Genomic DNA, 55,079 nt, shown 5'->3' with positions numbered 1-55,079 from the left:
ACGCCTTCGCTCGGGAACACGAATTCGACCGGCGCGCCCTTGGCCTTCTCGCGGATCGGCAGGTAGTCGACGACCATACCGTAGGCCTTTTCGCCCGAGGCGACGGACTTCAGCACGGCGCCGTTGCCGCCGGCCGCGATCGCACCGTTTTCGGCAAGCGACTTGTAGAAGTCCCAACCGAGGCCGGGAACGGCGGCAAGCGTCTGAGCGTGGATCAGGGCCGCACCCGAGGCAAGCGGGCTCGGCATGGTGACGAGGCCCTTGGCTTCCGGCTTCGTCAGGTCCTTCCAGCTCGCAGGCTTCATCGCGGCCGAGGTGTTATACATGATGCCGGTGGTGATCAGCTTGGTCGAGTAGTAATAGCCGTCGGTGTCATAAAGGGCGGCGTCGTATTGGGCAGCTTCTGGCGACTTGTAGGCCAGGAGCTTGCCGTCTTCCTTCAGGCGCTCCAGCGTCACCACGTCGGCGATGAGGAGGACGTCGGCCACCGGGTTGCCGGCCTGGATCTCGGCCTGGAGCTTCGCCATGATCTTCGGCGTGCCGTCGCGCACCCAGTCGACCTTGATATCGGGATTGGCGGCCATGAAGCCGTCGACCGTCGCCTGCGCGTCCTCGTTCGGCTGGCTAGTATAGAGAACGAGGTTTGCGGCCGAAGCCGGAATGGCAAAGAGGCTCGCAGCGACAAGTGCTGCGGCGGAAACGATCGTTTTCATGGGAAGGATCCTCGATTTCGATACCCCTCCCTTATTAGGGGTCGTTGACAGAGATGTGACAGCGCGCCGCAGCCCACCGGGCCCCGGTTTCACAACCCTCGTTGATGTCCACCGGCTGTGCCCGCAATCGGGGCGATCGCCTTTCCCGCAATCTCGCCGGCGTTGTCTTCAACCCTGTGAAAGAGGCGATCATCTGGTATCCTCGCGCGCAAGCGATCTCACACAGGCGTGAACACCCGGCGATTTGCCATTGCCGGGCTTTGCGCTACGTCACTCACGTTTCGATGAAGGAGGAATTTCAATGGAATATCGTCTACTCGGCCGTTCCGGCCTGAAGATTTCGACTTTGACCATGGGCACGATGACCTTCGGAGGCGTCGGCTGGGCGAAGACCGTCGGCGACCTCGGCGTCTCCGAGGCCCGCAAGATGATCGATATATGCATCGATGCCGGCATCAACCTCATCGACACCGCCAATGCCTATTCAGCGGGTGAATGCGAAAACATCATCGGCGATGTGCTCTCCGGCAAGCGGCCGCAGGGCGTGCTGCTCGCCACCAAAGCCCGCTTCGGCATGGGCGACGGCCCGAACGACCAGGGCCTGTCGCGCTACCACCTGATCCGCGAATGCGAGGCGAGCCTCAAGCGTCTGAAGACCGATGTCATCGACCTTTACCAGGTGCATGAATGGGACGGCCAGACGCCGCTGGAAGAGACGATGGAAGCGCTCGACACCCTGATCAGGCAGGGCAAGGTGCGTTACGTCGGCTGCTCAAATTATTCCGGCTGGCACATCATGAAAGCGCTCGGCATCGCCAAAGATCACAGGTACCAACGCTTCGTCAGCCAGCAGATCCATTATACGCTGGAAGCGCGCGACGCCGAATACGAGCTGTTGCCGATCTCGATCGACCAGGGCCTCGGCGTACTGGTCTGGAGCCCGCTCGCCGGCGGTCTGCTGTCCGGCAAGCATCGCCGCAACCAGGCAGCGCCAGAAGGCACGCGCCAGTTCGCCGGTTGGACCGAACCGCCGATCCGTGATGAGAACCGCCTCTGGAACATCGTCGAGACACTGGTCGCGATCGGCGAAGAGCGCGGTGTCTCGGCCGCACAGGTGGCGCTCGCCTGGCTGATCGGCCGCAAGGCGGTCACCTCGGTCATCATCGGCGGCCGCACGGAAGCCCAGTTCCGTGACAACATCGCCGCCGCCGAGCTGAAACTCACGGACGAGGAGCGCAAGCGCCTCGACGCGGTCAGCCTGCCGCCAGTGATCTATCCCTATTGGCACCAGCTGAACACGGTTAGCGACCGGCTTGGTGAAGCCGATCTCGAGCTTTTCGGTCCGCATCTCCAGCAATAGCCGATCATGGATCAAGCATTGCACGGCGAAAGACAGACGTCACAAAGGATGCACTTTCGCCGTGTTATCGTAAAACCCCGCCACCCGCTGCGAGGTTCTCCATGCTGAAGAATTACAAGGTCCTGAAGGGTACGGCGAGCGCCCTTGCCCTCGACGACGACAACGATCCCCATATCGAAATCCGCATTGAGGCGAACGGCATCAGCTACCGTATCGCGCTCAACGTCCGCTCCAAGGAATCGCCGCACGACCTGCTCTACGCCAATATCGTCGACTTCAAGCATTCGTCGCTGACGGAGGCACTCGAGGCGCTGCCGATGGGCCTGACCGACATCCGCAACGACCGTCCGGAGCTTGCCATCGATTATGTCCGCGGCGGGTTGATCGAGCGCGAGGACATGAATGTCGCGCCCTTCCAGCTCTCCGGGCCGAAGAACGACCTGCGTGACTTCATCGAGCCGATCGTCCAGGAAGGCATTGCCGATTCCGACGTGCATTTCTACGCCTTCGGCGAAGCCTGGGGTCCTGAGAACAACAAGCCGGACCAATATTTCCGTTTCGAGCCGGGCAACGGCATCCACGACATTCACATGAACCAGGGCGACGGCGGCAGCTTCAAGGCCACCAACGGGCCGAACCAGGACGGCGCCCTGCTCGTCCATTTCAACGATACCGACGAATGGGCGGCGATCTTCCTCTGCTTCCAGTCGCAGAACTGGAACACCGATGCGGCGACCGGCCATCCGGTTTCCGACAGTCGCGGCGGCCAGGGCCGCGGCGAAGGCACACGCCGGCCGCAGCCGATCGTAGCCTCGTCGTTGCGCATCGTCGCCGCGCTGATCAACCCGGTGAACGGTGAAGGCGGCACCGAGGCCGAAACAGTGACGATCATCAACCGCTCCGACATGCAGGCGTCGCTCGACGGCTGGAAGCTGGAGGACGAAAACGGCAGGACCCAGACGCTATCGGGGTCGTTGAGCGCGGGCGAGCTGCGCACCATAGCGCTCGATGCCGCAGCCGGCGGCCCGCAGCTTGCCAACAGGGGCGGCGACATCATCTTGCGCAATGCCGACGGCGCCGTAGCGGACCGGGTCGGCTACGGCAAGAGCGAGACGGCGAACGAAGGCTGGACGACGATCTTCTGATCGGCGCCCGCCCCTTGACAGCCTGGATCAGCCGCCGATTTCGGCTGAGATCAGCGCGCCCAAGCGGCCGATGCCGTCCTCGATCATCTGCTCGTTGGCGCAGGAGAAGCTGACGCGGAAGGTGTTGGCGCCGGAACCATCGGCGAAGAAAGCCTTGCCGGGCACGAAGGCGACCTTGGCGGTTTCGAGTGATTTCGCCAGCAGCTTGGCGCCGTCCATGCCCTCCGGCAGCGTAATCCAGATGAACATGCCGCCTTCCGGCTTCGTCCAACTGATGCCTTCAGGCATGTATTTTTCGAGTGCGGCCAGCATGCAGTCGCGGCGTTGGCTGTAGGCGGTTTTGATCTTGGCGACCTGCGCATCGAAGCCGCGCTCGGCGACATCTGATATCGCCATCTGGTTGATCGTCGAAGAATGCAGGTCGGCCGCCTGCTTCATCAGCACCAGCTTGCGGATGACGGGCGCATTGGCGACGATGAAGCCGACGCGAAGGCCGGGCGCCAGCGTCTTCGAGAAGCTGCCGCAATAGATCGTGCGCGTATCGTTGATATGGCCCTTCTCGGCGATTTCGAGCGCCAGGATCGGCGGGATCGGATCGCCGTCGTAACGCAGCGACTGATAGGCCGCATCCTCGATGACGGCGATGTCGAGATCTTCCGCCAGCGCCAGGACCTTCTTGCGGCCATCAAGATCGACGGTTTCGCCGGTCGGATTGGAGAAGTCGGCGGAGAGATAGGCGAACTTCACTTTGCCGCCGGCAGCGGAAGCGGCCGCGCGGTAGGACTCGGGCGTCCGGTTGCCGTTCGGCGTCAGTTGGTCGTAGGCCGGTTCATAGGCGTTAAAGGCCTGCAGCGCGCCGAGATAGGTCGGCCATGTCACGAGCGCGGTGTCGTTTGGTGACAGGAAGAGCTTGCCGAGATAATCCAGGCCCTGCTGCGAACCGGAGACGATGAAGACATTGTCGAGTTCGCAAGGAATGCCGAGAGCAGCCATCTGCCCGACCAGCCATTCGCGCAGCGGCTTGTAGCCTTCGCTGACCGAATATTGCAGCGCCGAATTGACGGCGGCGCCGTCGAAGATATCGGCATAGGCCTGCTTGAACTCCCGATCCGGAAAGAGCGCCGGATCCGGAATGCCGCCGGCAAAGGAGATGATGTCGGGCCGGTCGAGAAGCTTCAGGAGTTCACGGATTTCGGATGCGCGCATGCGCGACGAGCGCGACGCAAACATGGTGTCCCAGTTCAGCATGGGGTTTCCTCGTATTTTCTATACCGTCGACAAACCATGCGGTGGAAATTATGTCAATAATGCTGACCTATTTTCTTGTTATGGTGACAAGTTGGAAATCTTATATTCCAAAGCTTTGGTGCGAGATTGGCGAACGTCTTTGCGACGGCGCTCGATCCCGAATTTGCTGCTCGACGTCAGCCGCATCAAGTGATTATTCCTCTGATCAAAGCCGAAACCGGCTGATTCAGACCTTTCCAAGACCAGCTCGGCGGCAGTAGTGTCGCCGCCACTATTCAATTTACTATCAAGGTGCCAGCAATGACCGTGACGTCGGCCTCTCCTGAAATCAAAATCGAACTCCACAAGTCTCCCGTCTCGGAAGCCGATCGCATCCAGGCAATGGAGACGCCCGGCTTCGGCAAGGTCTTCACGGATCATATGGTCCTGGCACGATGGACTGCCGACAAGGGCTGGCACGATGCTAAGGTTACGCCCAGGCGGCCCCTGGAGCTCGATCCTGCGAGCGCCGTGCTGCACTACGCTCAGGAAATCTTCGAGGGCATGAAAGCTTACAAGTCAGACGATGGCCGGATCCTGCTCTTTCGGCCTGAAGAGAACGCACGCCGCTTCGCGCAGTCGGCGACCCGCATGGCGATGCCTCCTGTGCCCGAAGAACTCTTCCTGAAAGCGGTCGAAGAACTGGTCCGCGTTGACAAGGCCTGGATTCCGTCCGGCGACGCCAGCCTGTACCTTCGCCCCTTCATGTTCGCCAATGAGGCGTTTCTCGGCGTTCGTCCGGCTCTGGAATATGTCTTCTGCATCATCGCCTCTCCGGTCGGCGCCTACTTCAAGGGTGGCGCGAAGGCCGTCTCCCTTTGGGTCGAGACCGAATACACCCGTGCAGCCAGCGGCGGCACTGGCGCTGCAAAATGCGGCGGAAACTACGCAGCCAGCCTCGTGGCGCAAGCCGAGGCGTCGAAGAAGGGTTGCGATCAGGTCGTCTTCCTGGACGCCGCAGAGCATCGCTGGGTCGAAGAACTCGGCGGCATGAATGTCTTCTTCGTGATGAACGATGGATCAGTGGTGACCCCGCCCCTTGGCGGCACGATCCTGCCGGGCATCACCCGGGCCTCCGTGATCGTGCTCGCCGAAGAAAGGGGCTTGCGCGTCGAGCAGCGCCCCTACTCGTTCGCGGAATGGCAAGAAGACGCTGCCAGTGGCAGGCTCGTCGAAGCCTTCGCTTGCGGCACTGCCGCAGTCCTGGCGGGCATCGGCCTGGTTCGACATGCCGGCGGCGAGTTTCTGGTCGGAGACGGACAGACCGGCAAGTTGACCAGCGAACTGCGCCAGCAGCTCGTCAGTCTGCAGAAGGGCGTAACGAACGATGAGCACGGCTGGACCCGCCTCATCCCGACCTGAACTCCAGACGTTCCACGCGAACGGCGGCGTCAACACCCACATGGTGGGCGCCGCTCTCCGCCTCGCCCGCAAAGTCGTCGGGCTGGCGATATATTCCGCGCGAGCTTTCCAAATGGCTGGCACGCGAAAAGGACGAAGAAGCCGTCGACAGCTTCATCGCCTATACCGCGACATGCATGGTTGTTTCGCTCGACACGACACTTGCCCGCCGCGCTGCCGAAATATCGGCAACTCATAAATTCGCCACTGTCGATGCGATCATTTATGCGACCGCGGAACGCCATGATGCCGATATCCTGACGTGCGACGCCCATTTCAAGGATCTCGAACGCGCCATCCCTATCGATAAAAAGACTTATCCTCATGTGACCCAAGCCCTCGACGGCGCAGCACAACGCTTCTATCACAAAATGGAAAATGGTAATCTGGCATCTGAAATGGCTGAAAACCGGCATGTGCGGGCGGCACGAATCCAATGGCGAAAATGACGATCTCGCTTCCGGATCATCTGGCGGAATACGTCGAAAATCGTGTCGCAAGCGGCAGATACAGCAGTGCCGGCGCATTCCTGGCGGAGCTCATTCTGAAGGATCAGCTCCATCACAAACTAGACGACGAAGAACTGCGCAACATCCTGAGGCAGGCTGAGGAAAGCGGCCCGAGCGATCGACGCATTCCCGACATCCTGTCGGAAACGAAGGCCAAGCTGCGTGACAACAACCTATAGGCTGACCCGAACCGCGGACGCCGTGCTATCAGGCATCGACGAATATGCTTGCCTCAACTTCGGCGAGGCGCAGGCAGACGCCTATCTTCTCGACTGGGACAGGATTTTCGTGCTTCTTTCCCACGCTCCCTCCATGGGAGAAGAGTGCGACGAACTCGGCGCTGGCCTTCGCCGGCTCCTCCACATGCGCCACGTCGCCTTCTACCGGGTGGCATCGGAAGGGATTGTCGTCATTGACATCATCGACGCGGACCGGCTTCCCGAAAAACATCTTCAATCCAACCGACGCCCGCGATCGGCCGAACAGCATGCCTCCTGACTGCACCTCCGCCTTCTACGAGGAAAATGCCGAGACGTATGTCAACCGGGCGCGCAGCCTGCCAAAGCAGCGGCTCGATGCCTTCCTCGCTGGCCTTGCACCCGGTGCGGCAATCCTCGAACTCGGCTGCGGCGGCGGGCAGGACAGCGCCTACATGCTGTCGCAGGGTTTCGACGTTATGCCGACGGATGGCTCGGCCAAGCTTGCAAGACAAGCGGAAGTTCTGATCGGCAGACCGGTCAGGGTCATGCTGTTCCAAGAGCTCGACGCCGACAGCGCCTTCGACGGTGTCTGGGCGCAGGCAAGCCTTCTCCACGTCCCGAGGCCCGAGTTGCCCGATGTCTTCGCCCGCATCCGGCGCGCCCTGAGGACAGGCGGCATCATTCATGCGACCTTCAAGGCAGGCGATGCGGAAGGCCATGACAGCTTTGGGCGGTATTACAACTATCCCTCCGCCGAATGGCTGTCGGAGCTTTTGACGAACGGCGGCTGGGGGAACATCGCCATCAGCGAGAGCGACGGCGGCGGCTATGACGGCAAGCCGACCCGCTGGCTGACCGTGAGCGCAGAACGGTAAAGGCCGGAGCTTTCGCCCCGGCCTCCAACCGCAGAATCTTGAAACCGCTTAGTTGACCGACTTGTCGACCAACTTGTTCTTGCCGATCCAGGGCATCATGCCGCGCAGCTTGGCGCCGACTTCCTCGATCTGGTGGCTGTCGTTCATGCGGCGGATGCCCTTGAAGCGCGAGCCGCCGGCACGGTATTCCTGCATCCAATCGGAAGTGAACTTGCCGGTCTGGATGTCCTTGAGCACGCGCTTCATCTCGGCCTTGGTCTCGGCGGTGATGATGCGCGGGCCGGAGACGTATTCGCCCCACTCGGCCGTGTTCGAGATCGAGTAGTTCATGTTGGCGATGCCGCCTTCATAGATCAGGTCGACGATCAGCTTCACCTCGTGCAGGCATTCGAAATAGGCCATTTCAGGCGCGTAGCCGGCTTCAACCAGCGTTTCGAAGCCAGCGCGGATGAGCTCGACCAGACCGCCGCAGAGAACGACCTGTTCGCCGAAGAGGTCGGTTTCGCATTCTTCGCGGAAGTTGGTTTCGATGATGCCCGAGCGACCGCCGCCGACGCCGCAGGCGTAGGAGAGCGCCAGTTCAAGCGCATTGCCGGACGCGTTCTGGTGAACGGCAACGAGGCAGGGAACGCCGCCGCCCTTCTGGTATTCGCCGCGAACCGTATGGCCCGGACCCTTCGGCGCGATCATGACGACGTCGAGCGATGCCTTCGGCTCGATGAGGCCGAAATGAACGTTGAGGCCGTGTGCAAAAGCGATCGCAGCGCCGTCGCGGATGTTGCCGGCGATGTCGGCCTTGTAGATGTCGGCCTGAAGTTCGTCAGGCGTAGCCATCATCAGGAGGTCACCCCATTTGGCAGCGTCGGCAACGGTCATGACCTTGAAGCCGTCGGCCTCTGCCTTCTTGATGGTCGGCGAGCCGGCCTTGAGAGCGATGACCACGTTTGCATGGCCGCTGTCCTTGAGGTTCAGCGCGTGCGCGCGACCCTGGGAGCCGTAGCCGACGATGACGACGTTCTTGGACTTGATGAGGTTGAGATCGGCATCACGATCGTAATAGACGCGCATTTGAAGTTCCTTCCCTTTGCTTGTCTTGTTGACTGTCATTAAAGCGGAATCAACCGAGAACCGGCATCTCCGCCAGAACCTTGTCCGTGCCATAAAGCCTGAGGAAGGCGGTGACCGCCCTCTCCGCCTGGCGCGCGGTATCCTTGAGGCCTGGCTCACCGAGCAGCATGCGCACATGCAGGTCGGAAACGATCAAGCCGTAAAGCGTGTGATAAGCCTCGTCGGCATCGGAAAAACGCAGGAGCCCTGCCCTCTTCCCGGCATCGATCAGCGCCATGGCGCGCCGGTCGATCTGGCGACGGCCGCGCTCGAGCAGCAGCTTGCCGAGCTTCGAGCCGTCACGGTTCGACTGGCCGATCGCCAACCGGTTCAGTGCCAGCGAGACGTCGCCGGCGAGCACCTCGAGCAGGTCACGCGCGAAAATGACGACATGGTCGTGCAGGCTCGCCGCCGTCAGCCGCTCTCCATTGCGCTCGAAGGTGCGCACCTTGCTCGCCTGATACGCAATCATCGCCGATAGCAGACCGTCGCGATCGCCGAACCACTTGTAGAGGCTTTCCTTCGAGCAATTGGCTGCGCGCGCGACGCCCGAAGTCGTCAGCGCCTTCTCGCCGCCATCGACGAGCAATCGCAGCGCCTGCTCCAGAACGGCGTTCTGGCGCGGCGAAAATTCGCTCGGCTCTGCGGTATCGACAGACACGGTCATGGCTCCCATATACGTACCGTACGGTACGGTTCGCGAGGTTTATGCGATAAACCGATCAGATCGTCAAGAAGTCCAGATAGATTTTTTTAATACGTGAAACCGCGATGAAACACCAGAATTGGATAGGCGCGAATCCTCGGCGACCGCATAATATCGCGCTATACCATTTGCCCGGAGGCTTCGATGTCACGCCTGTCTGCAGCTCTTCTCCTGCTCGGAGCAATCCTCCTTGGCGGCTCAAGCGCTCTCGCGCAGTCCGACAGCGACGTCTATAACCGCATCGAGGAACTACACGGCGATGCCGCAAGCTTCGACCGGCCGCTGCGCCAACTTGTTCGGGCTATGCGCTCAGGCGACGCCGAGACCATCGCCGGCCTTGCCGAATACCCGCTGACGGTCAAGGCCAACGGCCAGACCTACGACGTCGAGACCGCTGAGGATTTCATCGACAATTTCGACGATCTCGTGACGCCCGAGACGCGCCGCGCCGTCGGACGCCAGCAATACGAGGATCTCTTCGTCAACAGCGACGGCGTCATGATGGCCGGCGGCGCCGTCTGGATGGGCGCGGTCTGCGACGACACCGCCTGCGAGGCGAGCCATTGGGCGATCATCGCGATCAACAACTGAAATCTGGCGATGAGGGAAAGCCGATGAAATACCAGATGGTCGCAGCAGTCATCACCGCAGCTCTCGCCATCGTCGCTTTGCTTCGACCGATCGGACGACAAATCTCGACAATACATGGCTTCCAGACGCCCGCCGCGCTACTCCGCCGCCATGATGTCGCGAGCGCCGTCGACATCGCGAGCCGGCGAGGCGCCGTAGAGGCGGCTGTATTCGCGGCTGAACTGCGACGGGCTTTGGTAACCGACGCGGTGGCCGGCCGTGCCCGCATCGAGGCGCTCCACGAGCATCAGACGGCGCGCCTCGTGCAGTCGAAGCTGCTTCTGATACTGCACCGGCGTCATCGCCGTGACCGACTTGAAGTGATGATGGAAAGACGACACGCTCATGCTGACGCGGTCGGCAAGGTCTTCGATGCGCAGTGGCCGGGCAAAATTCTCCTTCAGCCATGCGACGGCGCGCGCAACCCTGTTGCTGTGGCTGTCTGCAGTGGCGATGTTGATCAGCCGCGCGCCATCCGGCCCGGTCAGCACCCGGTAGAGGATTTCCTGTTCGATCAGCGGCGCCATGGCAGGAATGTCGCCTGGACGATCGAGCAAGCGCAACAGGCGGACGGCAGCATCCAGGAGCTCAGGCGGAGCGACGTTCACCGCCATCCCGCGCTGCCCGTCGGTATCGGCGGCTGGGCGCGGAATATCGATGCGGCTGAGCAACTCCAGCAGCTTTTCGGAATCGATTGCCAGCCCCATGCAGAGATGCGGAACCTCAGGGCTCGCCTCCGTGACGCGCCAGGCGACCGGCAGATCGAGCGAGGTCAGCAGATAGTCGCCAGTCCCATAGCTGATAAGTTCCGCGCCGAGGCGTAGGCTCTTGGCCCCCTGCAGGACAAAGGCAAAACAGGGCCGATAGCTGCTGTGCAGCGGATCGCTGGGCTTGGACCGACGGCTGATGTGAAGATTGCCGATATCAGTCGCGAACTCGCCGTCACCGGTCGCGAAGCGCATCGCGATATCGACAATTTCCTGATAGGGGCTGAAGGGCAAGGTCATGCGGCAACTCTTTCTGTCAACTCTCTGACGCCGGCGATACCGCTCTTATCTAGAGTGCCTTCGCCATTTCGCAAACAGGCTGGCGCCCCACTTTTGCAGGATCGTGCAAAAAGCTGAGAGGATCGCTCTAACCCTCAGCCGCCGTTCCGGGCAATAGTCCACCATCTCTTTCAACCCCCACCCACAATCGAAAAGGATGGTTCCCATGCCTATTGCAAGAGGCTACGCCGCGACCGACGCTTCCAAGCCGCTGACCCCTTTCACCTTCGAACGCCGCGATCCGAACCCCGATGACGTCGTTATCGACATCAAGTTTGCCGGCATCTGCCATTCGGACATCCACACTGTCCGGAACGAATGGAAGAACGCCGTCTATCCGATCGTGCCGGGCCATGAGATCGCCGGCATCGTCTCGGCCGTCGGCTCTGATGTGACCAAGTTCAAGGTCGGCGATCGCGTCGGCGTCGGTTGCTTCGTCGATTCCTGCATCGGCTGCGCCGAGCGCGACCTCGATCGGGAACAGTATATGCCCGGGCTCGCCGGCACCTACAATGACTTCGAAGCCGACCGCAAGACACGCACCCAGGGCGGCTATTCCGACTCGATCGTCGTCAGGGAAGGCTATGTCATGTCCATTCCGGACAATCTGCCGCTCGATGCCTCCGCGCCGCTGCTCTGCGCCGGCATCACGCTCTATTCGCCGCTGCGCCACTGGAATGCCGGCCCCGGCAAGAAGGTCGCGATCGTCGGCATGGGCGGCCTCGGCCATATGGGCGTCAAGCTCGGCGCCGCCATGGGCGCCGATATCACCGTTCTCTCCCAGAGCCTTTCCAAGAAGGAAGATGGGCTGAAGCTCGGCGCCAAGGAATATTACGCCACCAACGACCCGGAAACCTTCACGAAGCTTGCCGGCACGTTCGACCTGATCATCTGCACCGTCAGCGCCGAGATCGACTGGAATGCCTATCTCGGCCTCCTGAAGGTGGATGGTTCCTTCGTGGTAGTCGGCGCGCCGGAAAACCCGATCCCCGTGCATGCCTTCTCGATCATCCCCGGCCGCAAGAGCATTTCGGGCTCGATGATCGGCTCGATCAAGGAAACCCAGGAAATGCTCGACTTCTGCGGCGAGCACAACATTGTCTCCGAGATCGAGAAGATCAACATCCAGCAGGTCAACGAAGCCTATGAACGCGTTCTGAAGAGCGACGTCCGCTACCGCTTCGTCATCGACATCGCCTCGCTGGCGGCTTGAGGAACGAGGGGCGGCTCCCGCGGGGGCCGCCTGTCCATCCGGCGCGGACTGCCTGCAAACGGCCGTCTCGAAGTGTAGGTCGTCAATTCTGGACGGCTAGATAGGCCTCCAACGAAGCCACAATTTTCGACCAGGGGTCTGTATCGAGATAGCAATGAGGTACGCCATCAACGATGACAGGGGTAAAAGGAATGCCACCAGGGGAATTGCGTCTCGATGGCATTCGCCGCCCCAGGAGGTGTTTCCGAGCCCGAGATAATTGCGCAAAGCAAAACAATCGCCCACTCCGTACGTTGCGAGAAGAATGAGCAGCGGTACGTGCACGAGATAGAGAGGGTAGGATATCTCGCCCATCCAGGTGGCGATGCGTTCAAACCGTGCATTTCTTGCCAGACACAAGCCAAACCATATGATCATTGGGTGAGCGGCAAATGTCAGGAGCAGATAGTATTTTCTCTCGGTGAGGACGAATCCCGAATAAAGCACCGCAAGAGCAGCCACCAAAATCCAGCCAGGCCAGGCTGCAAGCCTGATGCGGAAGCCTCGTCGCCAAAGACAACTGAGAAGCACTCCGCCATAGAAAGATGCCAGAACCCGGGGAAAGCCCCCGACAATATCACCCCAAACAGAGCCCGGCGGGTACCGAAAGTACCACAGCGCAACGACGAACGCCGGCGCCGATAACGCGACAATAGAAACGGCCACTCGGAGACGAGCCGCAGTGAATAAAAAGACTGCGTTGGCCACGACTTCAAAGAACAACGACCACGCCGGGCCGTTCAAGGGCAGAATGCCGAGAACAGTGTCCGACGGCGCGGGAAGCATGAGCAGGCTGGCGACGGAGGAAACGGCAAAAGTGCTGAAGCTCCAGTTTTCAAGATGACCAATCAGTGGGAAAACCGAAGCAGCGCCCAGCAATGTGCAAACCAGGTAGACGGGGTACAATCGCGCAATACGGTGGCTAATGAAGTTTCGGCAGCCGTCCGCCTGCAACAGGCTCTCGCCGTATCTTTCCGCCAAAACGAAGCCGCTTAACATGAAGAAAAGATCGACGGCAGCATAAGCGACGGGAAACGCACTGCTGGAGTGATAGATAAGCACGAGTATTGCGGACGCTCCACGCAACAAGTCGAGCATCCAGAAACGATGCTTTCCGTCAGCAGATACGTCGCTTGTCATGCAAAGATCTCACGCTCTCTTCCCGGCCAGCGAGCTATGGTTATTCGATGTAGAGACCTTTGGCGAGGGAATAGCCCTACATCTACGTTCTCTATGCGTCGCCAGACTACTGTACTTAAATGGGAACAACCCTTAGGCGCAGCAGATATTCGGTGCCGTTGAACGGATCTGGCCCCGAACGCCGCCGCAGGCGCGGCGGGCCGGCGATCGGGGCGTAGTGATCGAAAGAGGTTTCCATGGTCCCCGCCCCGCTCGTCAGGCCCGGCAATTGCTGCTGGACGCTTTGGACCATCTGAGACGCCATGGTGCCCTCGAGCCGTGCGACGCCATCGGCGATCACCGAATCCGTCGTCGCCGCCGCCGATTTTGCAAGCAGGGTGAGCACGCCGCTCAAGTTCTCCATGGGCGCGACGAGATGAAAGCGGTCGACCGGCTCGCAGAGGACGGTCTGTGCGGCCGATAACGCCGTTGCCAGCACCCACGGCGTCAGCTGCCGGAAATCGGCAGCGGTGCTTGCGGGCGAGCTGTGGCGGGCTGCCGTCATCGCCACGTGGCAATCGATGACCTGCCAGCCGAAAATCCCCTGCTTCAACGTCTCAAACACGGTTTCCTCGACCGCCCGGTAAAAGGCGACCGGCATCTGGCCGACATCTACTTCGAGCGCGAAGCTGTTGCCTGCTCCAGGGGCGCGCGGCTCGACGCGCAGGCCGACGGTCGCGAGAAACGGATTGGGCTCCTTGAAGAGGATCTGCAGGCCGCTCCCGGTCCCTAATGGCCTCTCGACCAGGATGACCGTGCTCTCCTCGAACCTTGCCTCGAGGCCGAAATCCGTCAGCAGGGTCGATTGGATAACCTCCTTCTGCACCTCGCCGTAAAGCGACACGTAGACTTCGTCCGCCTCCTCGTTCCGGCGCAGATTGATCAAGGGATCCTGTTCGGCCATCTGGTTAAGCGCCAGCCAGAGCGCCGCCTTGTCGGAAGGCCGATGGGCAAGAACGCGGGTTTCGAGCGCGGGCGGCGCGAAGTGAGCCCACTCGCCCAAAGGATTTCCGCCTACAGCATCACCGATGCGGGCGCCGGCAAGGCCGCTGACGCGCGCGATCTGCCCGGCGCGGAGGCTCTCGGCGCCATGAACCCGGCCGGCCTCGAACACATGGATCGCGGTAACCCGTTCCAGGCCTTTGGGCAGGCCCAGAGATTGCCGGAGCCGCACCGTGCCGGAGTTCAGGTAGATGTAGGAGAGCTTTTCCCCGCCCCAGCCGCGTTCGATCTTGAAGATCTTGCCCGCCACCGGACCATCCGGATCGGGGCGCCGCTCGGGCAGGATCGTCGCAATGGCCGATGCCAAAGCGGGGATGCCGGCGCCGGTCATCGCGGCGCCCGCGAAGACGGGATGCACGAGGCCTCTCGCTACCTGGTCAGCCAGGCAGCGCCAGAGCCTTGCCTCCGTCAGCCGATCGGGAGCGACGACATAGTCATCGAGCAGCGCCTCGTCATTTTCCCCGAGCGTCTCGCCGAGCGCCGAAAACAGCGGCTCGTCTCCCGGAGCGAGCGCCTCCACGCGGGCAAGCTTGGCTCCGGCGTCGATCACCGAGGACATGGCGATGGGGCGGACCGACAGCTGCGCGGCAAGAGCCTCCATCACATCCCGATAGCGCGCGCCGGGACGATCGACCTTGTTGACGAAGATGATGAAGGGAACGCCGAGCCGCCGCAGCGCCCGGACCAGCACGCGCGTCTGCGCCTGCACGCCCTCGACCGCCGAAACGACGACGACCGCGGCATCCAGCAATCCGAGCACCCTCTCGACCTCGGCGATGAAATCCGGGTGACCGGGTGTGTCGATCAGATTGCCGACCCTCTCGCCAATCACAAAAAACACCACCGCGGCCCTGATCGTGATGCCGCGTTGCCGCTCGAGTTCGAGAGTGTCCGTCTGTGTATTGCCGGTATCGACGCTGCCGAGCTTGTCGATCACCCCGGCGTTAAAAAGCAGTCTTTCGGTAAGGCTAGTCTTGCCTGCATCCACATGGGCGAGGATGCCCAGATTCAAAGTGCGCATAAACCACCAACTTCTCGGAATTTCGGATGTGATTTTCGTGAGAAGTGAATCGGCGCATTGAAACCTCTACCCGTTATTACGGCTGGATGCGTAACTCCCGGTGGTTGGGATACGCGGGTGAAATGCTAAGGGTGTGTGCGGAGATATGTCAAGGTTGGGTGTATTGCATTTACGGTGCGGGCGCGCCGGGAGTGGTTTCCTGTGTCGGGGGCCGTGGAATACCCCTATGCTTTGTCATGCCCGCGCCCTTAAGGCTTGCCCAAGATATGCCACAGGAATCCAACACCGTATTTGCACGGCGAATAAAAATCTCCCGTCTATCCCTCCTCCCGCATCGTCTCCCGCTGGGTGATCAGCCGGGCGCTGTGCTGGCCGCTGAGATAGATCCACAGCCAGCTCCAGGCGACGGAGAAGCGCGAGCGGGTGCCGATGAGGAAGTAGATGTGGGCGATGCCCCAGATCCACCAGGCGATCCAGCCCTTGAGCTTGATCCGGCCGAAATCGATGATCGCCGCACTCTTGCCGATTGTCGCCAGGCTCCCCTGGTGCCAATATTTGAAAGGCGCCGGCGCCGGTTTGCCGGATATGCGGGCGCGGATGACCTTGGCGACGTAACCGCCCTGCTGCTTGGCGGCGGGCGCAATGCCGGGCACCGGCTTGCCGTCCTCGCGCATGACCGACGCGGTATCGCCGACGACGAAGACGTCGGGCAGACCAGGCGCGCTCAGATCCTTCTCGACCACGACCCGCCCTGCCCGGTCGGCTGCAACATCAAGCCACCGCGCCGCCGGCGAGGCGGTGACCCCGGCTGCCCAGACGATCGTCCGGCTGGCAACGAAGGTCTCGCCGATCTTCACGCCGTCGGCGTTGCATTCGGTCACCGGCTTGCCGAGATGGATCTCGACCCCGAGTTTCTCCAGCGCCTTCTGCGCATAGGCCGAAAGCTCTTCGGCGAAGGTCGGCAGCACCCGCGGCCCAGCCTCGACCAGCACGACGCGGGTCTTGCGCGTATCGATGTTGCGGAATTCCTTGGGCAGCGTGAAATGCGCAAGCTCGGCAATGATGCCGGCCAGCTCGACACCGGTCGGCCCGGCCCCGACGATGGTGAAGGTCAAAAGCGCATCGCGCACGGCCGGATCGGACTCCATCTCCGCTTTCTCGAAGGCAAGCAGCACGCGCCGGCGGATCGTCGTCGCATCCTCCAGCGTCTTCAGGCCGGGCGCCACCGGCTCCCATTCGTCATGGCCGAAATAGGCATGCGTCGCTCCGGTGGCCAGCACCAGCGTATCGTAACCAAGAGTCATGCCGTTGCGTAAGGAAACAGTCTTCGCGCCACTGTCGACGCCCGTGACCTCGCCGAGCAGCACCGTCACGTCAGGCCGGTCGGCATAGAGGCGGCGGATCGGCCAGGCGATCTCTGAGGTGGAGAGAATGGTGGTCGCCACCTGATAGAGCAGCGGCTGGAAGAGATGGTGATTACGCCGGTCGACCAGCGTGATCCTGACGCCGGCACCCTTCAACCCGTTGACGAGCTGCAGCCCGCCGAAACCGCCGCCGACAACGACGACATGATGATCGCTCATGACCTGCCCCTTTGCGCCATTTCGCTCAAAGTCAATGTGGCCTTCGCCGCAAAGGTTGCAACTGACGTTTCGGCATACCTCCCCTGCATCCCGGTCGGTGGAGCTGACTCAATCGGCGTACCCCACAGGGATTGCCGTGCCGCCCTTCAGAAGCTCCATCGAGATCGAGGCCGAGACGTCGAAGAGCTCGATCTTGCGCACGATCTGCTTGTAAATCACATCGTAATGCTCGACGCGCGGCAGCACGATCTTCAGGATGTAATCGTGGTTGCCGGTCAGCCGGTGCGCTTCGACGATCTCGGGAAAGTCACTGATGATCCTGCGGAAGGTCTCCGTCCATTCGTCGGAATGATGCGCCGTCTTGACCAGAGCGAAGACCGTTGTCGGCACACCCATCTTGTCCCGATCGAGCACGACGATGCGCCGGGCAATATGGCCGCTCTCCTCCAGCCGCTGGATGCGCCGCGAACACGCCGACACCGAAAGCGCCACGCGCTCGGCAAGATCGGTCACGGATATGCCCGCATCCTTCTGCAGCATGTCCAGAATGCGTCTGTCGCGATCATCAAGCATGTGTCGAACATAAACCTCTCGCCTCTTTTTTGCATGATTTCATAAAATGACGCAAAATCCCATCACCAATCTGAAACGAGAGACAAACAACGCAAACACGCCGCGCCGGGATTGCGGCATCATTTTCGAAGTTCAGAAGCATGGAGAGCATGAAGAAATGGAAACGATCGGCCTGATCGGCGGCATGAGTTTCGAAAGTTCGGCGGTCTATTACCGCCTCGTCAACGAGATGGTGCGTGACCGCAAGGGTGGCCTCGCCTCGGCCGAACTCATCTTGCATTCGGTCAACTTCGAGGAGATCGTCGCCCTTCAGAAGGCCGGCGACTGGGATATGGCTGCCCGTCGCCTCGCCGACGTGGCTCTGCGCCTGCAGATCGCCGGCGCCGGCTGCATCCTCATCTGCACCAACACCATGCATCTGATTGCCGACAAGGTCGCGGAGAAGATCTCTGTGCCACTGATTCATATCATCGACGAGACGGCGAAATCGCTGCATGCGGCCGGCCGGAAGCGCCCGCTGCTGCTCGCCACTCGCTACACGATGGAGCACGGCTTCTACAGCGACCGCATGAAGAGCCTTGGTGTTGATATCATGGTGCCAGATGCTAGCGACCGCACGACCGTGCACGACATCATCTTCAACGAACTCTGCGCCGGCAAGGTGCTCGACAGCTCTCGCGACAAGCTCATGGCGGTGATTGCACACGCCATCGACAACGGCGCCGACAGCATCATCCTCGGCTGCACCGAGATCTGCCTGATCCTCGATCCCGACCATTTGCCGCTGCCGGGCTTCGACACCACAGCGATCCATGCGCGAGCGGCGGTCGATTTCGCGCTCGGTGCAGACGAGACCGCGGAAGAAGAAGCGGCCTGACATCAGCGAATTAGTTGACTCAGTCCATTAAATGCGGGACAAGATCTCCATCTGGAGATTCTTGTCAGCTTGTTGACAAACCTCGTTCTTGACTCGGCCTCATCCCGAGGATGTTGGCCGACTTTATCGGCGGTCTGACAAGATCTCCATTTGGAGATCATCATGTCTAACCTATCGCTCATTGAAACCGCCCGCGATTTCAACCGCTTCTATACGAACTTCCTCGGCCTCTTGAACAAGGCCTATCTCGACACGCCCTTCACGCTGACCGATGCCCGCATCCTCTTCGAGATCGGCTCGCATGGGGGCATCAGTGCTGTAGCGCTTGCCCGCGACCTGCAGCTCGACCCGGCCTATCTCAGCCGCATCCTAAAGCGTTTTCGCGCCGAAGGGCTGATCGAAACCAACCGCGACCCGGCAGATCTTCGCAGCCAGGTCATCATTGTCACCGATCAGGGACGAGAGACGTTCGAGGAACTCGGCCGACGCTCCAATGCGCAGATCGCCGCTCGTTTCGATCGCTTGGCGACTGGCGAACCGGAGGCCGCCGTCTCCGCCATGCACACGATCCGCGCGCTGCTCGACCCGGCGGCGAAGCCCGCGCCGGCCATCATCCGCGCCCACCGCGCCGGCGATATCGGCTGGATCGTTCAGAGCCAGGGCCGCTTCTACGCAGAAGAGTATGGCTGGGATCTGCGCTTCGAGGCGCTGGTCGCCGAGGTCGCCGGAAAATTCCTCGCCAATTTCGATCCGGCCAAAGAATATTGCTGGATCGCCGAACGCGGCGGCATCAATGTCGGTTCGGTCCTCGTCACCAATGGCGGCGACGGCATCGCCAAGCTTCGCCTGCTCTATGTCGACAAATCAGCCCGCGGTCTCGGGCTCGGCAAACTGCTGGTCGACGAATGCATCCACTTCTCCCGGCAGAAGGGCTACCGCGAACTCTCGCTCTGGACCAACGACATGCTGGAGACCGCCCGCGCCATCTACGTCAAGGCGGGCTTTCGTCTTGTCTCCGAGGAGAGACATAAGATGTTCGGCCCCGAGGCGAACGGCCAGAACTGGGTGCTCGATCTCTGAATTTGCTGCGTCGCAGAAATTTCACTTGATTTGGAAACGTTCATTCCCTAATTAAGCGCCATGACCGTTGCCACTCTCACACCAGAAGCAAAGACCCGCAGCCGTGGCCGTCCGCGTGAGTTCGATATGGACGCAGCACTCGATGCAGCGCTGCGCGTCTTTTCCGAACGCGGCTACCATGCCGCCTCCATCAGCGAATTGACCGAAGCAATGGGTCTTGCTTCCGGGAGCATCTACAAAGCATTCAAAGATAAGCGCGGCATCTTTCTCGCTGCTTTCGCCCATTATCGAAAACTCGGCCGACGGCGGCTGGAAGCGATGATCGCGTCTGCGAAGACCGGTCGCGAGAAGGTCTTCCAGATGGTGATGTATTATACCGAGCTCTCCTATGGCGAAGCCGGCCGCAAAGGCTGTCTCGTCGTTGGCGGCGCCAACGACTTCGCCCTGCTTGACGAAGAAGCCGCTGCCCACGTCGTGACGGCCTTTGCCGCGGATGAAAAGCTGATGGCCGATCTCATCCGCACCGGCCAGGCAGATGGCACCATTCCGAAGACAGTAGACCCGGATGCCGCCGCCCTCGCCTTCCTCTGCTTTACCAAGGGCCTGCGCGTCATCGGCAAAACAGGACGCAGCAGGGAAGAGATGCTGTCTGCGGCCGAGGCCGCGATGAAGCTCGTGACCTGAACAATCCACACCGTGGACGAGAGAAATACCGGCATTCGGTCAAGGATCGGGTGGCCGCAGCCAGCATTTTTGCATTCAATCCTTTCAATCTTTGAATACCGGAGTTTCTGATGAGCATTTCAGCCACCACGCCGGATGAGGCCATTCCCAGGGCGCTATCGCCCTGGCTAACCTTCCTTTTCGCCGCCGCCTGCGGGCTGGTGGCCGCCAATCTCTATTACGGCCAGCCGCTGGCCGGCCCGATCAGTGCCGATCTCGGCTTCACGCCTGCCGCCACCGGTCTGATCGTCACGCTGACGCAGATCGGCTACGGCCTCGGCCTGCTGCTGATCGTGCCACTCGGCGACCTCACCGAAAACCGCCGTCTGGTGTTGACGCTGATCGCTGTCTCCGCGGTCGCGCTCATCGGCGCGGCGCTGTCGTCGACGCCCACGACCTTCCTCGTCGCCTCGCTCTCTATCGGTCTTTCATCGGTCGCAGTTCAGGTCCTGGTTCCCTTCGCTGCCAACATGGCGCCGGATGCAACACGCGGCCAGGTCGTCGGCAACGTCATGAGCGGCCTGCTCTGCGGCATCATGCTCGCCCGCCCCTTCGCAAGCTTCGTCGCCGAGGCCTCCTCCTGGCACGTGGTCTATTACGTCACCGCAGCGCTCATGCTCGTGCTCGCCGTCGTCTTGCGCATCAACCTGCCGGTTCGCGTGCCGAAAACGAAGCTGCGCTATGGCGAGCTGCTCGCCTCCATGGGCCATCTGGCGCTCACCTCGCGCGTCCTGCAGCGCCGGGCGCTCTATCAGGCCGGCATGTTCGGCGCCTTCAGCCTGTTCTGGACGACGACGCCGCTGCTGCTCGCAAGCCCGGCCTTCGGCCTGACGCAGAACGGCATCGCCCTCTTCGCGCTTGCAGGTGCGGCCGGCGCCGTCGCTTCGCCGATCGCCGGCCGGCTTGCCGACCGCGGCATGACGAAGATCGCCTCGACGCTTGCCATGCTGCTCGGCATGGCTGCCTTCCTGATCGGCCATTTCGCCAGCGATGGCTCGCTTGGTGCTTTGCTGCTCTTGACGGCAGCGGCAATCCTTCTCGATTTCGGCGTGACGACCAATCTCGTCTGCGGCCAGCGCGCCATCTATGCGCTGAACCCGGAACACCGCAGCCGGCTCAACGGCCTCTTCATGGCAACCTTCTTTGCCGGCGGCGCGCTCGGCTCGGCGCTCGGCGGCTGGGCCTATGCGACCGGAGGCTGGACGATGACCGCCTGGATCGGCTTCTGCTTCCCGGCGTTGGCCTTCCTGCTGTTCCTGACGGAAGGACGCGGCAAGTAGAGGAAGGCGGCCTATTTGTCGGCGGAATCAAAATGAGAACGGGCGGCGCGAACGGCATCATGGTTCGCTTCCGCCCAGTTCAGAAGCTGCGACAGCGGCTGGTAGAGGGAGCGTCCGAGTTCGGTCATCGAATATTCGACGCTCGGCGGCTTGGTCGGGAAGACGTCGCGGTCGATATAACCATCCCTTTGCAGGTCGCGCAGCGTCTGCGTCAGCATGCGCTGCGAAATATCGGGGATCATCCGCCGCAGCTCGCCGAAGCGATAAGGCCGATCCGCCAGCACCTCGAGTAGCAGCGTCGACCATTTGCCGCCGATCTGCTGCATCATGTCCCTGACCGGGCAATTGCCGAAATCGAGGCCGGCGAGATCGATCTCGCGCCGCGCGCCCGGCATCCTGTTCTTCAGACTGACGACCGCACCGCTCATCTGCTGGTTCCCTTTTGGTAACGTAGAGCCGAAAAACTGCCTCCTTTACATCGTTAAGTCAATTCCTATTCTAGTGTTACTCTCTTTTTGAGACCACTGGCACAGCACAGAAGGAAACGACGTATGAGCGAAATCATCCTGGTCACCGGCGCTGCCGGGCAGCTCGGCCAGCGTGTCATCCATCACCTCATCGAGACCTACAAGGTCGCTCCCGGCAACATTGTCGCGGCGACGCGCAGCCCGGAAAAGCTCTCCGAACTCGAAAAGAAGGGCGTCGTCACCCGCAAGGCCGATTTCGATGACGCGGCAGGCCTGGAAAAAGCATTCGCCGGCGTCGACCGGCTGCTGATCATCAGCACCGATGCGCTCGACACTCCCGGCAAGCGCCTCGCCCAGCACAAGGGCGCCGTTGCAGCGGCCGTCAAGGCTGGCGTCAAGCACATCGCCTACACCTCGATGCCCGCGCCCGAGGATTCGCTTGTCACCTTCGCGCCCGATCATCTCGGCAGTGAAAACGCCATCAAGGCAAGCGGCATCGCCCATACGATCATCCGCGACGCCTGGTATCACGACAATTACCTGCACGGCATGCCGCACAACCTGCAGGGTGGCAAATGGTACAGCGCCACGGGCGACGGCAAGGTCTCGACCATCTCGCGTGACGACTGCGCCCTGGCGATTGCCGCAGCCCTTGCCTCTGGCACCTCGGAGAGCGCCACCTATACGCTGACCGGCGCGCAATCGCTGAACAACCGGCAGATCGCCGCCATCGTTTCCGAGGTCGCCGGCAAGCCGCTAGAGGTGATCGACGTCAATGATGAACAACTCGGCCAGGGCATGCGCGGCGCCGGCCTTCCCGGTTTCGTCGCCGACATGCTGGTTTCTGCCGACGCCAACACCCGTGCCGGCAAGTTCGACATCGTCACCGAAGACTTCACCAAGCTGACCGGCAAACAGCCGCAGCCGCTGAAGGATTTCTTCGTAGAGCACAAGGCGGCCCTGACCGCCTGAGGCTATGCCGCCCATTGAGCCTTTCGCTGCATCCCTGCGCTTGCTGCAGGGATGCAGCGCCACCGGACTTTAGACGCGAAAAACTTCTTCATTTCAGACTCTTCCTGCGCGGCGCATTGTGTGAATCGCGATCAGAAGCGTCGCGATTCGATTCCAGTCAAAGCACTGAAAGAGACGCCCTGATCAGACCGCCTGCCCGCAGGCCCGGCAAAAGCGCCGCACCGTTTCCGCCATGCCGTATTCCAGCGCATCGGCGGTCAGCCCGTGACCGATCGAAACCTCGGCAAGAGCGGGAACGCGCTTCACCAGCGCTGGCAGGTTTTCCACAGTCAAATCGTGGCCGGCATTGACGGCGAGGCCGATTGCGACGGCTGCATCGGCCGTCCGTCCAAGCGCTTCAAGAATCGGGCCTGCCCGCTCCGGCGCGTCGAAGCAACCGCCATAGGGGCCGGTATAGAGTTCGATCCGATCGGCGCCGACCGCCTTGGCGATCTCAACCGCCTGTGCGTCCCCGTCACCATCGGCAAACAACGACACCCGGCATCCCATCGTCTTCAGCCGCGCGACGGCATCCGTCAGGAACGCCTGGTGCTTGCGGAAATCCCAGCCGTGATCGGAGGTCGCCTGGGCGGGATCGTCAGGCACCAGCGTCACCTGCTCGGGTGCCGCCCCGGCGCAGAGTTCGAAGAATTCCTCTGTGGGATAGCCCTCGATATTGAACTCGGCCTTGGGGAATTCGTCGTCGATCAGGTTGCGGATCACCGGCAGGTCGGAAAAGCGGATGTGCCGCTGGTCGGGGCGCGGATGCACCGTCAGGCCGCTCGCACCAGATTTCAGCGCGATACGCCCGAGCGCTTCGACGCTCGGCCAGGGCAGGTCGCGCCGGTTGCGCAGCATGGCGACGGCGTTAAGGTTCACGGAGAGCTTGGCGGGCATGGCGAGATCCATCGGTCACGGAAATGGGAGGCCCCTGCTTTTAAGCCAAGTGCTCCGCGATGGCCAACGAGATTCACAAATGGATGCGATGCCAATCGCTGATGGGCACCGAAATTACGCTGAGCATTTGCCGCGCGCGTACCGCAGATAGTAAATCCCGTCGGCTTTGAAGAGGACCACCAGATCCCGCAGTGCAGCACCTGTTTTTGTGCAACACACCCAAGAACCCGGCAAAATATGCCGGCAAAGTTGCTATCCCATTTAAAAGAGATTATTTTTAGCACTTATAAAAAAGATCGTTCACGCATAACGTGGACATCGTATCGCGTAGAGTACGCCGCGTACTGCTTCTTTCCCACTGAGAAGAACGCCTAGAGGAAACCCCACTCGCCGCGCATGGGAAGCAACTGGCAAAACCGCATGAGGTGCAACAACATGCCCCAGGAGGGTTCATGCCAGACGGTTCCAAACGCCTGTTTGCCACCGCCGGTATCGCTTCGGAGGCCCGATCGAAATATCGGTTCCTGCCTTCAGCCGCGCTACCGCCGGATCTACCGGACGGTCCGGTGCCCATTGCCGACATGGCAAACGCATTCGGCGTCACGCACAGAACACTGCATTTCTATGAAGAGAAAGGGTTGATTTCAGCCAACCGCATCGGCCTGATGCGGGTCTACGGCCAGGATGATGTGATGCGCATGGCCGTCATCACAGTCTGCCGCGATACAGGCATGCCGATCGCCGTCATCCAGGAACTGATGGACGAACTCCGCAAGGCTGATTCGCAGGAAACGGCCGAGGCGATGTTCCGCGAGGCCTTGCAGGTACGCAAACGCGAACTGACGGCGGAGATGTCGACGCTGCACCGCCAGCTCCAGCAGGTCGGCGACCTCCTGGATTACGACGGCAGCGTCGAGGAGCCGCCGTTAAACGACAATCAGGACAGTGCAAGCCTGACCGCAGAGGAGCGGCGTTGCCTGGAACTGATGGCGGAGGGTTATTCCACCCAACGCATCGCCCGGGCGCTCGACCTGAAGCATGACGAAACCCGTGACCTGGAGGCCGGAATCATCCTGAAATTCCGCGCCAACAACCGCTTCCAGGCCATCGCCAAGGCAGTTCTGCTCGGCATCGTGCAGGCATGAATCACGCCCCGACGGCCGCCACCGTCTCCTCTTTCTTCTGTCCGATCAGCAGATGCGACCTGCGGGTGCGATGGGATCAGCGAACGATCGTCAGCGTCTCCGCCGCGCGCGTGATCGCGGTATAGAGCCAGCGTTCCCGCGTGTCGCGAAACGCCCAGCTCTCGTCGAAGAGCACGACATCATTCCATTGCGAACCCTGCGCCTTGTGAACGGTGAGCGCATAGCCGTAGTCGAACTCGTCATAGCGCTTGCGGGTGTTCCAGGGGATCTCGCCCTCGACGTCCTCGAAGGCCTGTTTCAGCAGCTTGATCTTCGCAGCCCCGCGGTCCATGTCATCGTCTTCGGGGCGGACGAGCAGATTGATGCCGGGCTTCGTCGTTTCCTTGGATGAGGTCATTACCTGCCAGAGCGAACCGTTGAGCAGGCCCTTGGCTGGATCATTCCGCAGGCAGACGAGCTTGTCGCCGGTCTGGGGATAATCGGCATTGAAGCCTTTCAGCTCGCGCAGGCGCTGATTGTAGCGCCGACGCGTCCTATTGGTGCCGACGAGCACCTGGTCGGCGTCGAGGACCAATTGCTGCGTCACCTCGTTCTTCGAGATCACCTTGGCCGTGCCGTAGTCACCGTACATCACCTCATTGCCTTCGCGCACCTGCATGGCGAGCTTGATGATCGGATTGTCGCGCGCCTGGCGGTGGATATCGGTGAGCAGGTAGTCCGGCTCCTGATTGGTGAAGTAGCCGCCACCGGTAACCGGCGGCAACTGGCCGGGATCACCGAGCACTAGGATCGGCGTGCCGAAGCTCATTAGATCCTTGCCGAGCGCCTCGTCGACCATCGAGCATTCGTCGACGATGATCAGCGCCGCCTTCGCGACCGGGCTCTGCCGGTTGATCGAAAACATCGGCGCGATCGAGGTCTTGCCTGTTTCCTCGTCTTCCACCGCCTCCTCGCCGCGCGGCCGATAGATCAGCGAATGGATCGTCCGGGCGTTGGAGGCGCCGCGCGAGCGCAGCACCTGCGCCGCCTTGCCGGTAAAGGCGGCAAACAGCACGTCGCCATCGACATTCTCGGCGAAATGCTTGGCAAGCGTCGTCTTCCCTGTCCCGGCGTAGCCGAACAGGCGAAAGAGCGGCGAGCGCCCTTCCTTCAGCCATTTCGAAACAGCCTTCAGGGCTTCGTCTTGTTGCGGCGCAAATTGCATGATCGCAGGACTTGGCAGGATTCGCGGCCTTTAGGCAAGGCGGAAACTGGCGAGGCAAGGCCAATGACGGCAAATCCGCCCGGCGCCAAACCCGCTGCAGCTTCCGCCGTGCACGATAAGCCGCCCGCCGACAGTCATCCCTCCCACCGCCGGCCCGCGCTGCTCGCGCACATTGACGGGTCCTGCCCGATGGCATCGGTCAGAAAGTCCAGAACCGCTTTGACGCGCAACGGTATGTTTCTTCGTGAGGGATAGACGACATAGATCGGCAGCCGGGTCGGTTGAAAGTCGTTCATGACAGGGATCAGCCGACCGGCGACGATATCCGGCACGGCGACGATGTGGGAGAGCACCGCCAGTCCTGCGCCGGCAAGGGCCGCCCTGTGAATAGCGACGGCGCTGCACGCGGTCAGCCGCGGCGAGATCCTGACGGATATGTCTTCCGAGCCGTTCGAGAACGACCATGAACAGGCATCGCCGGCTCTGCTGTAGCACAGGCATTCATGGTCCTTGATGTCCTTCGGCGTCCTCGGAGACGCCTTGCGCGCGAGATAGGCGGGCGAGGCGACGAGGAATGCCGTCGTCCAGCCGATCCGCCGGCAAACGAGGCTGCTGTCTGCGACGGAACCCAGACGCACTTCGACGTCGAGGCGTTCCTCGATCATATCGGAGCTTTGTTCCCTGAGGAGCAGTTCCACAGAGAGTTTCGGATGGGCGGCAAGAAGATCGCCCAGCCGTTCGCTGAGATAGAGGCCGAGCGGCGCGGGAACGCTCAGCCTCACCTTTCCCGAAGCCATGGCTCCATCCGATCCGGCGGCATCGCCAAGCTCCTCCACGGCTTCGAGAATCCGGAGCGCCATCGGCAGCATGCGCTCCCCCTCCGCCGTCAGCGACAGGCCGCTCGTCGTGCGATGCAGGAGGCGGATGTTGAAATGGCCCTCGAGGGCCGCGACCTGTCGCGAGACCGCCGGCTGCGTCACATCGAGATCGTGCGCCGCCGCCGAAAACGAGCCCGTCTCGACGACGCGCTGAAAGGTCCGCAATGCCGAAACGATATCCATCCCTGCCCCCTCATACTTCTGCGCATAGGCTTTATGCCGCCAGCCTAAGCGAGAATGGCTTTACAGTCCAGCAATTAAGGATATCTTTTATCCATAAGGATATTTTACATCCTTAATTAGAGGAGAAATGACATGACCCAGCGATTGAACTACGCCCAGCAGTCCCCCGAGCTTTTCAAGAAGTTCATGGAATTCAGCATGGCTCTGCGCAGCAGCGTGATCGACGAGAAGCTGCAGGCCCTCGTCGAAATCCGCGCCTCGCAGATCAATGGATGCGGCTTTTGCCTCGACATGCATGTCAAGCAGGCAAAGATCCACGGCGAGACCGAACTGCGTCTCTATCACGTCGCCATCTGGCGGGAATCGAACCTATTCGTTCCCCGCGAGCGTGCAGCCCTTGCCTGGACCGAAGCGCTGACGAACCTTCCCGAGGGCGGCATTCCAGACGAGATTTACGAACGGGTTCGCGGCCAGCTTTCCGAGAAGGAAATCTCGGACCTGACCTTTGTCGTCATGGCCATCAATGCCTGGAACCGTGTCAATGTCGGTTTCAAGACCGTGCCCGGCACGGCCGACAAGGCCTACGGCCTCGATAAGGCCGGCCTGAACTAAACCGCGCAATTCCTTGAGAAGATTCACCTTTGACGCTGCCGCACCCCGGCGGCGAACGGAGATCCATTATGAAAATCGTTGTCATCGGCGGAACCGGCCTCATCGGTTCGAAGACTGTCGAACGCCTGCGCAAGCGCGGACATGACGTGATTGCCGCATCGCCGAACTCCGGCGTCAACACAATCACCGGGGAAGGATTGGCGGAGGCGCTCTCAGGCGCCGAAGTTGTGCTCGACCTCGCCAATTCGCCCTCCTTCGAAGACAAGGCCGTGCTCGAATTCTTCGAGACCTCGGGCCGCAATCTTCTCGCCGCCGAAAAACTCGCCGGCGTCAGGCACCATATCGCCCTCTCCGTCGTCGGCACCGAGCGTCTGCAGGAAAGCGGCTATTTCCGCGGCAAGCTCGCTCAGGAAAAGCTGATCAAGGCATCGGGCATTCCCTATACCATCGTGCATTCGACGCAGTTCATGGAATTCCTCGGCGGCATCGCCCAATCGGGGACGGTCGGCCAGACGGTCCGCCTGTCGCCGGCCTATGTGCAGCCCATCGTTTCCGACGACGTCGCCGATGTCATGGCGGATGTGGCTCTCGCACCGCCCGCCAATGCGACGATCGAGATATCAGGTCCGGAACGGGCGCGCCTCAGCGAACTCGTCGCCCGGTATCTGAAGGCCATGAAAGATTCGCGCACCGTCGAGGCCGATGCCGAGGCGAAATATTTCGGCGCGAGACTCAACGATCAGTCGCTCGTTTCCGACAACAACCCGCGGCTCGGCTCGATCACCTTCGAGCAGTGGTTCGCAAAGTCCGCCCAACCAAAGTGATCCGACTTGCCCTGAGGACGCGGCCACTCGGGCGCATCCTGCCCCAACCCTGCAACCATGGAGATTCCGATGATCAGAACATCATTCCTCGCCGGTGCGCTCGCCCTTCTGGCAGCCACGGGCGCTAGCGCCGATGAGGGCAGCAAAGCTGCCAAGGTGACGCTCGTCTATGAACACGAACTTCCAAACGTACCGGGCAAGAGCATCAAGGGCGTGCTGGTCGAGTACGGCCCAGGCGGCTTCTCCGAAGGCCACACCCATCCCGATACGGCCTTCATCTACGCCACCGTGCTCGAAGGAGCGATCCGCAGCCAGGTCAACGACGGCCCCGTCAAGGTCTATCATGCCGGAGAGAGCTTCTCCGAAATGCCGGGCGACCGCCATGGTGTCAGCGCCAACGGCAGCAAAACGAAGCCAGCCCGCTTGCTCGCCGTCTTTGTCGTCGATACCAAGCAGAAAGAGTTGACCTATCCGCTCAAGAAGTGATGATCCGCATTACAGCGCCGCGCGTCTTTCAGACGCGCAAAGGACGCTGTAACACTTTCAACCCTCGCATCGTGCTTTCCAAAAACCGGTTCCGATTTTCGGGCCGATGCGATACCGCCTGCGCAAGCCCCGATGCTTGCGCGGGCGGTCTAGATGCTGAATCATGGGCGGCTCGCCCCATTCCGGAGACAGAGAGATGATTGACGACGCGCTCTTCGGTAAACCTCTGATATCCCTCATTACGATAGGTTTGGCCGGTATCGTCGTCTGGCATCTTCTCTCCCGCCAACGGCCGACGACGCGACTGGTGGTGCAAATCCTCTTCTTCGCGATGATGACGTTGATCCTCGTCGTCAGCGGCATCGAACCACACCGGTTTCAAGGATATGAGTCCGAGGATCCGCAGGCTTTGCTCGTCATCGTCGCGAAATCGCTCTGGTGGATCCATCTGGCATGGGCCGTCATCGGTTTCATCAGGCTGTATCTGGTGCTGGAGGGCAGTCCGCGAGAGGCCCGCCTGCTCCAGGATCTCGTCATCGGCGTCGTCTATATCGGCATGGCCCTGTCAGTTCTGGCCTTCGTCTTCGGCGTGCCGATCGGCACGCTCGTCGCGACCTCGGGCGTCGTCGCCATTATTCTCGGCCTGGCGCTCCAGAACACGCTCGCCGACGTCTTCTCCGGCATCGCGTTGACGCTCGGCCGGCCCTACATCATCGGCGACTGGATCCTTCTCAGCGACGGTACGGAGGGGCGCGTCGTCGAAAGCAACTGGCGCGCGACACACATCCTGACCAGCGCAAACAATGTCGTCGTTCTGCCGAACAGTTTTCTGGCAAAGCTCGGCCTGACGAATGTAAGCCGGCCGGACGAGACCCATCTCCTGGTCCTCACTATCCGCATCGCTCCGACGCGGATGCCGGCATCAGTCCGGCACGTCATGGCAACGGCGCTGGCGAGCTGCAATTCGATCGTGCGCGAACCGCCGCCGGTCGTGGCGCTCAAGGGGCTGGATGCCACGGCGCTGGAGGTCGAGCTGCAGTTCCGGGTGACGAGCCCGAGCCAACGGGTGACAGCACGAAACGAGGTGCTCGATCTCGTCTATCGTCACTGCAAATCGGCCGGACTGCTTTTGGCTGTTCCGGCCGCGGCCTCAGTCCTGACGGGCGATCTGCCGACCGAAGAAAGCGCACGACCGCCCCGTGTAACGCCGCTCGAACTGATCGAGGCCATTCCGATCTTTGCGACGCTGACATCAGATGAAAAGCAGAAACTCGCCGAGACCACGGCCGTGCGGGAATTCCGCAAGGGCGATGTCCTCGTGCGGGAGGGCGAAATGCTCCCGTCGCTGATGATGGTGCGGGCGGGCATCATCGCGGCGCGGCACGGAGATGAGGAGCGCGGGCGGCTCGCGCCGGGTGATTTTTTCGGAGAGACCGGCCTGCTCGCGGGCATGCAGGAAGCCTGCACCCTGGAAGCTCTGACCTCCGTGACCGCGTATGAGATCGATCAAGAGGCCTTCGCGCCGCTGCTAAGCGAACGCCCGGCGCTGGCGGAAGAAGTCGCCGACCATCTCGCCAGCCGCGCCGAGCGTTTCCGCAACGGCGCCTCCTTGCCCCCGGAACATGCCCGCAGTGCGCATGCCATCCTGAAGACCATCAGGACCATCTTCAAGGCGTAGAGATCGGCACCCCCGCTCAGCCAGCGCGCTTGAGCACCCATTCGAACGTGCTCCGCCAAATGTCGGCCGGCACTTCCTCGGACAAGGTGCCGACCAGATCGGAAAGCCGGACGCGCCTCAGCGTATCCCGCCAGGCCTCGTCGGCCTCCCACATGATGCGCGCGACCGCGCATGGCTTGCTGTCGCAGTATCCTTCCGGCCGGCAGGGATTGTTCGCCCGGATGTTCGTACAGGTGAAGCTGCGGGCCTTCCCCTCGACCGCCTCGACGATCTCGAGAAAATTGATATCCGAGGGGGTCTTGGCAAGCCTGTAGCCGCCACTCGGGCCGAGCGTGGTCTCGACAAGCGATGCCTGCGAAAGGCTTTGCAGTGCTTTGGAGAGATATTCCTTCGGCAGACCATGAAGCTCGGCGAGCGCCTTGGTGGAAAGATACCTGCCCTCTGGCAGGCCCGCGAGAATGGCGCAGCAGTGAAGCGCCCACTCGACCTGGCTTTTCAGGATCATTCAGCAACTCGTGTGATGGCTGGCTCTGCCAATGGAATTAAGGACATATCATATCCGAAAACCGACACGATGTAAATGAGCCGCAAAAGCAGCGTGTTGTTGCCTGAACGGCGATGCGGGCTCCGATCTCCACTCAGCCCGCGTTCTCATCCTCTCCTCGCGCCTGCTCATTTTCAATTCCGGCGATCAGCTTGCGCAGCAGCGCAGCGAGCGCCTCGCGCTCCTTTCCGTCAAGAGCCTGCAGAAAAGAAGCTTCGCTCGCCATGTCGGTGCGGAAAGCCTTTTCGGCGAGTGCCGCACCCGCTTCGCTCAATGCCACTAGCACGCTGCGCCCATCGCGTGGTGATTTCTCCCGGCGGATCAGCCCCGCCTTCTCCAGCCGGTCAAGCCTGTGGGTCAGGCCTCCCGAGGAGATCATTAGCGCCGAATACATCTCCGTCGGCGTCAGCCGGTAAGGCGTTCCGGAACGGCGAAGCGTTGCAATCACGTCGAATTCGCCACGGTCGAGGCCAAAATCGGCAAAGGTCGCCTCGATGCTGGGGCGCACCAGGTTCGACAACCGAAAGGCCCGCCCCAGGATCGCCATCGGCTCCGTGTCGAGGTCCGGCAGTTCCACCGCCCATTGCCGGCGCAGCCGGTCGACATGGTCATCCCCAGGGCGGTCCTCGTCCCCCGGGCGGTCGCGGTCCCCTTCAGTTCCATTCATCATTCTCTGCCTCATATCAACACAAGCGAGACATACACCTTCCACGCGAGTCACGGAAGATACCTTGACAAGAAGATAGTTTTAAGAATATATCTTCTCGAGAAGATAGTTTTGTATTCATAGACAGAACGAGCGGGAGGCACGTGATGTTCAGGATTCTTCGCCACCAGGAAGTGCGACCCAATCACAGCCGCACTGTCCGATTCGAAGGCCGCGACTATGGCGGCGAGATATCGCTCTTCCTCGTCGACAACGAGCCCGGCCAGGGGCCCGACCTGCACGTCCATCCCTATTCCGAGACATGGGCGGTCAGGAAGGGTGAAGCCGAGTTCACCGTGGGCGACGCCAAAACCCGCGCCTTTCCAGGCGATATCGTCGTCGTAGCCGCCAACATTCCCCACCGTTTCGAGAATGTCGGCACGGGACGGCTCGAAATCGTCTGCATTCATGCCAGCGATACGATCGTGCAGGAGTTTGTGTGAGAAGAAACCGTCGCCCCGAAAGGGGAAGGAAGAGGAGGAAACTGCCATGCCCAAGATGATCTTCGTGAACCTGCCGGTGAAAGACCTTGCCGCTGCCACCCGCTTCTATGAAGCGATCGGGTGCAGCAAGAATGAACAGTTCAGCGATCACCAGGCGTCGAACATGGTCTGGTCCGAAGCGATTATCTTCCACTTGCTGACGCGCGATTTCTTCGCGAGTTTCACGCCGAAACCCGTTGCCGAAGCGCAGAAGACGAGCGAGATGCTGATCGCGCTGACGATAGACAGCCGTGAAGAGGTGGACGCCATCGTCGAGGCGGCCGGAGTGGCCGGCGGCAAGGCCGATCCGCGCGCGCCGACGGACATGGGCTGGCTCTATAATCGCGCCTTCGAGGATCCCGATGGCCATATATTCGAAGCAGTGTGGGTCGACATGGCGGCGGCTGCGGCCGCCACCGGAGAATAGCCGGCAAGGCGCCGGGCGCGATGTGCGCGACGAAACCGGCTTCGGCCTACCACGCCCGCCATCAAAACTTTTCCGGCGCTATGGAATAAAACCGCCTCGCCTCGTGTCTCATCTCAGGTATCGCAAGACTGCGTGCCCAATCTGAGGAGAGACACCATGAAATCCGTGAAATTTCTGTCCGTCGTGGCGGCTGCCACCTTTGCCGCGACCGCTGCTTTCGCCGCGCCTCCTGTCAAAACAGTCGAATCCGAAAAGGGCAAGGTGCTTGCCGGCGAAAACGGCATGACGCTCTACACCTTCAAGAAGGACGTCAAGGGCGTTTCCAATTGCAACGACGACTGCGCCAAGAACTGGCCGCCGCTGATGGCCGCTGGTGATGCCAAGGCCGATGGTGCATATTCGATCGTCGATCGCAAGGATGGCACGAAACAATGGGCCAAGGACGGCATGCCGCTCTATTTCTGGGTCAAGGACAAGAAGGCCGGCGACATCACCGGCGATGGCGTCGGCGGCAACTGGGATCTTGCCAAACCTTGATCGCGAAGTCCCCGATCACAAGAAAGCTGCCGGCGTGAAACCACCCGCACCCGAAACCTTCGAGGGCCAGATCCTGGCCCTCCTGCCCTCGCTCAGGCGCTATTCGCGCAGCCTGACACGCTCGGATACTGATGGCGAGGATCTGCTCCAGGATTGCGTCGAAAAGGTTCTCACGCGCCGCGGCCAATGGCGCGGCCTCAACCTGCGCGCCTGGGTCCTGACCATCATGACCAATCTCTACCGCAACGGCCGACGCGGCAAGGCGCGCGACGGCCTCGTCGAGCTTGACGCCGCAGAGGATCTGGCCGCGTCCGAACCGCCGGCCGATCCGCTGGAGCGCGCCCGCCTGGATGATGCGCTGAACAGCCTTTCAGAGGAGCACCGCGCCGTGCTGATGCTCGTGGTCATCGAAGGATACACGTATGGGGAGGTCGCCGCCGCGCTCGATATCCCGATCGGCACCGTCATGTCCCGCCTGTCACGCGCCCGCCGGCGCGTCGCCGAGCGATTGAAGGCCGACAACATCATTACGCTTCGGAGACCGAAATGAACGAGACCAATCCGAACGTCACCGAAGCCGACCTCCACGCCTATGCAGACGGCCAGCTGCCGGAAACGGCGCGCGCCCGCATCGAGGCCTTCCTGGCCGACAATCCCGACGAGGCGGCGATGGTTACCGAATGGCAGGCGCAGAATGGGGCCATCCGGTCGCTGTTTGCCGGTTATGAGAAGGCGAAGGACAGCGATCCTCTGCTCTTCGCCCCCCCGCGCGCCGTCTCATCGGGGCCGAAACGCTGGGCGATCGCCGCATCAGCCCTCCTCGTCTTCACGCTCGGCGCCGTCAGCGGCCATTATGGCCCGGCACTTCTGGAAAAGCCGGAGCTGCAGCTTGCCGGCTCCGAAACCCTGCCGAAACAGGCTGAGACCGCCTTCACGGTCTATGCCGCCGAGGTTCGCCACCCCGTCGAGGTCTTCGCCGACGAGGAGGCTCATCTTGCCACCTGGCTCGGCAAGCGTCTGGCAATCCAGAATCTCAAGATCCCGAACCTGCAGCCGCTCGGCTTCAAGCTGGTTGGCGGCCGCTTGCTGCCGGTCGATGGCCGGCCAGGCGCCATGTTCATGTACGAGAACCAGGCTGGCGAGCGCCTGACTGTCCTGGTTGGCCGCAACACGGAAAATAGCACGACGAGCTTCCGCTTCGCCTCATCAGGCAATATCGAGACCTTTTACTGGATCGACGGCGAACTCGGTTATGCCGTCACCGGCGAAATCTCCCGCGAGACGCTGCGGGAGGTAGCAGAAGAGTGCTACAAGCAATTCCCGTCGTGAGGATCAGCGTGAGGGATCGTTGCCGAGCTCGATCGGCCGGCCGTGCGGCGTCGCTTCCGCCGCCCGCTGCCAACTCTGTTGCAGTGCCTGGATCGTATCCGCATCGGCGATGCCGCGGTTGACGATGAGGTCCGAGAGAGCAGCCACCCAGCAGTCAAAATAGTCGCTGCCATCTTCGGCCCGGCCAGGCTTGTGCAGTTGCGCGGAAAGCGTTTCAGCCCATTCGCTCCAACTGAAGAGGCCTTTTGCGTGCAGGTGCACGGTCATGGCAAAAGCTTCCGCCGCCCACGGCTCGGGAAAAACCGGCTCGCCCTTCGGCGACCTCGGCAGCCCGGACGATTGCATCAGCGGCGATGTCTCATGCCGGCTCAAGATAGCCCTCCCAGGCATCGATCGACACCGTCAGCGTTGGATCGGCATCCTCGCCCCAGATCTCCGCACCGTCGAAAACGACCGTATAGAGCCATTGCGGGTTCTCGCCCTTGCCATGCGCATTGTCGTCGGGAAAGACGAACGAACCCTGCACCGCCTCGACCACACCGGTCCTGGCGCGGGCATAACGCGGCAGGCGCGTATGCGTCGCCGGATTGAAGTTCTTCGTCCTCACCGCCTCACCGACCACGAAGAGCGGCGCGGTCTCGACAGGACGATCACAAGGCCCGCCCTTCGCCAGCACGGCGGGCACCATGTCCGCCTTCAGCACGCGTTTTGGAACCGCTCCTGCCTGCTGCGCATGACCGGACAGCAATTCCGCACGCGTCGCAAAGCCATGCCGTTCGATCAGCTTGTCGATGCCGCGGATCCAGATCTCGTAATAGCTGGCGGCGAGGTAATCGGCCGGCGGAATATTCTCGCGCGCATGCCGGCTTTCATCGATCGTCCATGCGCCGAAAGCGCCGCAGGAAAGCGTGATGCCGAGTGCCCGCTTTTCCCAATCGGCATGGAAATAGGGCTCGTCCTTTTCGGGCGCGACAGGCCCGAAGCCCATCTGCCCGCCGAGATCGTGCGGTCCGTTCATGTGGCGCTCTCCGACTTGCGGGCAACGGCCGTGCCGATCATCGCATCGCGGCTGACGAGATCGGCAAGCGACTGCTCGTCCATGCCTTCCGTACCTTCGGGCCGCTCGGGAATGACGAGGTAACGCAGCTCCGCCGTCGAATCCCAAACGCGGATCTTCTGGTTCTCAGGCAGCATCAGCCCGAATTCGGCCAGCACGCCGCGCGGATCGATGACGGCGCGCGAGCGATAGGCCGGCGCTTTGTACCAGACCGGCGGCAGGCCGAGCACCGACCAGGGATAACAGGAGCAAAGCGTGCAGACGACGAGGTTATGGGTCTCGGCCGTGTTGAAGACGGCACGCATGTGCTCGCCCTGCCGGCCGGTGTAACCGAGGCTTGATATCGCCGCCGTCGCATCGCGCTTCAGCCAGTCGGCGAAATCGGCATCGCTCCAAGCCCTGGCGACGACATGGGCGCCGTTTCTCGGTCCCACCTTGGTCTCGTAGGTATCGACGATCGCATCGATCGCCGCCGGATCGATCAGCCCCTTCTCCGTCAGCAGCGTTTCCAGCGCCTTCACGCGCGCCTGCATGTCGGAATAATGATTGTCATGATCGTGCCCGTGGGCGTGCTCATCTCCGTGAGCATGGTCGTCGTCATGGTCGTGCAAGGCGATGCCCTCCCGAAACTGCCCGCTCTTTCTAACATATGCCGCAGGCCCGCCAAGCCCTTCTATGTCTCATCCGCTTTTCCGCTAATCTCCTGCCATGAATATCCTGATTCTCGGCGCAACCGGCTTTATAGGCTCCGTCGTCGCGGCCCGGCTCGTTGCCGACGGCCACGTCGTAACCGGGCTCGGCCGCAATCCCGTACGTGCCCGTTTGAAACAGCCGGCGATCGAATGGCGGCGCGCAGATCTATCGCGCATGACGAAACCCGCGGATTGGGAAGATATCCTCAAGGACCAGCATGTCGTCGTCAATTGCGCCGGCGCCCTGCAGGACGGCCTGTCGGACGATCTGGCGGCCACCCAGGCAGAGGCGATGCTGGCGCTGTATGCTGCTGCAAAGTGCTCGTCGCGCCAGCTCATCGTGCAGATATCGGCAAGGACGGCAGGAGCGGCCGGCGACCTTCCCTTTCTCGCCACCAAGCGCCGCGCCGACGAGGCGCTCGCGGCAAGCGGCCTGCCTTACCTCATCCTGCGCCCTGCCCTCGTGCTCGGCCGCAATGCCCATGGCGGCTCGGCGCTGCTACGGGCGCTTGCCGCCTTTCCCCTGGTGCTGCCCCTGGTCCATGCCGAAAGCCCGGTCGAAACACTTTCGGTGGACGATGTGGCGGAAGCCGTGTCGCGGGCAGTCTCCGGCGGCCTTCCTTCAAAGGATATCGATCTCGCCGCCAATGAAGTCCTGACGCTCGCCGATCTCGTTCGCCTGCACCGGCAGTGGCTGGGCCTGCCGCCCGCCCGCGTCTTCGCCCTGCCCCCCTGGCTGGCCAGGCCAGTGACGTGGCTGGCCGATCTATCGGGCCTGCTCGGCTGGCGTTCGCCGCTGCGTTCGACAGCGCTGACAGTGATGTCGGAAGGCGTGCAAAGCTCGAAAGCAGGAAGCGGCCTCGTCGCGACACCCGCGGCCGCAGCGCTCTCGGCCAATCCCTCCGGCGTCCAAGATCTCTGGTTTGCCCGGCTCTATCTCCTGAAGCCACTCGTCATATCGGGCCTATCCGTCTTCTGGCTGCTGTCCGGTCTCATCCCGCTGCTGGCACTGGAGAAGACGTCTGCTCACTTCTTGCCGTTCATGCCTCAGGCCTCGGCAACGGCGCTGACGCTTGCGACCTGCCTGACCGACGTCTTCCTCGGTGCCGCCGTCCTTGTCCGTCCCCTGGCGAAACGCGCCCTTCTCGGCATGCTTGGTATATCGCTCGCCTATCTCGCCGGCGCCAGCCTGCTCGAACCCGCGCTCTGGCTTGATCCGCTCGGGGTCCTCGTCAAGGTGCTGCCGTCGATCCTGTTGACGCTCGTAGCCCTTGCCACCCTGGATGAACGCTGATGCTTGAAGAATGGCTGCTGCTCGCCCATGTCATTGGCGCGACCGTACTCTTCGGCACCGGCGCCGGCATCGCCTTCTTCATGGTGATGGCGCACCGGACGAGCGATCCCAGACTGATTGCCCATGTCGCCGGCACCGTCGTCATCGCCGACACGATCTTCACCGCGACCGCGGCCATCCTCCAGCCGGTGACCGGCTATCTGCTGGCCCGATCGATCGGCTGGGACCTGTCGGAGGGCTGGATTGCGCTGTCGCTGCTGCTCTATGTCGTCACCGGCCTGTTCTGGCTGCCGGTCGTCTGGATCCAGATCCGGCTGCGCGACCTCGCCCGCGCCGCAGCAGCGGCGGGAAAAGCCCTGCCGCCAGCCTATTTCAGCCTCTACCGCATCTGGTTTGCTTTCGGATTTCCAGCCTTCTCAGCCGTCCTCGGCATTTTCTGGCTGATGCTGACAAAACCGACCATCACTCTATTTTAGCATCGGCCAGAGGCTTAGCACCAAGAGTATCGCCATGCTGATATTGAACCACTTCAACCGCACCGGATCGGAAAGCCATTCCCGCAGCGCCGAGCCGAAGCCTGCCCAGGTCGAAACGCTGGGCACATTGACCGCCGCGAAGGCGAGACCGACGATCAGCACGCTCACGAGGTAGAGTTGCGGATTGGTATAGGTCGCCATCGCCGTGACCGCCATCACCCAGGCTTTCGGATTGACCCACTGGAAGGCAGCGGCCGACAGGAAGGACATCGGCTCGACGCCGCTCCTGCCTTCGCTGAGCGAGCGCGACGAGGCGATCTTCCAGGCGATCCAGACGAGATAGGCGCCGCCCGCAAATTTCAGCGCGGTATAGACCACAGGCACCGTGTGCAGCAGCGCGCCGAGCCCAAGGCCGACGCCGATGAGCAGCGAGAAGAAACCGACGCCGATGCCGAACATATGCGGAATCGTCCTGCGGAAGCCGAAATTCACGCCCGATGCGAAGAGCATCATATTGTTCGGCCCCGGCGTGATCGAGGTCGTGAAGGCAAACAGAACGAGAGCGAGAAATGTATCCAGCGGCATGCGACCTCCCGAAGCCAGCTTTTCCGCGGCCTGTTTATTTAGGTCAGCATAACTGTCCTAAACCGCCGATACCATCGCATCATTGTCATGGTGACAGGATTACTTGAAAGATGGCGACCCGGCCCAATCTCTTGCCGACTGCATAATTCCTTAAATCGGCATCGATTTAAGGATAAAATCATGCAGCAATTCAAAGTGCTACAGCGTCCATCTCAAGGACGCGCGGCGCTGTAGGAAGAAACCCATGCAGAACGACCCGATTCCATCGATCACATTTCCGAACGGCACTGAGGTGCCGGCGCTCGGCCAGGGCACCTGGGCCATGGGCGAGGATGCCGGCCATGCCAAGGCCGAGATCGAAAGCCTCAAGGCCGGCATCGATCTCGGCATGACGTTGATCGACACCGCCGAAATGTACGGCGACGGCGGCGCCGAGGAGATCGTCGGTCAGGCGATCAGGGGACGGCGCGACGAGGTCTTCATCGTCAGCAAAGTCTATCCCTGGAATGCCAGCCTGAAAGGCACGGTCGAAGCCTGCGAGCGCAGTCTCGAACGGCTGGGCGCCGACCGCATCGATCTCTATCTGCTGCACTGGCGCGGCAACTATCCGCTCACTGAGACCGTCGCGGCCTTCGAAACGTTGAAGGCATCGGGCAAGATCGGCGCTTGGGGCGTCTCTAACTTCGACACCGATGACATGGAGGAACTGCTTAGAGTGCCCGACGGCGCCAATGTCGCCGCCAACCAGGTGCTCTATAACCTTTCCCGCCGCGGCATCGAATTCGATCTGCTGCCCTGGTGCCAGAGCCGCGGCATTCCCGTCATGGCCTATTCCCCGATCGAACAGGGAAATATCCTGCACCATCCCGAACTGATCCGTATCGCCAAGGCCTATCAGGCGACACCCGCCCAGCTGGCGCTCGCCTTCCTGCTGGAACGCGACGGCGTCATCGTCATCCCGAAGACCTCGAATGCCGAACGCGCGGCAGAAAACCGCGACTGCGTCTCGCTCGATATCACCGACGACGACTGGGATGCCCTCGACGCCACCTTTCCGCCGCCGGCAAGAAAAAAACCGCTGGAGATGCTCTAAGCGAACCCGATGAAATTTCGCCATAAAGCTGAATAAAAAGGGTAGTCAGTTATCATCGTGGAATGCGGTACAGGGATGGTTCGTGGCCTAATTCCCATATTGCTGAGCCTTAGCGGCAGCCTCGTCGCGACGGCGCATGCCGACAGCGCAAAGAGAGATAGCTATCGGGTCAGATATGCCCTGTTGCTGGAGAGTGGCCAGAAAATCCTCTCTGAAACAACCTGCAAGCTTCGCGAGAATTGTGTGGTCTACGGCGCCAGTGGCGGCGACATGCAGATCACCATCAATTTGGGCAATGAAAACACCAATCGCGACGACATCCGGATTCACTGCATTTCATACAATTGCGTCTTCGGTGAAGATAAGCCGATATTACGTCAGCAAGGGGAAACGCATTTCCGGATCTATCGCGGCGAAAGGGCCAACGGCCTGGAGATGAGAAATAGGCCGTTAGTCGGCGACCTGATCGTCAAGCATGACTGGATCGATCCGCGCACGTCGCCGGTGAACGAGAAGATTTGAAACGGACGCCGAAACCGGCGTCCGCCTGCGAAACGAGCTTACATGCCCGGGCTGTAATCTTTACATGCCCTGCACGCCGCGGTTCATCGCCGCGATGCCGGTACGGCAGACCTCGATCAGGCCAAGCGGCTTCATGATCGCCACGAACTGATCTATCTTCGACGATTTGCCGGTGATCTCCAGAATGAAGTGACCGACCGTCGCATCCACCACCTTGGCATGGAAGGCATCGGCAAGGCGCAGGGTCTCGGCGCGCATTTCGCCCTCGCCGATCACCTTGACCAGTGCCACTTCGCGCTCGATCGGCCGGTCCTGGCCGAGTTCGCGGGCACGCACCGTCAGGTCGACGACGCGATGCACCGGCACGATGCGCTCGAGCTGCGCCTTGATCTGCTCCAGCACCTGCGGCGTGCCGCGTGTGACGACGGTGATGCGGGAAAGATGCGCCTGATGCTCGGTCTCGGAGACCGTCAGGCTCTCGATATTGTAGCCGCGGCCGGAAAACAGGCCGATGACCCGGGCAAGAACCCCCGGCTCGTTGTCGACGAGAACCGAAAGCGTGTGGCTTTCGACGGCCGCCGTTTCCGGCGAAATGAAGTAAGCGGAGCCCGTGGGCTGTAGGTGAGCGTTCATGTCCTTGGTCCCTTCCCTTATTAGACGAGCGCGCGGCCCTTGGCGTCGATCGCATTGGCGACCGCTTCGTCGGTGGCCTCGTCCGGCAGCAGCATTTCGTTATGGGCCTTGCCCGAGGGGATCATCGGGAAGCAATTGGCGAGATTAGCGACGCGGCAATCGAAGATGACAGGCTTTCTGACCTCGATCATCTCCAGAATGGTGTCGTCGAGCTGATCCGGCTTTTCGCAGCGCAGGCCGACGGCGCCATAGGCTTCCGCCAGCTTGACGAAGTCGGGCATCGCCTCGGTATAGGAGTTCGACAGGCGGTTGCCATGCAGCAGCTGCTGCCACTGGCGCACCATGCCCATATACTGGTTATTCATGATGAAGATCTTGATCGGCGCATCGTGCTGGATCGCCGCCGACATTTCCTGGATGCACATCTGGATCGAGGCATCGCCGGCAATGTCGATGACGAGGCTATCGGGATGGGCGATCTGCACGCCGAGTGCGGCCGGCAGGCCGTAGCCCATCGTGCCGAGGCCGCCCGAGGTCATCCAACGGTTCGGCTGCTCGAAACCGAAGAACTGCGCCGCCCACATCTGGTGCTGGCCGACCTCGGTGGTGATGTAGGTATCGCGGTCCTTGGTGTGGGCGAAGAGCCGCTCCAGCGCATATTGCGGCATGATGACGTCATTGCTCTTCGTATAGGCGAAGGAGTTGCGTGCCCGCCAACGGGCGATATCGGTCCACCAGTCGTCCAGGCGACCCTTTTCCGGCTTCTTCGGCAGCGCCCGCCACAGGCGAACCATGTCTTCGAGGACATGGCCGACATCGCCGCGGATGCCGATATCAACGCGGACATTCTTGTTGATCGAGGATGGATCGATATCGATATGGATCTTCTTCGAGTTCGGCGAAAAGGCATTGAGACGGCCGGTGATGCGGTCATCGAAACGGGCGCCGATGCAGACCATGACGTCGCAGTCATGCATCGCCATGTTGGCCTCGTAGGAGCCGTGCATGCCGAGCATCTTCAGCCAGTTCTTGCCGGAAGCCGGATAGGCGCCGAGGCCCATCAGCGTCGAGGTAATCGGGAAATCGGTGAGCTCGACCAGCTCACGCAGCAGCTTGGAAGCCTCGGGGCCGGAATTGACGACGCCGCCGCCGGAATAGATGACGGGACGGCGCGCATTCGCCATCAGCTCGATCGCCGCATGGATCTGGTTGAGGTCGCCTTGGATCTTCGGCTGGTAGCTCTTCTGGATCGTGTAGTCGGCGGGCGGCGTGTAGGTGCCGGTCGCAAACTGCACGTCCTTCGGAATATCGACGACGACAGGTCCTGGACGGCCGGACTGGGCGATTCGGAAAGCCTCGTGAATGACGGCGGCGAGCTCGTTGACGTCCTTGACCAGCCAGTTGTGCTTGGTGCAGGGCCGAGTGATGCCGACCGTGTCACATTCCTGGAAAGCGTCGGAGCCGATCAGCGAGGTCGGAACCTGGCCGGTCAGGCAGACGAGCGGGATCGAATCCATCAGCGCATCCTGCAGCGGTGTGACGGCATTGGTGGCGCCCGGACCCGAGGTCACCAGCATGACGCCGACCTTGCCGGTGGAGCGGGCGTAACCTTCGGCCGCATGGCCTGCCCCCTGCTCGTGGCGAACGAGGATGTGCTTGACATCCTCCTGCTGGAAGATCTCGTCGTAGATCGGCAGGACCGCGCCGCCGGGATAGCCGAAGATATGTTCGACGCCGTTGTCCTTCAGCGCCTTGAGAACGATCTCCGCTCCCGTCATCCGATTGCCTGCCGCCTGATTGTCCGTGCTCATCTGTCTGTTCCGTTTGATGCTGGGATTGCGTTTGTGGCCGGAAGCCCGAATTTCGGGCATAAAAAAAGGCCCCGGAGGAGCCTGTCATCTAGCGCATGGGTGGCTATCGCCGGATGGTTACACCATCCTGCCCATGCGCTTTCCCACCACGATAAGAGCCGTTGCGATTTTCATGGTCGGAAGTGATAGACAGAAAATTTCGCAGCGTCAACGCATGCCGCAATAAAAAACTCCCGGCTCCCCGCATCCCTAAAATCCATGCCCGGAAGGATTTGTTAAAGGAAGGGCTTTATTCTCGCTTCCCATTGCAGGAGTAGGCCCTTTGCTTAACAACGACTTGCACGCGCCTGGTAAGGCGGGTGAACAGGATCGCCGCGATGGCCATACACCGGGGAACCGCTTTCTCGGCCGCGTCGTTGCATGCAGCGGTTCGCGGGCGACCATCGCCGCCGTCGCCGAGCAGGGCGGCACCGATCTGACGGAACTGTGGTCCGTGGGCCGGTTGATTTCGATCAGCGTCGGCCGCAACCGCGTCGTCGCCCTCGTCTATCAGATGAACACCGGCAGCCATGCCTGGGGCGAAGGCGAAGACAATACGTTCAGGATCGAGACCGAGCTGCTCGGCGAAGTCCGTGTCGACGAGGACGGGCGCGAGGAATTCTCGACCGGCATCTCGCGTTATCCCTATCTCGGCGCCATCGCCCACCGCATCCGATCCGCCGACCTGATGCGCATCTACGACGCCGGCGAGGGTACGACCGCCGTTATCGGCAAGCTGACGCAGGACGAAAGCATCGATGCGGCGATCCACATCCCCTCAATGCTCTCCAAGCATTTCGCCGTTGTCGGTTCCACCGGCGTCGGCAAGTCGACGGCCGTGTCGCTGCTCCTGCACAAGGCGATCGCGGCGGATCCGAAGCTGCGCGTGCTGATCCTCGATCCGCATAATGAATTCGCTGCCGCCTTTCCCGAGCACGCCGTCACCATCGATACCGATACGCTCGACCTGCCCTTCTGGTTGATGCGGCTGGAGGAATTTGCCGAGGTCGTGTTTCGCGGCCGTCCGCCGGTGCCCGAAGAGCTCGACATGTTGCGCGATATCCTGCCGGAGGCCAAACGCGCCTTCCGCGGCAGCGACAACTCGCTGGTGCGCCGCACGACCGAAAAGAGTTCGATCACCGCCGATACGCCGGTCCCTTACCGTATGGCCGATTTGCTGGCGTTGATCGACGAGCGCATCGGCCGCCTGGAAGGCCGCTCGGAAAAGCCCTTCCTGCGGTCGCTGAAGATGCGCCTCATCGCTGCGATCAACGATCCGCGCTATCACTTCATGTTCTCCAACAACACGATCAGCGACACGATCACCGAAACCATCGCGCAGATCTTCCGCATCCCCGGCGAGAACCGGCCGATCTGCACCTTCCAGCTTGCCGGCATCCCCTCAGAAGTCGTCAATTCGGTCGCCTCCGTGCTCTGCCGCATGGCCTTCGAGGTGGCGCTGTGGAGCGAGGGCGCCATCCACATGCTCGTCGTCTGCGAGGAAGCGCACCGCTACATCCCCTCCGATCCGAGCCTCGGCTTCGTGCCGACGCGCCAGGCGATCGCCCGCATCGCCAAGGAAGGCCGCAAATACGGCGTCTCGCTCGGCATCATCACCCAGCGGCCGGGCGAACTCGACCAGACGATCCTGTCGCAGTGTTCGACGCTCTTTGCCATGCGCCTCGCCAACGACCGAGACCAGGAAATCATCCGCTCGGCCATTCCGAATTCGTCGATCTCGACGACGAGCTTCATCTCCTCGATCGGCAACGGCGAGGCGATCGCTTTCGGCGAGGCGATCAGCGTGCCGATGCGCATGCGCTTTTCCCGCGTCGACGAAAACCTCCTGCCGAAGGCCAGCAGCGCCAACAGCAAGCAGAGCGAGGAAGATCCGGATACGGTCGATCTGCGCAAGATCGTCACCCGTATGCGGGCGGTGACGGTCGGACCCGACATTTCGAATTTTCAGCAGAGCTATGCCGCGTCCGTGGCAAGCTTGGACGAGGCTGATGCGGTCGACGAGGATCTCGACGCCAAGCCGTATGCGCCGCCCGCCTCCTCCGCTGCGCCGCTCGAAACCTATCGGCGGGAACTGCTGCCGCAAACGCCGCGGCTGGACCCGGCTGCGGTGCCGGCGATCGATCCCCGGTTGGACGCGCTGCGTCGCGAAATGCGCCGCGAGGAGCCGGTCTTTCCCCGGCCGGCACCGGCGACGGATCAGCCTGCGATCTCCCGCCGCGAGCCCGGCACGTCGCTGCGCGAAAGCATTTTGAAAAAACCGCTGAGCAGCCTTTACAACAAGGAATAAGCCTTCCACTCGCTCTCCAGTGCGATCAGAGGCTCGATGGCCTCGAGCACACGCTGCCGATCCATCGGTCCGAGCGGCAAGAGAGGGCGTGGGAGCTCGGCCTTGGCGAGTGAGAGAAGGTCGATCAGCGTATAGATCACGCGAAGGCTTCCGAACGCCTTGAACGTTTGCCAGAGCGGCTGGAGTAGACCATCGAGCCGACGCACTTCGCCGTCCTCGCCTGCAATCGCGGCCTTGGTCAGGGCACAAGCGACGCGCGGAAGCAAGCCGCCGATGACGCTGTACCAGGCGTCGGCACCTGAAAGCAGCGCTTCGCCAGCGCCCCAGTCGCCGCTATAGCCGATCGCAAGCTTGCTCTTCTCACGCAATGCCGCCAGTTCTCCTGCGAAATCGCCGTCAACTGGCAGAGGCATCTTCACCGCGCTGATCGTCTCGATGTCCGACAGGCGCTGCAGAAGATCCCGGCTGACGGTGAAGTGGGTCGTGCCGGGATTGTTGTAAATGCAAAGCGGCAGCTTCGCCGCCTCCGTGACGGCAAGGAAATGCTGATAGGCCTCCTCCTGAGTGAGCGGCGTGTAGGACACCGGCGCAAGCAGAAGCGCATCTGCACCAGCGGCCTCCGCATCCCTCGCCAGGGTCCGGGCGTGGTCTGTCCTCAGAGCACCGACACCGACGACGATCGGAACACGACCGCGCACGCACTCGACCGCGGCCTCGACGGCTCGGCGTCGCTCCTCACGTGTGAGAAAGGCGTAGATCCCGGTGCTGCCAAGAAGGCCTATCGAAGCGACGCCGGCATCACACAGGCGTTCCAGCAGGCGGCAGAGGGCTTCCGTGTCGACCCGGCCCCCCGTATCGGCGGGCGTTGGCGGAAAGGCCGAAAGTCCATGAAACGGAGAAGCGACAGACATGATGCGATCCTGAAAATCCGGTCAATGTGAAAACAGAAGACGTGATCCGGCGCCCGCGAAGAAGACGGCGAGACTTCCCTCGATCCATCGTCGCGCACGGGCGTAGCCGCGCACCATCGGCGCCGTCGAGAAGAGCACGGCATAGCCGGCAAATATCGAGATCCCGAGCAGCACGCAGCCGCCGAAAGCTGTCACGGCCATCTCCGGTGAAGCGCCGGGCTTGAGGCCGAGCGACATGATCGCGACCCAGGCTAGAACCGCCTTCGGATTGCCGAGATGCATCAGAACGCCGCGACGATAGAGCGCGCCGAGTTGCGCGGCAGGTTGGACGGCCTCGCTTGCCGGCATGTCCGACGCGACTGCCGAGCGGGCCGCCCTCCAGGCGAGCCAGAGGAGGTAAAGCCCGCCTGCGACTTTGAGGAACAGCAGCGCATGGGCATACCGGACCAGGAGTGTGGAAATGCCGGTGACAGCGACCAGCCCCCAGCATGTCGACATCGTTATGACCCCGGCAGCAAGGGCGAGCGCCGGTCGACGCCCTTGCCGCATCGCCACGTTCATGATGGCCATGTTGCTTGGTCCGGGACTGCCTGCAGCGATTGCGTAGGCGATGTAGACGACGAGAAGATCCTGCATTTGCTTTTTTCCAGAAGTTTGCGCCAGCGCACGGCACGACCCCGAAGGCGAAGAATGCGCCATCGGGAAGCCGCCGATCTGCTTCCTTTTCTTCGAAAATTGGTTCACCATGAAGCGCCATTTTTGAACAATCTCTATGGACCATTTTGCGATGTCCAAACGGCGTAGCACTATCGAAATCCCATCGCTCAACGCGATCGACCGAACGGACAATGTCGGTCGCCAGCTTGCGCAGGCCCTACGGAACGCAATCGCCTGCAGTGAGCTGAGGCCAGGCGAACGCCTTCCTTCGACGCGTAGCCTTGCAGCTTCGCTGAAGATCGCGCGCGGCACTGTCGTCGAGGTGTTCGATCAGTTGACCGCCGAAGGCTATCTCGAAGCGCGGGTCGGAGCCGGAACCCGTGTTGCCGCTGATCTGATTGACACCACGTTGGCGCCCTCGCCTGCACCGGCAGTGCCGTCTGCCGCAGATGCCGTCGATCTGCCTTCCCAGGCTGCTCGGCTGATCGCCATCGCCCGTGCGCTCACCCCGCACCCGCCCGTTCCCTTTGCTATCGCCGTCCCGGCTTCCGGCATTGCGCCCGACGACAACTGGCGCCGCCTCGGCAACCGCGTGCGCGCGTCGAGACAGGCCGCACCCTCGGGTTACCACGACCCGATGGGTCTGCTCGAGCTCAGGCTTGCCATTGCCGACCACGTCCGCCGTGCGCGGGCCGTTCATTGTGAGCCGGAACAGGTCATCGTCACATCAGGCACTCAGCAAGGCCTCTATATGGCGGGGCGGGTCCTTCTCTCGCGTGACGATCCGGTATGGGCCGAGGACCCGGCCTATCCCGGCCTGACGGCAGTGCTCGACGATCTCGGCGTCCGGACGCACCGCCTGCCGGTCGATGCACAGGGAATGAACGTGGAACGCGGCCTCGAGCTATGTCCCCAGGCGCGCGCCGCATTCGTGACCCCTTCGCACCAATATCCGATCGGCATGCCGCTCAGCATGGCCCGACGCAATGCCCTGATAGCCTGGGCCGACCAAAATCGTGCCTGGATCGTCGAGGACGACTACGACAGCGAGCTGCGTTATGCCGGACACCCATTTCCCTCAATGCAGGGATTGCGTCCGTCACGCGTCATCTATCTCGGCACGTTCAGCAAGGTGCTCTTTCCCTCCTTGCGCCTCGGCTACGTCATCGCCCCTCCTCCACTCGCAGAAGCCTTTGCCGGCGCCCGTGCCATTCTCGACCGGCATTCGCCGATCGCCGAACAGCACGTTCTGGCGGCCTACATGCGGGAAGGCTATTTCGAAGCGCATATCCGGCGCATCCGTGGCCTCTATGCCGAACGCCGCGCTGTTCTGCTCTCGGCGCTCGAGCGGGCCTTGCCGGAGGGGTGCTGCGTCCAGCAGAGCGACCAGGGCATGCATATTCTTCTATGGCTGCCCGAGGAGGTCGATGACGTGCAACTCGCAGCCCGTGCCCTGTCGGCCGGCCTTGCCGTGCGCGCGATCTCCCCGATGTATTCCGCGCGGCCGGCACGCCCCGGCCTGATGCTGGGCTTCGGCGGATTTCTGGCGGACCAGCTACAGGCGGCGGTTGGCGAACTCGTCGAACTGTTGAGCCAGCAGATGTCTCAAGCGGGAGGCCCGCAACAAACTGAAACCTAAACTGTCAGCCGTTCCCAGCTATCGTCCATCTGGTTGCGGAACCATGTCATTTGCCGCTTGGCATATTGCCGCGTCGCCGCAGCCCCCTTCTCCAGCACCTCGTCGCGCGTCATCTCACCCCTGACCATCGCCGTAATCTGCGACACGCCGATTGCCTTCATCACAGGCGCCTCGGCCGGCAGGTCGAGCGCAAGCAGCGCCCTTACTTCGTCTTCCGCGCCTTGCTGCAGCATCTTTTCGAAACGCCCGTTGATGCGCTGATGCAGCACCGCCCTATCCGGCAGCACGACGATCTTGCGGGCCTGGGCGGCGTCGATGATCACCAGTCCCGACTGGCCCTGGAAATCGGCGATCGACCGCCCCGTCGACTTCATCACCTCCAGCGCCCGCACGATCCGCTGCCCGTCCTGGCGGTTGAGGCTTGCCGCCATGGCGGGATCGGCCACCGCGAGTTCGGCATAGAGCCCGTCCGGGCCCTCCTCCAGCAGCCGCGACCTGAGTGCCTTCCGCAGGGCCTCCGGTATCTCGGGCATATCTGAGAGACCACCGGTCAACGCCTTGAAATAAAGCCCCGTGCCGCCGACGAAGACCGGCAGCCGCCCTGCGGCCCTGAGCGTCGGCAGCAATGCCGAGACATCCCGTAGCCAGCCGCCTGTGGAATAGGCCGCACCGGCCGGCACGTGGCCGTAGAGATGATGCGGCACGCCCTGCATCTCCTCTTCCGACGGGCGCGCGGTCAGCACCCGCAGCGTGTCGTAGACCTGCATGCTGTCGGCGTTGACGACCACGCCATCATGGCGCTTGGCCAATTCGACGGCGAGCGCGGACTTGCCGCTGGCGGTCGGCCCGGTTATCAGGATCGCGTTCACTGTGCTCAGAAGGTTTTCCATCATGGCCCTCGTTGCCACGCTTGTTGCCAATCCGTCAAATCCCGTGCTGACACCCGAAATCGCCGAGCAGGCGGCCGAGGCCGTGAACGCTTCCGGTCTCTACTGGCTGGCCGATGGCGTTGCCTGCGACATCGCGCTGCGCGACGGCACCGATGCGCAAGCGGCCGAGGCCAATATCCTTGCCGTCATATCAAACGCACCGATCGATCTCGTCATCCAGGAGCAGGAAACCCGCCGCAAGAAGCTGCTGATCGCCGACATGGATTCGACGATGATCGGCCAGGAATGCATCGATGAACTCGCTGCCGAAGTCGGCCTGAAAGAGAAGGTCGCGACCATTACCGCCCGCGCCATGAACGGCGAGATCGCCTTCGAGCCTGCCCTGCGTGAGCGTGTCGCGCTGCTGAAGGGCCTGCCGATATCGGTCGTCGACGAGGTGATCGCCAAGCGCATCACGCTCACCCCGGGCGGCCCGGAACTGCTTGCCACCATGAAGTCGAAAGGCCATTACACCGCGCTTGTCTCCGGCGGCTTCACCGTCTTCACCAGCCGCATCGCCGCCACTCTCGGCTTCGACGAGAACCGCGCCAACACACTGCTCGAAGACGGCGGCATTCTCTCCGGCTTCGTCGCCGAACCAATCCTCGGCAAGCAGGCGAAGGTCGATGCGCTGAACGAGATTTCGGCTCGCCTCGGCATTTCGCCGGAAGAAGCGATCGCCGTTGGTGACGGCGCCAACGATCTCGGCATGTTGCACCTTGCAGGCTCCGGCGTCGCCCTCCACGCCAAGCCGGCAGTCGCTGCCGAAGCGCAGATGCGCATCAACCACGGCGACCTGACCGCACTGCTCTACATCCAGGGCTACCGGAAGACGGATTTCGTGACGGTATGAGCGCGATACCAGCGACATTCCCAATCGGGGCTGATCGCTGGTGGCTCGTACGGAAGGCAACCTCCGTAAACCCGCCAAATAGCCTGTCACCTCCGGACCGTTAGGCCACCGATTCCGTTTCGAAAGCCCCCCCGGCACACCCTTCTCCACCCTCATTCCTGTGCTCGTCACAGGAAACCAGCCACCGCGCGTCTGCGCGGTGAGTGACTTACGTCAGGAGAGAAGAGTTTTCTGCGCCCAAGGACTTAGGCGCACTGGATTCCTATGACAAGCAGAGGAATGAGGGAGAGTTGGAGAGTACGGCGGCTAATTCACTACCGCCGTAGCTCCCTTATTCCATCGGCACCGCCACGAACCGCAGATCGCCATTCGCCGATGCGATCATCAGCTGGGCGTTGCGGCGGCCCTCCTGTTTCAGCGCCTGCACCTTGGCGGCGACCGCATCCGGCGACTTCATGAACTCCTGCGCCACCTCGACGATCACGTCGCCGGGCTTCAACCCCTTTTCGGCGGAGGCGGAGCCGGGCGTCACCTCTGTGACGACGACGCCGTCGACGCTCTCGGCGATCCCGAAGGCCTTGCGCGTCTCGGCGCTCAACAGCGACAGCGACAGCCCGAGCACGTTCTTCGGCGTTGCAGCATCCGGCGACACCTGGCCCTTATGCTGGTCGGGTGTATCAGGTGCGGGTTGGGCCTGATCGCCGGTATCCGGCTGGTCCATGTCGTTGTTCTCGCCGGGGTCCGGGGTGATCACGCCGTCATCCTGCGAACCATCAGGCGCCGCATCATCGGATGCAGCCGCCTGATCGCTGTCCTCAAGCCGGCCAAGCTTCACCTTGACGGTCTGCTCCTTGCCGTCGCGCAGCACCACCACATCGACTTCCTTGCCGACTGTGCTTTCCGCCACGACACGCGGCAGGTCGCGCATTTCGCTGACGGTCTTGCCGTCGAATTTCAAAATGACGTCACCCGCCTTGATCGAGCCGTCGTCGACTGGGCCACCCTTGATGACGCCGGCGACCAGCGCGCCCTTTGCAGTGTCGAGCCCGAGGCTGTCGGCGATATCGTCAGTCACCGGCTGGATGCGCACGCCGAGCCAGCCGCGCCGCGTCTCGCCATATTCGCGCAACTGGTCGACAACGCCGGAGGCAAGCTCCGACGGCACCGAGAAACCGATGCCGATCGAGCCACCGCTCGGCGAAATGATCGCCGTGTTGATGCCGATCACTTCACCCTTCATGTTGAAGAGCGGGCCGCCGGAATTGCCCTTGTTGATCGCCGCATCCGTCTGGATGAAGTTGTCGTAGGGGCCGGCATTGATGTTGCGGCCGCGCCCGGAAATGATGCCGACCGTCACCGAACCGCCGAAGCCGAACGGATTGCCGATCGCCATCACCCAGTCGCCGATGCGCATCTTGCTGGAATCGCCGAATTTCACGGACTTCAGCGGTGCCTTCGGCTCGACCTTCAGCACCGAAAGATCGGTCTTCGTATCGGTGCCGATCAGCTTCGCCTTGAGCTTCGAACCGTTGGCGAAATTGATCTCGATGTCGTCGGCGCCCTCGATCACGTGGTTATTGGTGACGATATAGCCGGCCGGATCGATAACGAAGCCGGAGCCGAGCGAGCTGACATTGTGGTTGCCGCCCTTGTTGCCCTGCTGCTTGTTGAAGAAATCGTTGAAGAATTCCTGGAAAGGCGAGCCGTCGGGGGCGCGCGGCGCCGGGCCTGCACCCTCGTCGTCCTTCACATTCTGCGAGGTCGAGATGTTGACCACCGCGTCGAGCAGCCCCTCGGCAAGATCGGCGACCGAAGCCGGGCCGTTATTCGGCACGACGGCCTGGCTCGCGGCGGCCTGCTGCGGTGCGGCGGGTACGGGAGGCGTAGGAGCGGGAGCAGCTGTTTCCGGTGCAGCCGCGGCCGGCGGTGTGGGTGCGGGAGCAGCCGGCTCAGGCGTAACCGGAGCGGGCGTCGCAACCCCGGGTGCTGTCGTCTCAGGCGCGGCTTGGGCGTAGGCGACCCCGTTCATGCCGGCATGCGCAAGAATTGCAGCGCTGGCCATAAGCGCGAGCGTTCGTCTGAAGGGCGAGCGAATCGTGGGGGCCATCAAGCTTCCTCATAAGGGGTCATGCGCACATTGAGCACCAGCATAAGGCGGAATGATGGAGGGCGAAATCACCTTTTCGCGAAATCCCCGTGCAATGTGACGTGGCCTCGCAAAAGCCCAATTATCGCGACCATGCCACGAAAAAAGGGCCGGCACTCGGGCCGGCCCTTCCAGGATTATCGGGGTATCCCCTGCTTCAATTCGTCGGCTGGGCAGGTGCCCCAGGCGCTGCCGGAGCCGGCACTGCCGGGCTTGCTGGCGACGGCTGCAGGGTGCCGGCGGCATTGTCGAAATAGCGGAAGAATTCCGAATTCGGCGACAGCACCAGCGTCGTGTCCTGCGACGAGAGAGCGGAGGAATAGGCCGCCATCGAGCGATAGAACTCGAAGAAGGCTGGATCCTTGCTGAAGACTTCGGCGAAGACGCGGTTGCGTTCCGCATCGCCCTGGCCTCGAAGGATTTCCGCATCACGCTGGGCGCCCGCGGTGAGCTCGACAACCTGACGGTCGGCGATGGCGCGCCGCCTTTGGCCTTCCTCATTGCCCTCGGCACGGATGCGCTCCGCCTCGGCAAGGCGTTCCGAACGCATGGCATTATAGGTATTCGGCGCAACCTCCGGCGAAAGGTCGGTGCGGCGGATGCGAACGTCGTCTATATGCAGGCCGAGATTTTCGGCATCCGTGCGCAGATCGTCGCGAATCTCCAGCATCATTGCGACACGCTCTTCCGAGAGCGCGGCATTGTAGTCACGCAGACCGTAGACGCGGCGAAGCGATGAATCGAGCTGCGCCCTCAACCGCGCTTCTGCGGCTTCGCGATCGCCCGATACTGTTTCGCGGAAGCGACGAACATCCGAGATGTTATAGATCACGAAGGCATCGACGTCGAAGGTCTGGCCGTCCTGGACCTGAACGCGGATATTGTCGAGATCGAGCCTCAGCGCCTGCTTTTCGACCAGCTGAACGCGGTCGGCATCCATGAAGCCGAAAGGCAGCTTGAAATAAATTCCAGGCTCGGTCTTGACCGACTGGATCTGGCCGAAGCGGACGACGATGGCCTGCTCACGTGCATTCACCACGAAGATGGACGAATAAAGCCCGACCAGCACAATGGCGAGGATGAGGAGAATGATGGGAAGTCTGTTCGATGTCATGACTTAACCTCCCTGTTGCGCCGGTTTGCCGAGCTCATTGAGCGGCAGATAGGGCAGGACGCCCTGCTTTTCGTCGATGATGACCTTCCGGGAGTTCTTCAGCACCTGCTCCATCGTTTCGAGGTACAACCGCTTGCGGGTCACATCGGGCGCCTTGGAATATTCGTCGTTGATCGCCGTGAACCGCTGCGCTTCACCTTCCGCCTCCTTCACGACACGGTCCTTGTAGGCGGCTGAATCTTCGCGGATTCTGGCCGCATCGCCTCGCGCCTGGCCGAGCTTTTGGTTCGTGTAGCGATTGGCCTCTTCGATCGTGCTATCGCGGTCACGGCCGGCACGCTGCACTTCTTCGAAAGCATCGGCGACTTCCCGCGGCGGCGCCACGTTCTGGATCGTCACGCCGGTCACGGTCACGCCCGCGCCATAGCGGTTCATCGTGTCCTGCAGGATATTGAGCACATCCACTTCGATCGGCTGGCGATTACTGCGGAAGGCGTCCTGCGCCGGACGCCGGCCAACGATTTCACGCATGGCACTGTCGGAAACCTGCTGCAGCGTCTCTGCCGGATTTTCGACGTTGAAGAGATAGGCCTTGGGATCGCTGACGGTGTAGAAGACAGCGAACTGCACGTTGATGACGCTCTTGTCGCTGGACAGCATCAGGCCGTTCGAAGACGATGCCGAAGTCGCCCCGATGTTCAATTGCTGCACGGTCACCTTGACCGTCTCCACGGTCTCCATCGGCCACAGGTGGAAATGCAGGCCCGGCATGGAAATCTCGGCCTTCGGCTTGCCGAACCGCAGTTCGACGCCGCGTTCGTCCGGCTGCACGACATAGATGCACTGGATCAGCCAGAAGACGGCGACGATCGCCACGACGATCACCGCCACGCCGCCGTTGAAGCCGCCGGGAATGATGTTGCGCAGTTGGTCCTGGCCGCGCCGGATGATATCTTCCAGATCAGGCGGTCCGCCCTTGCCGCCGCCACCGCGCGGCCGGTTCGGCCCCTGTCCCCATGGTCCCTGATTATTACCGCCGCCGCCGCCCCAAGGGCCGCCGCCGCCATTCTGATTGCTCCAGGGCATCAAAACCTCGTTGTTGGTTAAGTCTCCACGCATCCGAAACCGTGGGGGCTGACCGGCGGACGCGTTGGTGACCGTTATAGGTATCGCCGCATCGGCTTTCAACGCAGCGTGAGAAACTTGGTCAATATAATTGGAAAATAGTTCATTTTCAGGCGTAACGGCGTTCGTAGACGATGAAACGCGTGGGATAACTGTCCTTTTCGCCGGCCGGAACCGCGATCGCCTCCCCCGCCTGCCAGGTGTCGGGATCGATCACGGGAAACGACGCGTCTCCA

58 protein-coding genes and 1 pseudogene (2 of these 59 cut by a window edge) are annotated in these 55,079 nt (G+C 61.9%); 31 read left to right on the top strand and 28 right to left on the bottom strand.

Annotated elements, in window-relative coordinates:
• Positions 1-713, bottom strand: the 5' portion of a protein-coding gene (locus BS629_RS18490; RefSeq protein WP_018242757.1) for an ABC transporter substrate-binding protein. The gene continues 265 nt to the left of window position 1, outside the view; the window shows 713 of its 978 coding nt (coding positions 1-713); it begins with the start codon at positions 711-713; the stop codon falls past the left edge of the window.
• Between the two features lie 301 nt (positions 714-1,014).
• Here BS629_RS18490 and BS629_RS18485 point away from each other — a divergent pair, with 301 nt between their 5' ends.
• The gene (locus BS629_RS18485) at positions 1,015-2,073 is read left to right on the top strand and encodes an aldo/keto reductase (RefSeq protein WP_018242758.1); all 1,059 of its coding nucleotides are present in this window, start codon (positions 1,015-1,017) and stop codon (positions 2,071-2,073) included.
• Between the two features lie 101 nt (positions 2,074-2,174).
• A complete protein-coding gene (locus BS629_RS18480) occupies positions 2,175-3,218 on the top strand; it encodes a DUF2278 family protein (RefSeq protein ID WP_018242759.1) in 1,044 nt (347 codons plus the stop codon).
• Between the two features lie 27 nt (positions 3,219-3,245).
• Here the strand turns inward: BS629_RS18480 and BS629_RS18475 are convergent, their stop codons facing one another.
• The gene (locus BS629_RS18475) at positions 3,246-4,466 is read right to left on the bottom strand and encodes an aminotransferase-like domain-containing protein (protein WP_018242760.1); all 1,221 of its coding nucleotides are present in this window, start codon (positions 4,464-4,466) and stop codon (positions 3,246-3,248) included.
• Between the two features lie 300 nt (positions 4,467-4,766).
• On the opposite strand from BS629_RS18475, the gene BS629_RS18470 reads away from it, so the two are divergent.
• From BS629_RS18470 to BS629_RS18450, 5 genes and pseudogenes are all read left to right on the top strand, one after another.
• Entirely contained in the window at positions 4,767-5,867 is a 1,101-nt protein-coding gene (locus BS629_RS18470) for a branched-chain amino acid aminotransferase (protein ID WP_018517473.1), read from the top strand.
• A gap of 101 nt (positions 5,868-5,968) precedes the next feature.
• Positions 5,969-6,220, top strand: a pseudogene (locus BS629_RS39795) (PIN domain-containing protein); the annotation flags it as partial.
• Between the two features lie 122 nt (positions 6,221-6,342).
• A complete protein-coding gene (locus tag BS629_RS18460; RefSeq protein WP_018242765.1) occupies positions 6,343-6,594 on the top strand; it encodes a ribbon-helix-helix domain-containing protein in 252 nt (83 codons plus the stop codon).
• Positions 6,578-6,913 carry a type II toxin-antitoxin system RelE/ParE family toxin gene (locus BS629_RS18455; RefSeq protein WP_018242766.1) on the top strand — a complete coding sequence of 112 codons (336 nt, stop codon included), beginning with the start codon at positions 6,578-6,580 and terminating at the stop codon, positions 6,911-6,913. Before BS629_RS18460 ends, BS629_RS18455 begins: the two co-directional genes overlap by 17 nt.
• Complete coding sequence (locus BS629_RS18450) at positions 6,903-7,490, top strand: class I SAM-dependent methyltransferase (RefSeq protein WP_018242767.1); 588 nt, start codon at positions 6,903-6,905, stop codon at positions 7,488-7,490. The genes BS629_RS18455 and BS629_RS18450 overlap by 11 nt, the downstream gene beginning before the upstream one ends.
• A gap of 48 nt (positions 7,491-7,538) precedes the next feature.
• Here the strand turns inward: BS629_RS18450 and ilvC are convergent, their stop codons facing one another.
• Positions 7,539-8,558, bottom strand: coding sequence for a ketol-acid reductoisomerase (ilvC, locus tag BS629_RS18445; protein WP_026188461.1), 1,020 nt, complete (start codon positions 8,556-8,558; stop codon positions 7,539-7,541).
• Positions 8,559-8,607: 49 nt separating this feature from the next.
• On the bottom strand, positions 8,608-9,273 hold the full coding sequence (locus BS629_RS18440; protein WP_018242769.1) for a TetR/AcrR family transcriptional regulator: 666 nt from the start codon (positions 9,271-9,273) through the stop codon (positions 8,608-8,610).
• A 174-nt stretch (positions 9,274-9,447) separates the two neighbouring features.
• On the opposite strand from BS629_RS18440, the gene BS629_RS18435 reads away from it, so the two are divergent.
• Positions 9,448-9,894 (top strand): hypothetical protein, encoded by a 447-nt coding sequence (locus BS629_RS18435; protein ID WP_018242770.1) that lies wholly within the window; start codon positions 9,448-9,450, stop codon positions 9,892-9,894.
• A gap of 137 nt (positions 9,895-10,031) precedes the next feature.
• On the opposite strand, the gene BS629_RS18430 is transcribed toward BS629_RS18435, so the two are convergent.
• Positions 10,032-10,940: an AraC family transcriptional regulator gene (locus BS629_RS18430; protein ID WP_018242771.1), complete on the bottom strand. Its 909-nt coding sequence runs from the start codon at positions 10,938-10,940 to the stop codon at positions 10,032-10,034.
• A 205-nt stretch (positions 10,941-11,145) separates the two neighbouring features.
• Between BS629_RS18430 and BS629_RS18425 the strand changes: the two genes are divergently transcribed.
• Positions 11,146-12,192: an NAD(P)-dependent alcohol dehydrogenase gene (locus tag BS629_RS18425; RefSeq protein WP_018242772.1), complete on the top strand. Its 1,047-nt coding sequence runs from the start codon at positions 11,146-11,148 to the stop codon at positions 12,190-12,192.
• A gap of 96 nt (positions 12,193-12,288) precedes the next feature.
• Here BS629_RS18425 and BS629_RS18420 read toward each other — a convergent pair whose 3' ends face one another.
• From BS629_RS18420 to BS629_RS18405, 4 genes are all read right to left on the bottom strand, one after another.
• The gene (locus BS629_RS18420) at positions 12,289-13,371 is read right to left on the bottom strand and encodes an acyltransferase family protein (RefSeq protein ID WP_018242773.1); all 1,083 of its coding nucleotides are present in this window, start codon (positions 13,369-13,371) and stop codon (positions 12,289-12,291) included.
• 115 nt (positions 13,372-13,486) lie between these two features.
• Complete coding sequence (locus BS629_RS18415; protein ID WP_018242774.1) at positions 13,487-15,433, bottom strand: elongation factor G; 1,947 nt, start codon at positions 15,431-15,433, stop codon at positions 13,487-13,489.
• A gap of 317 nt (positions 15,434-15,750) precedes the next feature.
• Positions 15,751-17,016 (bottom strand): NAD(P)/FAD-dependent oxidoreductase, encoded by a 1,266-nt coding sequence (locus BS629_RS18410; RefSeq protein WP_018242775.1) that lies wholly within the window; start codon positions 17,014-17,016, stop codon positions 15,751-15,753.
• Positions 17,017-17,124: 108 nt separating this feature from the next.
• Positions 17,125-17,589 (bottom strand): Lrp/AsnC family transcriptional regulator, encoded by a 465-nt coding sequence (locus tag BS629_RS18405; RefSeq protein WP_018242776.1) that lies wholly within the window; start codon positions 17,587-17,589, stop codon positions 17,125-17,127.
• Between the two features lie 157 nt (positions 17,590-17,746).
• Here BS629_RS18405 and BS629_RS18400 point away from each other — a divergent pair, with 157 nt between their 5' ends.
• The 4 genes from BS629_RS18400 (at position 17,747) to BS629_RS18385 (ending at position 21,549) form a co-directional block, all read left to right on the top strand.
• Positions 17,747-18,466, top strand: a complete 720-nt coding sequence (locus tag BS629_RS18400) for an aspartate/glutamate racemase family protein (protein ID WP_026188463.1) — start codon at positions 17,747-17,749, stop codon at positions 18,464-18,466.
• Between the two features lie 162 nt (positions 18,467-18,628).
• The gene (locus BS629_RS18395) at positions 18,629-19,546 is read left to right on the top strand and encodes a bifunctional helix-turn-helix transcriptional regulator/GNAT family N-acetyltransferase (RefSeq protein WP_018242778.1); all 918 of its coding nucleotides are present in this window, start codon (positions 18,629-18,631) and stop codon (positions 19,544-19,546) included.
• Between the two features lie 60 nt (positions 19,547-19,606).
• Positions 19,607-20,230, top strand: a complete 624-nt coding sequence (locus tag BS629_RS18390; protein WP_018242779.1) for a TetR/AcrR family transcriptional regulator — start codon at positions 19,607-19,609, stop codon at positions 20,228-20,230.
• A 110-nt stretch (positions 20,231-20,340) separates the two neighbouring features.
• Positions 20,341-21,549 carry an MFS transporter gene (locus tag BS629_RS18385; protein WP_018242780.1) on the top strand — a complete coding sequence of 403 codons (1,209 nt, stop codon included), beginning with the start codon at positions 20,341-20,343 and terminating at the stop codon, positions 21,547-21,549.
• Positions 21,550-21,560: 11 nt separating this feature from the next.
• Here the strand turns inward: BS629_RS18385 and BS629_RS18380 are convergent, their stop codons facing one another.
• Positions 21,561-21,977: a winged helix-turn-helix transcriptional regulator gene (locus BS629_RS18380; protein WP_018242781.1), complete on the bottom strand. Its 417-nt coding sequence runs from the start codon at positions 21,975-21,977 to the stop codon at positions 21,561-21,563.
• Positions 21,978-22,100: 123 nt separating this feature from the next.
• Here BS629_RS18380 and BS629_RS18375 point away from each other — a divergent pair, with 123 nt between their 5' ends.
• Positions 22,101-22,988, top strand: a complete 888-nt coding sequence (locus tag BS629_RS18375; protein ID WP_018242782.1) for an SDR family oxidoreductase — start codon at positions 22,101-22,103, stop codon at positions 22,986-22,988.
• A 183-nt stretch (positions 22,989-23,171) separates the two neighbouring features.
• Here the strand turns inward: BS629_RS18375 and BS629_RS18370 are convergent, their stop codons facing one another.
• On the bottom strand, positions 23,172-23,924 hold the full coding sequence (locus BS629_RS18370; protein WP_026188464.1) for a pyridoxine 5'-phosphate synthase: 753 nt from the start codon (positions 23,922-23,924) through the stop codon (positions 23,172-23,174).
• A gap of 452 nt (positions 23,925-24,376) precedes the next feature.
• Here BS629_RS18370 and BS629_RS18365 point away from each other — a divergent pair, with 452 nt between their 5' ends.
• Positions 24,377-25,069, top strand: coding sequence for a MerR family transcriptional regulator (locus BS629_RS18365; RefSeq protein ID WP_018242784.1), 693 nt, complete (start codon positions 24,377-24,379; stop codon positions 25,067-25,069).
• 76 nt (positions 25,070-25,145) lie between these two features.
• On the opposite strand, the gene BS629_RS18360 is transcribed toward BS629_RS18365, so the two are convergent.
• Entirely contained in the window at positions 25,146-26,273 is a 1,128-nt protein-coding gene (locus BS629_RS18360) for an ATP-dependent DNA helicase (RefSeq protein ID WP_018074216.1), read from the bottom strand.
• Between the two features lie 134 nt (positions 26,274-26,407).
• Positions 26,408-27,334: a LysR family transcriptional regulator gene (locus BS629_RS18355; protein ID WP_018242785.1), complete on the bottom strand. Its 927-nt coding sequence runs from the start codon at positions 27,332-27,334 to the stop codon at positions 26,408-26,410.
• Positions 27,335-27,466: 132 nt separating this feature from the next.
• Here BS629_RS18355 and BS629_RS18350 point away from each other — a divergent pair, with 132 nt between their 5' ends.
• The 4 genes from BS629_RS18350 (at position 27,467) to BS629_RS18335 (ending at position 30,934) form a co-directional block, all read left to right on the top strand.
• A complete protein-coding gene (locus BS629_RS18350) occupies positions 27,467-27,946 on the top strand; it encodes a carboxymuconolactone decarboxylase family protein (protein WP_018242786.1) in 480 nt (159 codons plus the stop codon).
• 68 nt (positions 27,947-28,014) lie between these two features.
• Positions 28,015-28,770: an SDR family oxidoreductase gene (locus tag BS629_RS18345; RefSeq protein WP_018242787.1), complete on the top strand. Its 756-nt coding sequence runs from the start codon at positions 28,015-28,017 to the stop codon at positions 28,768-28,770.
• 69 nt (positions 28,771-28,839) lie between these two features.
• Complete coding sequence (locus BS629_RS18340) at positions 28,840-29,256, top strand: cupin domain-containing protein (RefSeq protein WP_018242788.1); 417 nt, start codon at positions 28,840-28,842, stop codon at positions 29,254-29,256.
• 196 nt (positions 29,257-29,452) lie between these two features.
• Positions 29,453-30,934 (top strand): mechanosensitive ion channel family protein, encoded by a 1,482-nt coding sequence (locus BS629_RS18335; RefSeq protein ID WP_018242789.1) that lies wholly within the window; start codon positions 29,453-29,455, stop codon positions 30,932-30,934.
• Between the two features lie 16 nt (positions 30,935-30,950).
• On the opposite strand, the gene BS629_RS18330 is transcribed toward BS629_RS18335, so the two are convergent.
• Both BS629_RS18330 and BS629_RS18325 read right to left on the bottom strand, forming a co-directional pair.
• The gene (locus BS629_RS18330; RefSeq protein WP_012758212.1) at positions 30,951-31,439 is read right to left on the bottom strand and encodes an RrF2 family transcriptional regulator; all 489 of its coding nucleotides are present in this window, start codon (positions 31,437-31,439) and stop codon (positions 30,951-30,953) included.
• Between the two features lie 133 nt (positions 31,440-31,572).
• Positions 31,573-32,148, bottom strand: a complete 576-nt coding sequence (locus BS629_RS18325; RefSeq protein ID WP_018242790.1) for a MarR family winged helix-turn-helix transcriptional regulator — start codon at positions 32,146-32,148, stop codon at positions 31,573-31,575.
• 143 nt (positions 32,149-32,291) lie between these two features.
• On the opposite strand from BS629_RS18325, the gene BS629_RS18320 reads away from it, so the two are divergent.
• The 5 genes from BS629_RS18320 to BS629_RS18300 all read left to right on the top strand — a co-directional run bounded on the left by BS629_RS18320 (position 32,292) and on the right by BS629_RS18300 (position 34,959).
• The gene (locus tag BS629_RS18320) at positions 32,292-32,627 is read left to right on the top strand and encodes a cupin domain-containing protein (RefSeq protein ID WP_032980482.1); all 336 of its coding nucleotides are present in this window, start codon (positions 32,292-32,294) and stop codon (positions 32,625-32,627) included.
• A 46-nt stretch (positions 32,628-32,673) separates the two neighbouring features.
• Entirely contained in the window at positions 32,674-33,093 is a 420-nt protein-coding gene (locus tag BS629_RS18315; RefSeq protein WP_018242792.1) for a VOC family protein, read from the top strand.
• Positions 33,094-33,249: 156 nt separating this feature from the next.
• Positions 33,250-33,630: a COG4315 family predicted lipoprotein gene (locus BS629_RS18310; protein ID WP_018242793.1), complete on the top strand. Its 381-nt coding sequence runs from the start codon at positions 33,250-33,252 to the stop codon at positions 33,628-33,630.
• A 34-nt stretch (positions 33,631-33,664) separates the two neighbouring features.
• On the top strand, positions 33,665-34,180 hold the full coding sequence (locus BS629_RS18305) for an RNA polymerase sigma factor (protein WP_026188465.1): 516 nt from the start codon (positions 33,665-33,667) through the stop codon (positions 34,178-34,180).
• Positions 34,177-34,959 carry an anti-sigma factor family protein gene (locus BS629_RS18300; protein ID WP_018242795.1) on the top strand — a complete coding sequence of 261 codons (783 nt, stop codon included), beginning with the start codon at positions 34,177-34,179 and terminating at the stop codon, positions 34,957-34,959. Before BS629_RS18305 ends, BS629_RS18300 begins: the two co-directional genes overlap by 4 nt.
• A 3-nt stretch (positions 34,960-34,962) precedes the next feature.
• Here BS629_RS18300 and BS629_RS18295 read toward each other — a convergent pair whose 3' ends face one another.
• From BS629_RS18295 to nthA, 3 genes are read right to left on the bottom strand one after another with little or no spacing between them, the layout of a single operon-like run.
• Entirely contained in the window at positions 34,963-35,331 is a 369-nt protein-coding gene (locus BS629_RS18295) for a nitrile hydratase accessory protein (RefSeq protein ID WP_018242796.1), read from the bottom strand.
• The gene (gene nthB / locus BS629_RS18290; protein WP_018242797.1) at positions 35,318-35,977 is read right to left on the bottom strand and encodes a nitrile hydratase subunit beta; all 660 of its coding nucleotides are present in this window, start codon (positions 35,975-35,977) and stop codon (positions 35,318-35,320) included. The genes BS629_RS18295 and nthB overlap by 14 nt, the downstream gene beginning before the upstream one ends.
• Positions 35,974-36,627 (bottom strand): nitrile hydratase subunit alpha, encoded by a 654-nt coding sequence (gene nthA / locus BS629_RS18285; protein ID WP_018242798.1) that lies wholly within the window; start codon positions 36,625-36,627, stop codon positions 35,974-35,976. The genes nthB and nthA overlap by 4 nt, the downstream gene beginning before the upstream one ends.
• Positions 36,628-36,724: 97 nt before the next feature.
• Here nthA and BS629_RS18280 point away from each other — a divergent pair, with 97 nt between their 5' ends.
• Positions 36,725-38,002 (top strand): SDR family oxidoreductase, encoded by a 1,278-nt coding sequence (locus tag BS629_RS18280; RefSeq protein WP_018242799.1) that lies wholly within the window; start codon positions 36,725-36,727, stop codon positions 38,000-38,002.
• Positions 38,002-38,478, top strand: coding sequence for a DUF2269 family protein (locus BS629_RS18275; protein ID WP_018242800.1), 477 nt, complete (start codon positions 38,002-38,004; stop codon positions 38,476-38,478). The genes BS629_RS18280 and BS629_RS18275 overlap by 1 nt, the downstream gene beginning before the upstream one ends.
• On the opposite strand, the gene BS629_RS18270 is transcribed toward BS629_RS18275, so the two are convergent.
• Complete coding sequence (locus tag BS629_RS18270) at positions 38,470-39,063, bottom strand: LysE family translocator (RefSeq protein ID WP_018242801.1); 594 nt, start codon at positions 39,061-39,063, stop codon at positions 38,470-38,472. The genes BS629_RS18275 and BS629_RS18270 overlap by 9 nt on opposite strands.
• A gap of 244 nt (positions 39,064-39,307) precedes the next feature.
• Between BS629_RS18270 and BS629_RS18265 the strand changes: the two genes are divergently transcribed.
• Both BS629_RS18265 and BS629_RS18260 read left to right on the top strand, forming a co-directional pair.
• The gene (locus BS629_RS18265) at positions 39,308-40,156 is read left to right on the top strand and encodes an aldo/keto reductase (RefSeq protein WP_018242802.1); all 849 of its coding nucleotides are present in this window, start codon (positions 39,308-39,310) and stop codon (positions 40,154-40,156) included.
• A 57-nt stretch (positions 40,157-40,213) separates the two neighbouring features.
• On the top strand, positions 40,214-40,678 hold the full coding sequence (locus tag BS629_RS18260) for a hypothetical protein (protein ID WP_245268236.1): 465 nt from the start codon (positions 40,214-40,216) through the stop codon (positions 40,676-40,678).
• A gap of 60 nt (positions 40,679-40,738) precedes the next feature.
• On the opposite strand, the gene ilvN is transcribed toward BS629_RS18260, so the two are convergent.
• Together ilvN and BS629_RS18250 are read right to left on the bottom strand one after the other, a co-directional pair.
• Positions 40,739-41,311 (bottom strand): acetolactate synthase small subunit, encoded by a 573-nt coding sequence (gene ilvN, locus BS629_RS18255; protein WP_003560902.1) that lies wholly within the window; start codon positions 41,309-41,311, stop codon positions 40,739-40,741.
• A gap of 20 nt (positions 41,312-41,331) precedes the next feature.
• Positions 41,332-43,122, bottom strand: coding sequence for an acetolactate synthase 3 large subunit (locus BS629_RS18250; protein WP_018242804.1), 1,791 nt, complete (start codon positions 43,120-43,122; stop codon positions 41,332-41,334).
• A 322-nt stretch (positions 43,123-43,444) separates the two neighbouring features.
• On the opposite strand from BS629_RS18250, the gene BS629_RS18245 reads away from it, so the two are divergent.
• Positions 43,445-45,469 (top strand): ATP-binding protein, encoded by a 2,025-nt coding sequence (locus BS629_RS18245; protein WP_018242805.1) that lies wholly within the window; start codon positions 43,445-43,447, stop codon positions 45,467-45,469.
• On the opposite strand, the gene BS629_RS18240 is transcribed toward BS629_RS18245, so the two are convergent.
• Together BS629_RS18240 and BS629_RS18235 are read right to left on the bottom strand one after the other, a co-directional pair.
• The gene (locus BS629_RS18240; RefSeq protein ID WP_018242806.1) at positions 45,454-46,380 is read right to left on the bottom strand and encodes a dihydrodipicolinate synthase family protein; all 927 of its coding nucleotides are present in this window, start codon (positions 46,378-46,380) and stop codon (positions 45,454-45,456) included. The two genes, BS629_RS18245 and BS629_RS18240, sit on opposite strands and share 16 nt — an antisense overlap.
• Positions 46,381-46,401: 21 nt before the next feature.
• On the bottom strand, positions 46,402-47,016 hold the full coding sequence (locus BS629_RS18235; protein ID WP_018242807.1) for a LysE family translocator: 615 nt from the start codon (positions 47,014-47,016) through the stop codon (positions 46,402-46,404).
• A 151-nt stretch (positions 47,017-47,167) separates the two neighbouring features.
• Here BS629_RS18235 and pdxR point away from each other — a divergent pair, with 151 nt between their 5' ends.
• Complete coding sequence (pdxR, locus tag BS629_RS18230; protein WP_183610675.1) at positions 47,168-48,676, top strand: MocR-like pyridoxine biosynthesis transcription factor PdxR; 1,509 nt, start codon at positions 47,168-47,170, stop codon at positions 48,674-48,676.
• On the opposite strand, the gene miaA is transcribed toward pdxR, so the two are convergent.
• Positions 48,673-49,569: a tRNA (adenosine(37)-N6)-dimethylallyltransferase MiaA gene (gene miaA / locus BS629_RS18225; RefSeq protein WP_018242809.1), complete on the bottom strand. Its 897-nt coding sequence runs from the start codon at positions 49,567-49,569 to the stop codon at positions 48,673-48,675. The two genes, pdxR and miaA, sit on opposite strands and share 4 nt — an antisense overlap.
• Between miaA and serB the strand changes: the two genes are divergently transcribed.
• Positions 49,568-50,458: a phosphoserine phosphatase SerB gene (gene serB, locus BS629_RS18220; protein ID WP_018242810.1), complete on the top strand. Its 891-nt coding sequence runs from the start codon at positions 49,568-49,570 to the stop codon at positions 50,456-50,458. The genes miaA and serB overlap by 2 nt on opposite strands.
• Positions 50,459-50,789: 331 nt before the next feature.
• On the opposite strand, the gene BS629_RS18215 is transcribed toward serB, so the two are convergent.
• The 4 genes from BS629_RS18215 to BS629_RS18200 form a co-directional block, all read right to left on the bottom strand.
• Positions 50,790-52,565, bottom strand: a complete 1,776-nt coding sequence (locus tag BS629_RS18215; protein WP_018242811.1) for a Do family serine endopeptidase — start codon at positions 52,563-52,565, stop codon at positions 50,790-50,792.
• Positions 52,566-52,761: 196 nt separating this feature from the next.
• On the bottom strand, positions 52,762-53,718 hold the full coding sequence (gene hflC / locus BS629_RS18210; protein ID WP_018242812.1) for a protease modulator HflC: 957 nt from the start codon (positions 53,716-53,718) through the stop codon (positions 52,762-52,764).
• A gap of 3 nt (positions 53,719-53,721) precedes the next feature.
• Positions 53,722-54,804, bottom strand: coding sequence for an FtsH protease activity modulator HflK (gene hflK, locus BS629_RS18205; protein WP_018242813.1), 1,083 nt, complete (start codon positions 54,802-54,804; stop codon positions 53,722-53,724).
• A gap of 148 nt (positions 54,805-54,952) precedes the next feature.
• Positions 54,953-55,079 carry the 3' portion of a dihydrofolate reductase gene (locus BS629_RS18200; protein WP_018242814.1) on the bottom strand. 392 nt of this gene lie beyond the right edge of the window, so 127 of the gene's 519 nt are visible here — the last part of the coding sequence; its start codon lies beyond the right edge, outside the window — the gene reads right to left on this strand; the stop codon is at positions 54,953-54,955.

The organism is Rhizobium leguminosarum bv. viciae USDA 2370, from assembly GCF_002008365.1.
GTDB classification, from domain to species: Bacteria; Pseudomonadota; Alphaproteobacteria; order Rhizobiales; family Rhizobiaceae; genus Rhizobium; species Rhizobium leguminosarum.
This window is presented reverse-complemented; position numbering and strand designations above follow the sequence as displayed.

Excerpts from the sequence above, each read along its gene's own strand:
- BS629_RS18485 (WP_018242758.1), top strand. The coding sequence starts at position 1,015 with ATGGAATATCGTCTACTCGGCCGTTCCGGCCTGAAGATTTCGACTTTG.
- BS629_RS18480 (WP_018242759.1), top strand. The coding sequence starts at position 2,175 with ATGCTGAAGAATTACAAGGTCCTGAAGGGTACGGCGAGCGCCCTTGCC.
- BS629_RS18475 (WP_018242760.1), bottom strand. The coding sequence starts at position 4,466 with ATGCTGAACTGGGACACCATGTTTGCGTCGCGCTCGTCGCGCATGCGC.
- BS629_RS18470 (WP_018517473.1), top strand. The coding sequence starts at position 4,767 with ATGACCGTGACGTCGGCCTCTCCTGAAATCAAAATCGAACTCCACAAG.
- BS629_RS18460 (WP_018242765.1), top strand. The coding sequence starts at position 6,343 with ATGGCGAAAATGACGATCTCGCTTCCGGATCATCTGGCGGAATACGTC.
- BS629_RS18450 (WP_018242767.1), top strand. The coding sequence starts at position 6,903 with ATGCCTCCTGACTGCACCTCCGCCTTCTACGAGGAAAATGCCGAGACG.
- ilvC (WP_026188461.1), bottom strand. The coding sequence starts at position 8,558 with ATGCGCGTCTATTACGATCGTGATGCCGATCTCAACCTCATCAAGTCC.
- BS629_RS18440 (WP_018242769.1), bottom strand. The coding sequence starts at position 9,273 with ATGGGAGCCATGACCGTGTCTGTCGATACCGCAGAGCCGAGCGAATTT.
- BS629_RS18435 (WP_018242770.1), top strand. The coding sequence starts at position 9,448 with ATGTCACGCCTGTCTGCAGCTCTTCTCCTGCTCGGAGCAATCCTCCTT.
- BS629_RS18430 (WP_018242771.1), bottom strand. The coding sequence starts at position 10,940 with ATGACCTTGCCCTTCAGCCCCTATCAGGAAATTGTCGATATCGCGATG.
- BS629_RS18425 (WP_018242772.1), top strand. The coding sequence starts at position 11,146 with ATGCCTATTGCAAGAGGCTACGCCGCGACCGACGCTTCCAAGCCGCTG.
- BS629_RS18420 (WP_018242773.1), bottom strand. The coding sequence starts at position 13,371 with ATGACAAGCGACGTATCTGCTGACGGAAAGCATCGTTTCTGGATGCTC.
- BS629_RS18415 (WP_018242774.1), bottom strand. The coding sequence starts at position 15,433 with ATGCGCACTTTGAATCTGGGCATCCTCGCCCATGTGGATGCAGGCAAG.
- BS629_RS18410 (WP_018242775.1), bottom strand. The coding sequence starts at position 17,016 with ATGAGCGATCATCATGTCGTCGTTGTCGGCGGCGGTTTCGGCGGGCTG.
- BS629_RS18405 (WP_018242776.1), bottom strand. The coding sequence starts at position 17,589 with ATGCTTGATGATCGCGACAGACGCATTCTGGACATGCTGCAGAAGGAT.
- BS629_RS18400 (WP_026188463.1), top strand. The coding sequence starts at position 17,747 with ATGGAAACGATCGGCCTGATCGGCGGCATGAGTTTCGAAAGTTCGGCG.
- BS629_RS18395 (WP_018242778.1), top strand. The coding sequence starts at position 18,629 with ATGTCTAACCTATCGCTCATTGAAACCGCCCGCGATTTCAACCGCTTC.
- BS629_RS18390 (WP_018242779.1), top strand. The coding sequence starts at position 19,607 with ATGACCGTTGCCACTCTCACACCAGAAGCAAAGACCCGCAGCCGTGGC.
- BS629_RS18385 (WP_018242780.1), top strand. The coding sequence starts at position 20,341 with ATGAGCATTTCAGCCACCACGCCGGATGAGGCCATTCCCAGGGCGCTA.
- BS629_RS18380 (WP_018242781.1), bottom strand. The coding sequence starts at position 21,977 with ATGAGCGGTGCGGTCGTCAGTCTGAAGAACAGGATGCCGGGCGCGCGG.
- BS629_RS18375 (WP_018242782.1), top strand. The coding sequence starts at position 22,101 with ATGAGCGAAATCATCCTGGTCACCGGCGCTGCCGGGCAGCTCGGCCAG.
- BS629_RS18370 (WP_026188464.1), bottom strand. The coding sequence starts at position 23,924 with ATGCCCGCCAAGCTCTCCGTGAACCTTAACGCCGTCGCCATGCTGCGC.
- BS629_RS18365 (WP_018242784.1), top strand. The coding sequence starts at position 24,377 with ATGCCAGACGGTTCCAAACGCCTGTTTGCCACCGCCGGTATCGCTTCG.
- BS629_RS18360 (WP_018074216.1), bottom strand. The coding sequence starts at position 26,273 with ATGCAATTTGCGCCGCAACAAGACGAAGCCCTGAAGGCTGTTTCGAAA.
- BS629_RS18355 (WP_018242785.1), bottom strand. The coding sequence starts at position 27,334 with ATGGATATCGTTTCGGCATTGCGGACCTTTCAGCGCGTCGTCGAGACG.
- BS629_RS18350 (WP_018242786.1), top strand. The coding sequence starts at position 27,467 with ATGACCCAGCGATTGAACTACGCCCAGCAGTCCCCCGAGCTTTTCAAG.
- BS629_RS18345 (WP_018242787.1), top strand. The coding sequence starts at position 28,015 with ATGAAAATCGTTGTCATCGGCGGAACCGGCCTCATCGGTTCGAAGACT.
- BS629_RS18340 (WP_018242788.1), top strand. The coding sequence starts at position 28,840 with ATGATCAGAACATCATTCCTCGCCGGTGCGCTCGCCCTTCTGGCAGCC.
- BS629_RS18335 (WP_018242789.1), top strand. The coding sequence starts at position 29,453 with ATGATTGACGACGCGCTCTTCGGTAAACCTCTGATATCCCTCATTACG.
- BS629_RS18330 (WP_012758212.1), bottom strand. The coding sequence starts at position 31,439 with ATGATCCTGAAAAGCCAGGTCGAGTGGGCGCTTCACTGCTGCGCCATT.
- BS629_RS18325 (WP_018242790.1), bottom strand. The coding sequence starts at position 32,148 with ATGATGAATGGAACTGAAGGGGACCGCGACCGCCCGGGGGACGAGGAC.
- BS629_RS18320 (WP_032980482.1), top strand. The coding sequence starts at position 32,292 with ATGTTCAGGATTCTTCGCCACCAGGAAGTGCGACCCAATCACAGCCGC.
- BS629_RS18315 (WP_018242792.1), top strand. The coding sequence starts at position 32,674 with ATGCCCAAGATGATCTTCGTGAACCTGCCGGTGAAAGACCTTGCCGCT.
- BS629_RS18310 (WP_018242793.1), top strand. The coding sequence starts at position 33,250 with ATGAAATCCGTGAAATTTCTGTCCGTCGTGGCGGCTGCCACCTTTGCC.
- BS629_RS18300 (WP_018242795.1), top strand. The coding sequence starts at position 34,177 with ATGAACGAGACCAATCCGAACGTCACCGAAGCCGACCTCCACGCCTAT.
- nthB (WP_018242797.1), bottom strand. The coding sequence starts at position 35,977 with ATGAACGGACCGCACGATCTCGGCGGGCAGATGGGCTTCGGGCCTGTC.
- BS629_RS18280 (WP_018242799.1), top strand. The coding sequence starts at position 36,725 with ATGAATATCCTGATTCTCGGCGCAACCGGCTTTATAGGCTCCGTCGTC.
- BS629_RS18275 (WP_018242800.1), top strand. The coding sequence starts at position 38,002 with ATGCTTGAAGAATGGCTGCTGCTCGCCCATGTCATTGGCGCGACCGTA.
- BS629_RS18270 (WP_018242801.1), bottom strand. The coding sequence starts at position 39,063 with ATGCCGCTGGATACATTTCTCGCTCTCGTTCTGTTTGCCTTCACGACC.
- BS629_RS18265 (WP_018242802.1), top strand. The coding sequence starts at position 39,308 with ATGCAGAACGACCCGATTCCATCGATCACATTTCCGAACGGCACTGAG.
- ilvN (WP_003560902.1), bottom strand. The coding sequence starts at position 41,311 with ATGAACGCTCACCTACAGCCCACGGGCTCCGCTTACTTCATTTCGCCG.
- BS629_RS18250 (WP_018242804.1), bottom strand. The coding sequence starts at position 43,122 with ATGAGCACGGACAATCAGGCGGCAGGCAATCGGATGACGGGAGCGGAG.
- BS629_RS18240 (WP_018242806.1), bottom strand. The coding sequence starts at position 46,380 with ATGTCTGTCGCTTCTCCGTTTCATGGACTTTCGGCCTTTCCGCCAACG.
- BS629_RS18235 (WP_018242807.1), bottom strand. The coding sequence starts at position 47,016 with ATGCAGGATCTTCTCGTCGTCTACATCGCCTACGCAATCGCTGCAGGC.
- pdxR (WP_183610675.1), top strand. The coding sequence starts at position 47,168 with ATGTCCAAACGGCGTAGCACTATCGAAATCCCATCGCTCAACGCGATC.
- serB (WP_018242810.1), top strand. The coding sequence starts at position 49,568 with ATGGCCCTCGTTGCCACGCTTGTTGCCAATCCGTCAAATCCCGTGCTG.
- miaA (WP_018242809.1), bottom strand. The coding sequence starts at position 49,569 with ATGATGGAAAACCTTCTGAGCACAGTGAACGCGATCCTGATAACCGGG.
- BS629_RS18215 (WP_018242811.1), bottom strand. The coding sequence starts at position 52,565 with ATGGCCCCCACGATTCGCTCGCCCTTCAGACGAACGCTCGCGCTTATG.
- hflC (WP_018242812.1), bottom strand. The coding sequence starts at position 53,718 with ATGACATCGAACAGACTTCCCATCATTCTCCTCATCCTCGCCATTGTG.
- hflK (WP_018242813.1), bottom strand. The coding sequence starts at position 54,804 with ATGCCCTGGAGCAATCAGAATGGCGGCGGCGGCCCTTGGGGCGGCGGC.